Annotated in this window: 49 protein-coding genes, 1 pseudogene and 1 riboswitch (1 of these 51 only partly in view); of the genes and pseudogenes, 30 read left to right on the plus strand and 20 right to left on the minus strand. The window is 73.8% G+C overall.

Features of this window, described 5'->3' with window-relative positions:
- Positions 1-332 precede the first annotated feature (332 nt).
- Positions 333-1,244 carry an MHYT domain-containing protein gene (locus ESG85_RS00880; protein WP_246094749.1) on the minus strand — a complete coding sequence of 304 codons (912 nt, stop codon included), beginning with the start codon at positions 1,242-1,244 and terminating at the stop codon, positions 333-335.
- 205 nt (positions 1,245-1,449) lie between these two features.
- Here ESG85_RS00880 and ESG85_RS00885 point away from each other — a divergent pair, with 205 nt between their 5' ends.
- Both ESG85_RS00885 and ESG85_RS00890 read left to right on the plus strand, forming a co-directional pair.
- A complete protein-coding gene (locus ESG85_RS00885) occupies positions 1,450-2,052 on the plus strand; it encodes a class I SAM-dependent methyltransferase (protein WP_128976062.1) in 603 nt (200 codons plus the stop codon).
- Positions 2,053-2,196: 144 nt separating this feature from the next.
- Complete coding sequence (locus ESG85_RS00890) at positions 2,197-3,075, plus strand: hypothetical protein (protein ID WP_128976063.1); 879 nt, start codon at positions 2,197-2,199, stop codon at positions 3,073-3,075.
- Between the two features lie 145 nt (positions 3,076-3,220).
- Here the strand turns inward: ESG85_RS00890 and ESG85_RS00895 are convergent, their stop codons facing one another.
- On the minus strand, positions 3,221-4,339 hold the full coding sequence (locus tag ESG85_RS00895; RefSeq protein WP_128976064.1) for a fatty acid desaturase family protein: 1,119 nt from the start codon (positions 4,337-4,339) through the stop codon (positions 3,221-3,223).
- A 297-nt stretch (positions 4,340-4,636) separates the two neighbouring features.
- Between ESG85_RS00895 and ESG85_RS35590 the strand changes: the two genes are divergently transcribed.
- Positions 4,637-7,999 carry a DEAD/DEAH box helicase gene (locus ESG85_RS35590; RefSeq protein WP_425471130.1) on the plus strand — a complete coding sequence of 1,121 codons (3,363 nt, stop codon included), beginning with the start codon at positions 4,637-4,639 and terminating at the stop codon, positions 7,997-7,999.
- The gene (locus tag ESG85_RS00910; RefSeq protein WP_425471131.1) at positions 7,996-9,426 is read left to right on the plus strand and encodes an SWIM zinc finger family protein; all 1,431 of its coding nucleotides are present in this window, start codon (positions 7,996-7,998) and stop codon (positions 9,424-9,426) included. The genes ESG85_RS35590 and ESG85_RS00910 overlap by 4 nt, the downstream gene beginning before the upstream one ends.
- Before the next feature lie 99 nt (positions 9,427-9,525).
- Here ESG85_RS00910 and ESG85_RS00915 read toward each other — a convergent pair whose 3' ends face one another.
- Together ESG85_RS00915 and ESG85_RS00920 are read right to left on the minus strand one after the other, a co-directional pair.
- Positions 9,526-10,326 (minus strand): hypothetical protein, encoded by an 801-nt coding sequence (locus ESG85_RS00915; RefSeq protein ID WP_128976066.1) that lies wholly within the window; start codon positions 10,324-10,326, stop codon positions 9,526-9,528.
- Positions 10,327-10,568: 242 nt separating this feature from the next.
- A complete protein-coding gene (locus ESG85_RS00920) occupies positions 10,569-11,423 on the minus strand; it encodes a bifunctional 5,10-methylenetetrahydrofolate dehydrogenase/5,10-methenyltetrahydrofolate cyclohydrolase (protein ID WP_128976067.1) in 855 nt (284 codons plus the stop codon).
- A gap of 29 nt (positions 11,424-11,452) precedes the next feature.
- Positions 11,453-11,559: riboswitch (ZMP/ZTP riboswitch) on the minus strand.
- 309 nt (positions 11,560-11,868) lie between these two features.
- On the opposite strand from ESG85_RS00920, the gene ESG85_RS36530 reads away from it, so the two are divergent.
- Positions 11,869-14,877: an AfsR/SARP family transcriptional regulator gene (locus tag ESG85_RS36530; RefSeq protein WP_128976068.1), complete on the plus strand. Its 3,009-nt coding sequence runs from the start codon at positions 11,869-11,871 to the stop codon at positions 14,875-14,877.
- 77 nt (positions 14,878-14,954) lie between these two features.
- On the opposite strand, the gene ESG85_RS00930 is transcribed toward ESG85_RS36530, so the two are convergent.
- The 6 genes from ESG85_RS00930 to ESG85_RS00955 form a co-directional block, all read right to left on the minus strand.
- A complete protein-coding gene (locus ESG85_RS00930) occupies positions 14,955-15,950 on the minus strand; it encodes a cupin domain-containing protein (RefSeq protein ID WP_128976069.1) in 996 nt (331 codons plus the stop codon).
- A gap of 4 nt (positions 15,951-15,954) precedes the next feature.
- Positions 15,955-16,725 carry a TSUP family transporter gene (locus ESG85_RS00935; RefSeq protein ID WP_128976070.1) on the minus strand — a complete coding sequence of 257 codons (771 nt, stop codon included), beginning with the start codon at positions 16,723-16,725 and terminating at the stop codon, positions 15,955-15,957.
- Positions 16,726-17,724, minus strand: coding sequence for a TauD/TfdA family dioxygenase (locus ESG85_RS00940; protein ID WP_246094750.1), 999 nt, complete (start codon positions 17,722-17,724; stop codon positions 16,726-16,728). It lies immediately after the preceding gene.
- A gap of 315 nt (positions 17,725-18,039) precedes the next feature.
- Positions 18,040-18,546, minus strand: a complete 507-nt coding sequence (locus ESG85_RS00945; RefSeq protein WP_128976071.1) for a DUF2267 domain-containing protein — start codon at positions 18,544-18,546, stop codon at positions 18,040-18,042.
- Positions 18,547-18,624: 78 nt separating this feature from the next.
- Positions 18,625-19,023, minus strand: coding sequence for a DUF2267 domain-containing protein (locus tag ESG85_RS00950; protein WP_128976072.1), 399 nt, complete (start codon positions 19,021-19,023; stop codon positions 18,625-18,627).
- Positions 19,024-19,122: 99 nt separating this feature from the next.
- Complete coding sequence (locus ESG85_RS00955) at positions 19,123-19,557, minus strand: Hsp20/alpha crystallin family protein (RefSeq protein ID WP_128976073.1); 435 nt, start codon at positions 19,555-19,557, stop codon at positions 19,123-19,125.
- A 127-nt stretch (positions 19,558-19,684) separates the two neighbouring features.
- Here ESG85_RS00955 and ESG85_RS00960 point away from each other — a divergent pair, with 127 nt between their 5' ends.
- The 5 genes from ESG85_RS00960 (at position 19,685) to ESG85_RS00980 (ending at position 26,875) form a co-directional block, all read left to right on the plus strand.
- Entirely contained in the window at positions 19,685-20,329 is a 645-nt protein-coding gene (locus ESG85_RS00960; protein WP_128976118.1) for a type III effector protein, read from the plus strand.
- Between the two features lie 156 nt (positions 20,330-20,485).
- Positions 20,486-22,171 carry a GMC oxidoreductase gene (locus ESG85_RS00965; RefSeq protein ID WP_219825151.1) on the plus strand — a complete coding sequence of 562 codons (1,686 nt, stop codon included), beginning with the start codon at positions 20,486-20,488 and terminating at the stop codon, positions 22,169-22,171.
- Positions 22,168-23,787 (plus strand): patatin-like phospholipase family protein, encoded by a 1,620-nt coding sequence (locus tag ESG85_RS00970; RefSeq protein WP_128976075.1) that lies wholly within the window; start codon positions 22,168-22,170, stop codon positions 23,785-23,787. Before ESG85_RS00965 ends, ESG85_RS00970 begins: the two co-directional genes overlap by 4 nt.
- Before the next feature lie 15 nt (positions 23,788-23,802).
- Positions 23,803-25,686 (plus strand): hypothetical protein, encoded by a 1,884-nt coding sequence (locus ESG85_RS00975; protein ID WP_128976076.1) that lies wholly within the window; start codon positions 23,803-23,805, stop codon positions 25,684-25,686.
- A gap of 124 nt (positions 25,687-25,810) precedes the next feature.
- Positions 25,811-26,875, plus strand: a complete 1,065-nt coding sequence (locus ESG85_RS00980; protein WP_128976077.1) for a mechanosensitive ion channel family protein — start codon at positions 25,811-25,813, stop codon at positions 26,873-26,875.
- On the opposite strand, the gene ESG85_RS00985 is transcribed toward ESG85_RS00980, so the two are convergent.
- Positions 26,855-28,090, minus strand: coding sequence for a cation:proton antiporter (locus tag ESG85_RS00985; RefSeq protein ID WP_128976078.1), 1,236 nt, complete (start codon positions 28,088-28,090; stop codon positions 26,855-26,857). The two genes, ESG85_RS00980 and ESG85_RS00985, sit on opposite strands and share 21 nt — an antisense overlap.
- Before the next feature lie 245 nt (positions 28,091-28,335).
- Positions 28,336-28,467, minus strand: a complete 132-nt coding sequence (locus ESG85_RS36535; protein ID WP_281287973.1) for a hypothetical protein — start codon at positions 28,465-28,467, stop codon at positions 28,336-28,338.
- A 236-nt stretch (positions 28,468-28,703) separates the two neighbouring features.
- On the opposite strand from ESG85_RS36535, the gene ESG85_RS00990 reads away from it, so the two are divergent.
- Together ESG85_RS00990 and ESG85_RS00995 are read left to right on the plus strand one after the other, a co-directional pair.
- Complete coding sequence (locus ESG85_RS00990) at positions 28,704-29,183, plus strand: cation:proton antiporter regulatory subunit (RefSeq protein WP_128976079.1); 480 nt, start codon at positions 28,704-28,706, stop codon at positions 29,181-29,183.
- A gap of 3 nt (positions 29,184-29,186) precedes the next feature.
- Entirely contained in the window at positions 29,187-30,365 is a 1,179-nt protein-coding gene (locus ESG85_RS00995; RefSeq protein WP_128976080.1) for a cation:proton antiporter, read from the plus strand.
- A 101-nt stretch (positions 30,366-30,466) separates the two neighbouring features.
- Here the strand turns inward: ESG85_RS00995 and ESG85_RS01000 are convergent, their stop codons facing one another.
- On the minus strand, positions 30,467-30,952 hold the full coding sequence (locus tag ESG85_RS01000) for a cation:proton antiporter regulatory subunit (protein ID WP_128976081.1): 486 nt from the start codon (positions 30,950-30,952) through the stop codon (positions 30,467-30,469).
- Positions 30,953-31,141: 189 nt separating this feature from the next.
- On the opposite strand from ESG85_RS01000, the gene ESG85_RS01005 reads away from it, so the two are divergent.
- On the plus strand, positions 31,142-31,537 hold the full coding sequence (locus tag ESG85_RS01005; RefSeq protein ID WP_128976082.1) for a hypothetical protein: 396 nt from the start codon (positions 31,142-31,144) through the stop codon (positions 31,535-31,537).
- 74 nt (positions 31,538-31,611) lie between these two features.
- On the opposite strand, the gene nhaA is transcribed toward ESG85_RS01005, so the two are convergent.
- The 3 genes from nhaA to ESG85_RS01020 form a co-directional block, all read right to left on the minus strand.
- Complete coding sequence (gene nhaA / locus ESG85_RS01010) at positions 31,612-32,913, minus strand: Na+/H+ antiporter NhaA (protein ID WP_128976083.1); 1,302 nt, start codon at positions 32,911-32,913, stop codon at positions 31,612-31,614.
- A gap of 280 nt (positions 32,914-33,193) precedes the next feature.
- Positions 33,194-38,209 carry a DNA repair ATPase gene (locus ESG85_RS01015; RefSeq protein ID WP_128976084.1) on the minus strand — a complete coding sequence of 1,672 codons (5,016 nt, stop codon included), beginning with the start codon at positions 38,207-38,209 and terminating at the stop codon, positions 33,194-33,196.
- A gap of 88 nt (positions 38,210-38,297) precedes the next feature.
- The gene (locus ESG85_RS01020; protein ID WP_164986131.1) at positions 38,298-40,322 is read right to left on the minus strand and encodes an SPFH domain-containing protein; all 2,025 of its coding nucleotides are present in this window, start codon (positions 40,320-40,322) and stop codon (positions 38,298-38,300) included.
- A 380-nt stretch (positions 40,323-40,702) separates the two neighbouring features.
- Here ESG85_RS01020 and ESG85_RS01025 point away from each other — a divergent pair, with 380 nt between their 5' ends.
- Positions 40,703-41,209 carry a hypothetical protein gene (locus ESG85_RS01025; protein WP_128976085.1) on the plus strand — a complete coding sequence of 169 codons (507 nt, stop codon included), beginning with the start codon at positions 40,703-40,705 and terminating at the stop codon, positions 41,207-41,209.
- Between the two features lie 135 nt (positions 41,210-41,344).
- Positions 41,345-42,793: a flotillin family protein gene (locus ESG85_RS01030; protein ID WP_128976086.1), complete on the plus strand. Its 1,449-nt coding sequence runs from the start codon at positions 41,345-41,347 to the stop codon at positions 42,791-42,793.
- Between the two features lie 99 nt (positions 42,794-42,892).
- Here the strand turns inward: ESG85_RS01030 and ESG85_RS01035 are convergent, their stop codons facing one another.
- Positions 42,893-43,411, minus strand: a complete 519-nt coding sequence (locus ESG85_RS01035; RefSeq protein WP_128976087.1) for a hypothetical protein — start codon at positions 43,409-43,411, stop codon at positions 42,893-42,895.
- A gap of 187 nt (positions 43,412-43,598) precedes the next feature.
- On the opposite strand from ESG85_RS01035, the gene ESG85_RS01040 reads away from it, so the two are divergent.
- A complete protein-coding gene (locus ESG85_RS01040; protein ID WP_128976088.1) occupies positions 43,599-44,159 on the plus strand; it encodes a hemerythrin domain-containing protein in 561 nt (186 codons plus the stop codon).
- 128 nt (positions 44,160-44,287) lie between these two features.
- On the opposite strand, the gene ESG85_RS01045 is transcribed toward ESG85_RS01040, so the two are convergent.
- On the minus strand, positions 44,288-45,199 hold the full coding sequence (locus tag ESG85_RS01045) for a UbiA family prenyltransferase (RefSeq protein ID WP_128976089.1): 912 nt from the start codon (positions 45,197-45,199) through the stop codon (positions 44,288-44,290).
- A 79-nt stretch (positions 45,200-45,278) separates the two neighbouring features.
- Here ESG85_RS01045 and ESG85_RS01050 point away from each other — a divergent pair, with 79 nt between their 5' ends.
- Genes ESG85_RS01050 through ESG85_RS01060 form a run of 3 tightly spaced genes read left to right on the plus strand, consistent with a single transcriptional unit; the run spans position 45,279 to position 47,927 of the window.
- Positions 45,279-46,349: a type III polyketide synthase gene (locus ESG85_RS01050; RefSeq protein WP_128976090.1), complete on the plus strand. Its 1,071-nt coding sequence runs from the start codon at positions 45,279-45,281 to the stop codon at positions 46,347-46,349.
- A gap of 13 nt (positions 46,350-46,362) precedes the next feature.
- On the plus strand, positions 46,363-46,899 hold the full coding sequence (locus ESG85_RS01055; protein WP_128976119.1) for an isoprenylcysteine carboxyl methyltransferase family protein: 537 nt from the start codon (positions 46,363-46,365) through the stop codon (positions 46,897-46,899).
- Complete coding sequence (locus tag ESG85_RS01060; protein ID WP_128976091.1) at positions 46,896-47,927, plus strand: NAD(P)/FAD-dependent oxidoreductase; 1,032 nt, start codon at positions 46,896-46,898, stop codon at positions 47,925-47,927. The genes ESG85_RS01055 and ESG85_RS01060 overlap by 4 nt, the downstream gene beginning before the upstream one ends.
- Positions 47,928-47,976: 49 nt before the next feature.
- On the opposite strand, the gene ESG85_RS01065 is transcribed toward ESG85_RS01060, so the two are convergent.
- Positions 47,977-49,593, minus strand: coding sequence for an FAD-binding oxidoreductase (locus ESG85_RS01065; RefSeq protein ID WP_128976092.1), 1,617 nt, complete (start codon positions 49,591-49,593; stop codon positions 47,977-47,979).
- Positions 49,594-49,662: 69 nt separating this feature from the next.
- Here ESG85_RS01065 and ESG85_RS01070 point away from each other — a divergent pair, with 69 nt between their 5' ends.
- Positions 49,663-50,301, plus strand: a complete 639-nt coding sequence (locus ESG85_RS01070; protein WP_128976093.1) for a TetR/AcrR family transcriptional regulator — start codon at positions 49,663-49,665, stop codon at positions 50,299-50,301.
- Positions 50,302-50,433: 132 nt separating this feature from the next.
- Here the strand turns inward: ESG85_RS01070 and ESG85_RS01075 are convergent, their stop codons facing one another.
- Positions 50,434-50,694, minus strand: a complete 261-nt coding sequence (locus tag ESG85_RS01075; protein ID WP_128976120.1) for a GlsB/YeaQ/YmgE family stress response membrane protein — start codon at positions 50,692-50,694, stop codon at positions 50,434-50,436.
- 375 nt (positions 50,695-51,069) lie between these two features.
- On the opposite strand from ESG85_RS01075, the pseudogene ESG85_RS01080 reads away from it, so the two are divergent.
- The 10 genes and pseudogenes from ESG85_RS01080 to ESG85_RS01125 all read left to right on the plus strand — a co-directional run.
- Positions 51,070-51,351: pseudogene (locus tag ESG85_RS01080) on the plus strand (gas vesicle protein GvpO); the annotation flags it as partial.
- Between the two features lie 60 nt (positions 51,352-51,411).
- Positions 51,412-51,849 carry a gas vesicle structural protein GvpA gene (locus ESG85_RS01085; RefSeq protein ID WP_128976095.1) on the plus strand — a complete coding sequence of 146 codons (438 nt, stop codon included), beginning with the start codon at positions 51,412-51,414 and terminating at the stop codon, positions 51,847-51,849.
- Positions 51,850-51,851: 2 nt separating this feature from the next.
- On the plus strand, positions 51,852-52,565 hold the full coding sequence (locus ESG85_RS01090) for a GvpL/GvpF family gas vesicle protein (protein ID WP_128976096.1): 714 nt from the start codon (positions 51,852-51,854) through the stop codon (positions 52,563-52,565).
- 103 nt (positions 52,566-52,668) lie between these two features.
- Positions 52,669-52,935 (plus strand): gas vesicle protein GvpG, encoded by a 267-nt coding sequence (locus ESG85_RS01095; protein WP_128976097.1) that lies wholly within the window; start codon positions 52,669-52,671, stop codon positions 52,933-52,935.
- A 20-nt stretch (positions 52,936-52,955) separates the two neighbouring features.
- Positions 52,956-53,525, plus strand: a complete 570-nt coding sequence (locus ESG85_RS01100; RefSeq protein WP_246094751.1) for a hypothetical protein — start codon at positions 52,956-52,958, stop codon at positions 53,523-53,525.
- Entirely contained in the window at positions 53,518-54,792 is a 1,275-nt protein-coding gene (locus ESG85_RS01105) for an SRPBCC family protein (RefSeq protein ID WP_128976099.1), read from the plus strand. The genes ESG85_RS01100 and ESG85_RS01105 overlap by 8 nt, the downstream gene beginning before the upstream one ends.
- Positions 54,793-54,819: 27 nt before the next feature.
- On the plus strand, positions 54,820-55,350 hold the full coding sequence (locus ESG85_RS01110) for a gas vesicle protein (RefSeq protein WP_128976100.1): 531 nt from the start codon (positions 54,820-54,822) through the stop codon (positions 55,348-55,350).
- Between the two features lie 4 nt (positions 55,351-55,354).
- Positions 55,355-56,164 (plus strand): GvpL/GvpF family gas vesicle protein, encoded by an 810-nt coding sequence (locus ESG85_RS01115; RefSeq protein ID WP_128976101.1) that lies wholly within the window; start codon positions 55,355-55,357, stop codon positions 56,162-56,164.
- On the plus strand, positions 56,161-56,412 hold the full coding sequence (locus ESG85_RS01120; RefSeq protein WP_128976102.1) for a gas vesicle protein: 252 nt from the start codon (positions 56,161-56,163) through the stop codon (positions 56,410-56,412). Before ESG85_RS01115 ends, ESG85_RS01120 begins: the two co-directional genes overlap by 4 nt.
- Positions 56,396-56,481: the start of a gas vesicle protein K gene (locus ESG85_RS01125; protein ID WP_128976103.1), read on the plus strand. Its footprint extends 325 nt past the window's final position; the window shows 86 of its 411 coding nt (coding positions 1-86); it begins with the start codon at positions 56,396-56,398; the stop codon falls past the right edge of the window. Before ESG85_RS01120 ends, ESG85_RS01125 begins: the two co-directional genes overlap by 17 nt.

The following is a 56,481-nucleotide window of genomic DNA, read 5'->3' on the forward strand; positions in this document are numbered from 1 at the left end:
CCCGCGGGCCGCCGCGGGCGGCTGGGCGGGGGACCCGGTGTCCGGGGTCCTGCGGGGAGTTCGCATGGCCTCCTCGTTCCTTCGTTCACGGACCCGTGGAGCGGCGGGGTCCGGTGGTGCTGGGGGTGTACGGCCCGCTGGTCACGCGGCGGCGCTCCGGTCGGCGCGGGCCGCGCCTTCTGCCTCAGGGCCGGACCGCCGAGGGCGGCGCCCCCGCGGAGAGCCACGGGAGGGTCGTCGGCACGGGTCCTGTGGACGAGCCGCCGGAGACAGGCGCCGGGAGCGAGACCACCGGGCGGCGGGCCGCGGGGACGGGCGGCACCGGCGGCGGTTCAGGTCCGGGCGTCGTGACGGCGGTGGGGATCGGCCGGGCCGTGGACCGGGCCCGAGTGACGGGCGCAGGCCGGTGAGGAGCGCTCGGGAGGGCCCGGCTCCGCCGCCGGGCGGTAGCCGGGCGGTGCCACGTCCACGGCGCGTTCGTCGGGCTCGGTCAGGCGCTCGGCGGAGGCGTACGCGGCTCGCTCGCGAGCGCTCGGCGACAGGGCGACGAAGGCCGCGGTGATGAAGAGATAGGAGCCGAGGCCGACGGCGAGCGGGAAGATGAACTGCATGGTGGTGGCGCCCGGGAGGCCCGCCGAGGACGGCGACACCTCGACCCGTACGGCGAACATGCCGGTGTAGTGCATGCTGCTCACCGCCGCGCCCATGACGAGGGAGGCGAGCGCCACCGCCGCCGGCGCGTGGATGTTGAGGGCCGCCCAGAGTGCGGCGGTGGCGGCCACGACCGCGATGACGACGGAGAGCACCACGAGCAGCGGGTCGTACCGCACCTGTCCGTGCAGCCGCAGTGCCGCCATGCCCAGGTAGTGCATGCTCGCCACCCCGACGCCGGTGGTCAGGCCGCCGGCCAGGAGTGATCGGACCCGGTCGCGTCCGTATCCGACGGCGAAGACGCCGACGCCCACGACGGCCATGGCGACGACCAGGCTGAGGAGGGTGAGGGGAACGTCGTAGCGGATGTCGGTGCCGGTGACGCCGAAGCCCAGCATCGCGACGAAGTGCATCGTCCAGATGCCGGTGCCGATCGCCGAGGCGGCGGTGAGGAGCCAGTTGCGCCGCGAGCGGCCGGTCGCGTCGAGGGCGCGTACCGTGCAGCGCAGTCCGAGGGCGGCGCCGATGCAGGCCATCGCGTACGACAGCACAGGTGTCAGCCAGCCATAGGCGGCGTGGTCCAGGTGTCCCATGACCCAGGGACGCTAGTGCGCGCCTGGGGGCGCACCCGGGGCGCATTTCGAAAGCTGATGGAATATGACAGAGAGATGTTTCCGAACGATCAGGACCGTCTCGAACATGCGCACCGATCGTTCACTCACACAGGGGAAGTTCGGGGCGCGACGGGCGGAAATCTCCCCCCTGTGGGTGACGCGCCCCTGAGAGATCATGGGTCACATGAGCGATGACCCCACGCATGTACGGGAGTTCTTCGGCGTTCGCGCCGCCGACTGGGACCGCAGGTTTCCCGACGACGGGCCCGCCTACGCCGCCGCGGTCGCCGAGATCGGCCTGCGCCCGGGCGACGCGGTGCTCGACGCGGGCTGCGGCACCGGTCGCGCCCTGCCGCCGCTGCGGGACGCGGTCGGCCCCACGGGCACCGTCGTCGGGATCGACCTGACGCCCGAGATGCTCGCCGAGGCGGTGAAGGCCGGCCGTGACCGGATCGGGAGCCTGATCCTGGCCGACGTCGCCGGGCTGCCGCTGCGCGCCGGCGCGCTCGACGCCGTCTTCGGAGCGGGGCTCGTCTCCCACCTCGCCGACCCGGAGCGGGGGCTGCGCGAACTGGCCCGGGTCGTCCGGCCGGGCGGCCGGCTCGCGCTCTTCCACCCGATCGGCCGGGCCGCACTCGCCGCCCGGCACGGCCGCCGGATCACCGACGAGGACCTACGGGCCGAGCCCAACCTGCGCCCCCTGCTGGCCCGTTCCGGGTGGGACCTGGTCTCCTACACCGACGAGGAGGACCGCTTCCTGGCCCTGGCCGTACGCCGTACGCCGTGACCCCGTGCGGCACCGAGCCCCGCCCTCGCCCCAGCACCGCCGCCTCCGGCCGTTCCGCGGGCCGGCGATCAGGAGGGCTCCGGCTCTCGACGGACAGGTTACTCACTGGTTAGGGTGCGCCGACGACCAGATGGGGAGGCTGACGTGGGCGGAACGGAACCCACCGCGACCGGCGCGGCCGACGCCGGCGCGCCCGGCGACGACGACTCGCTGTACGTGCTGACGGCGGCGCTGCTCACACCCGCGCAGTTCCCCAGCGTCCTCGGCGACGACTACCCGGCGGCCTGCGCGGCCCTGCGCCTCGAGCCCTACGCGGAGGGCTACGGCCTGGTGCTCGGACAGGACGGCACGGGGGCCCGCTGGACCGTGGTCGTCGACGACGTGTCGCTCGTCGCGGTCGCCATCGCGTCCTGGGACTGCGGCATGGCGTACGACCTGTCCCCCGACGAGCGGTCCGTCGTGTCCGCCCTGCCCGGCTGGCCGCTCGCCGTCGCCACCGCCGCGCCCGGACTCCCGGCGCCCCACGACCCCGCACCGGAGGAGGGCGCCCCGGCACCGCTCGCACCGCCGGACGGCGCGGCCTGGGGGCCGGCGCAGCGACGCCAGGGCGCGGACATGGTGGCGCTGCAGTGGAACGAGTGGCGTGCCCGGATGGACGACGGCGCCGAGGACGCCGACGGCACCGGCTCCGGGGAGACCAGGGACGGTGCCGGTGCCGGGGGCGGGAGGGGGTCCGAGGGGCCCGGGTCCGACCCGTACGAGGGTGTCCGCCGCGCGTTGAAGGAGCTCGGCGAGTACGTCGCCGAGGCGCCGCCCGTCGGCCGCGTGCGGTCCGGTTTCGCGGGCGGCGAGGCCCGGATGCTGCGGGCCGACGGTCCCGGCTGGTCGCTGGTGGCCCGGACCGACGACATGGCCTTCGTCCTGCTCGACGACGAGCCGCACGAGGTCCTTCCGGTGACCCGCGGTCCGAAGCTGCCGGCGCTGCTCGAGTCCCTGGACGCGATGGCGGTCCGGCCCAGCTGACCGCCGGCAGGCGGCGTCGCCGCGGCCTGGTGACCGACGGCGCCGGGGCCCGGGGACCGACGGCTCGGAGGCCGCCCGAGGGCCGGCGGCACGGGGGCCGAACGGCTGACGGATCTGCGGCCGGACGGGCCCATGCCGGCAGGCCCTACGCGGTCGGCTCGCCGCGCAGCGGGGCGCCCACCTCGTGCAGGTGGCCGAGCGCCTGGCGGTAGGAGTCGACGAAGCCGGTCTCGGTGTACGGGATGCCGAGCGCCCGGCAGTGGGCGCGGACCGCGGGCTGGGCGAGCCGCAGGTGCGGGCGCGGCATGCTGGGGAAGAGGTGGTGCTCGACCTGGTAGTTGAGGCCGCCGAGGAACCAGTCGGTGAGGGCGCCGCCCCGGATGTTGCGGGAGGTCAGCACCTGACGGCGCAGATGGCCCCAGGAGTCGCCGTCCGGGTGGGCGTCGGGCATCTCCATGCCCTTGTGGTTGGGCGCGAAGGCCATGCCGAGGTGCACGCCGAGCAGCATCTGGTGGAGCAGGGCGAAGACGAGGGCCTGGGCCGGTGTCAGCAGGGTGAGCAGCAGGGCCGCGTATCCGGCGACGTGAGCGAGGAGCAGGGCGCCTTCGACGAGGCGCTCGCGACGGCTGCGGCAGGGGCCGGTCCGGGAGAGCAGGGCCTGGACGCCGTACACCTTGAGCGCGATGCCCTCGAGCGTGGTGAGCGGGAAGAAGAGCCAGGCCTGGTGGCGGGTGAGCCAGCGGCGCAGTCCGGTGCGGCCGGCGGTCTGGTGGGCGGCGAAGACGAGGACGTCCGCGGCGACGTCGGGGTCCTTGTCGAGGTGGTTCGGGTTGGCGTGGTGACGGTTGTGCTTGTCGTTCCACCACTCGCGGCTCATGCCGAGCAGCAGGTTGGCGTGGACGAGCTGGACGGCGCGGCCGAGCCCGCGCCGGTCGGTGATCTGGGAGTGGCCGGCGTCGTGGCCGACGAAGGCCATGCGGGCGGAGAAGAGGGCGAGGGGCAGCGCCAGCGGAAGGGCCCACCAGGAGGGTCCGATCAGGGCGAGAGCGGTGATCACGGCGGCCACGCCGAGAAGGTTGGCGGCGATGTCGCGGGCGTACCAGCCGGTGCGTCGTTCGAGCAGGCCTTGCTCCTTGACGGTGCGCAGGAGCGGGGCGAACTCACTGCCGCCGCCCGCGGCGGGCCGACGGCGGCGGGCGGAGCCCGGTGCGGGCACGGCGGGCGGCGATACGGGGGCGTCGATCGTCGCTGTGGCCTGAGGCATGGCGGTCTCCGGGGTCCGTGGCGGGGCCGTGGAAGGGGCCTGGGGAAGACCGTCGCGAGGACCACGCCGGCCTGGAAAAAACCTAGGGAGCCCTGAGCGTCCGGACCATGGCGTCACCACCCGGGCCCGCTCGGGGGCCGGCCCGGGGGCCGGGGGTGGGGCCGGCCCCGGGTCCGGGGTGGGGTCTGCCCCACCCCGACGGGAGGACGTGACGGGGATCACGGGCGCGGGGCGTACGGGAGGGCGGGTCGGTGGAGTACCCTCGGCCGCTCGACCCAGTAGTCAAATTTGAGGAATGTGTTGTCGCAGTCTCCGCCGCAGTCGCTCCCGTCCTCCTCCTCGCACCCGGTCGCGCCCCGGGACACGCCCGCACCGCCGGCCGGTCACGCGCGCGCGTCCGCTCTCACGTCCACGCTCGGTTCCACGGCCACGACGGCGACCGTCACCACGGCCCTCGCCGACGAACTCGCGTGCTGCTCCGCCGTGTTCCTGCCCGCCGATCCACCGCGCGCGGGGCGGGTCGCCTTCTGGTCCGACGAGGCGCCTCCCGCCGACGACGGCGCGCTCACCCCGCTGACGGTCCTCGACGTCGTCGACGAGGACATCCGGCCGCGGACCGTACCGGCGCTCCTGCTGTCCGTGCGGGACGCCCTGCCCGTCCTCGCACGGGCGCGCTTCGCCGCGGACCGCTCGCCGTCGGCGGCGTTCTGGGGCGCGGCCGCGCTGTTCTCCCTCGACCTGGTGGCCCGGGGTCTGCTCCTTCCGGGGCTCACCGCGGGCGACCTGGACGCCTGGCGGGTCGGTCCGCTCGGGGCGGAGGAGGTGGCGGCACTGCGCGACCTCGCGGCCTCCATGCCGCCGTCGGCCCACGCCGTACCCCTGCCACCCGCCGAGGCCGACGGCGAGGGCCTCTTGCTGCCCGAACCGGAGGAACTGCTCCGGGCGTTCGCCGACGCCGTCGCCGACGTCCTCCCCCGGACCCCGGCGGCGCCGCTCGCGGCGGGCGGTCGGGCCTTCGCCGCCGACGAGCACCACGCGCCGCGTGCGCTGCCGGAGCACCGTGCCTGGGCGGCGGACGTGGCCGCCGGACACAACGCGGGAGTCCGACTGTCGCTGCGCGTCGAACTGGTGACGGGGCGGGGGACGACGGGGAGGCGGGGGAACGCCCAGGCGACCGCAACCGCCGGGTCGGGGAACGACCGTGCCGGGGAAGCCGAGCCCGCCGAGGTGACGTCCGCGTCGTCCGGGCCCGGATCTCCTTCCCTTTCCGCGTCCGCCCTCCCCTCCGCCTCCGCGTCAGCCTCAGCCTCAGCCTCAGCCTCAGCCTCAGCCTCAGCCGTGAACGACCTGCTCGGCGACGGGGCTTCGGTGCCCTCCTTCCGTGTCGTGCCGCAGTTGCACGCGGTGGCCGACCCCGCGCTCGTCGCGGACGCGGCGGATCTCTGGACCGGTACGGCGCCCACGCCCGGCGCGGCCGACGGCGCGTTCGGGTCGCGGGCGCGGATGGACGCGCTGCTCGCGCTGCGCCGGGCGGCGCGCGCCTGGCCCGCGCTGTCCCCGCTGCTGACGGCGGCCGTGCCGGACGCCGTGGACCTGGCCGACGAGGAGGTCGCCGAGCTCCTCGGCTCCGCCGGCCGCGCCCTCGCGGCCGCCGGCGTCCGTGTCCACTGGCCGCGCGAACTCGCCCGCCGGCTCACGACCACCGCCGTGATCGGCCCGCCCTCGGAGCCGGACGGGTCCGTCGCGGCGGCCCAGGACGGTCGGGGTGACGCACTGCCGTCGTTCCTCTCGGCGGACAGACTGCTCGCCTTCAACTGGCGCTACGCGATCGGCGACCAGGAGCTCACCCGCGAGGAGCTCGACCGGCTCGCCGAGGCCGGCCGGCCGCTGGTGCGACTCCGCGACCAGTGGGTGCTCGTCGATCCGGAGGAGGTGCGCGGCGCCCGGTCGCGGCAGGACCGCCGGCTGAACCCCATCGATGCGCTCGGCGCCGTACTGAGCGGCACCACCGAGGTCGACGGCCGCCAGGTGAAGGTCCGGGCGTCCGGCTGGATGGAGCGGCTGCGCGCCCGGCTCACCGCTCCGGAGAGCACCACTCCGCCGGGCACCGATCCGGCGAGCGCCACTCGGGGAGGAACCGCTGCCGGGACCGCCCCGGACGGCTCCGCTCCCGACGGCAACGCTCCGGAAGGCGGCGGAGTGGAAGACCGCGAGCCGGAGATCGCGCAGCCCGCCGCGCTCGCGGCGACGCTGCGCGACTACCAGCTGCGCGGCCTCGCCTGGCTGCACCGGATGACCTCACTCGGGCTCGGCGGCTGCCTCGCCGACGACATGGGTCTCGGCAAGACGATCACCCTCATCGCGCTCCACCTGCACCGGCAGTCGGACCCGGACACCGCCGGGCCGACCCTGGTGGTCTGCCCCACCTCGCTCATGGGCAACTGGCAGCGGGAGATCGAGAAGTTCGCCCCGGGTACGCCGGTGCGACGCTTCCACGGCGCGGTGCGCACGCTGGACGGGCTCGCCGACGACGGCTTCGTCCTCACCACGTACGGCACGATGCGGCTCGACGCGGCGCGGCTCGCCGCCCGGCCGTGGGGACTGGTCGTCGCCGACGAGGCGCAGCACGTCAAGAACCCGTACTCGGCGACCGCCCGCGCGCTGCGCACAATCGGCGCCAGGGCTCGGGTGGCGCTCACCGGCACGCCCGTGGAGAACAACCTCTCCGAGCTGTGGGCCATTCTCGACTGGACCACTCCGGGTCTGCTCGGCGGGCTCGGCGCGTTCCGCACGCGCTACGCCTCCGCCGTCGAGGGCGGTGGCGATCCGGCCGCGGCGACCCGACTCGCCGCGCTCGTCCGGCCGTTCCTGCTGCGGCGGCGCAAGTCGGATCCGGACATCGCGCCCGAGCTGCCGCGGAAGACGGAGACCGACCACGCCGTGTCCCTCACCGCGGAACAGGCGGGGCTCTACGAGGCGGTGGTGCGCGAGACGCTGACCGCGATCGCCGGGGCGGACGGGATGGAGCGGCGCGGTCTGGTCGTCAAGCTGCTCACCGGACTCAAGCAGATCTGCAACCACCCGGCGCAGTACCTCAGGGAGGACCGGCCGCGCGTCGAGGGGCGTTCGGGCAAGCTGGAGCTGCTCGACGAACTCCTCGGCACGATCCTGGCGGAGGAGGCGAGCGTGCTCGTCTTCACCCAGTACGTGGGAATGGCACGCCTCCTGGAGCGGCATCTGGCGGCGCGTGGCGTGCCGACCCAGTTCCTGCACGGCGGTACGCCGGTCGCCGAGCGGGAGGCCATGGTCGCCCGCTTCCAGGCCGGTGAGGCGCCCGTCTTCCTGCTCTCCTTGAAGGCGGCGGGTACGGGCCTCAATCTGACGCGGGCCGGGCACGTGGTGCACTACGACCGCTGGTGGAACCCGGCGGTGGAGGCGCAGGCGACGGACCGCGCGTACCGGATCGGGCAGACCCAGCCGGTGCAGGTCCACCGGCTGATCGCCGAGGGCACGATCGAGGACCGCATCGGGGAGATGCTGGAGCGCAAACGAGCGCTCGCCGACTCGGTGCTCGGCACCGGCGAGGCGGCCCTGACGGAGCTCTCCGACGCCGAGCTGGCCGAACTGGTCCGCCTGCGCGGGGAGGACGAGACGCGATGACCGGCCACAAAAACAAGGGCGGTCGTGGGCACGGCTTGGGGAACGACCCCGGCGGCGGTCCCGGCGGCCATCGTGAGAGCAGTCGCCGGAGCGGTCTCGCGAACGGCGGCAGGAACCGCTTCGGAAACCGAGGTTCAGCCTTGACGAGAAAGGACGACACGATCAGCGAGGAACGGACCTTCGCGGCACTGCCGCCCGTACGGGGCGGGGCGTTCGCCCGTACCTGGTGGGGCCGGGCGTGGCTCAAGGCGCTGGAGGACACGGCGCTCGACGACCGGCAGGTGAAGCGGGGACGGCGACACGCCCGGTCCGGCGCGGTCGGCGCGGTGTCGGTGCGGCCGGGCCGGATCACGGCGGTGGTGCAGGACCGGGACGGCACCGCGTACCGCAGTGACGTGCTGCTGCAGGAACTGTCGGAGGAGGAGTGGGACCGCCTGGTCGGCCTGGCCGCCGGCAGCGCGGGGCACATCGCGGCCCTGCTCGACCGTGAGATGCCGCCGCACCTGGTCGAGGACGCGGCGGCGGTCGGCATCGAACTGCTGCCGGGCATCGGTGACCTGGAGCCGGAGTGCGGCTGCGAGGCATGGGACCACTGCCCGCACACCACGGCCCTGTGCTACCAGGTGGCGCGGCTCCTCGACGAGGATCCGTTCGTGCTGATGCTCATGCGCGGGCGTGGGGAGCGGGCCCTGATCGAGGCATTGCAGGAGCGGAGCTCGGGACGGCCGGCCAAGCCGCCGGAGGACGCGGAGGAGGTGGCGGCGGCCGCCGGACGGCGGCGCTCGGGCGTGTCGGCGGAGGAGGCCTTCGCGAGCCGGTACTTCCTGCCACCGCTGCCCGCCCCGCCCGTGCCGCCCGCCGCCCTGGGTGAGCCGCCGTCGCTGGACACGGAGGCCGCCCCGGAGCCGGGGCTGGATCCGACGGCCCTGGAGTTCCTGGCGGCGGACGCGGCGGCCCGTGCCCGGATGCTGCTCACCGGCGTCGTCCCGCTCGGCGAGCCGCCGTTGACGGCCTCGCAGGACGCGGTACGGCTCGCCGCGGGCGCCCCGGCGCCGTGGATCGCGGCGCGACTCGCCGAGGGTTCGGGGCGCGAGCGTGCCGCGCTCGGCCTCGCGGTGCGGGCGTGGCGTCTGGGCGGCCCGGCGGCCCTGGCCGTCCTGGAGGAGGAGTGGCAGCCGGCCCAGGAGGCCCTGCGGCGCGCCGAGACCCGACTGGCGGAGGCCTGGGAGGCGTCCGAACGCCCCGCCCTCCGCCCGTCGGGCCCGGCCCGCTGGACGGTCGTCGGCACGGACACCCAGCTCCGCCTCGGCCCTGACGGCCGCTGGTGGCCCTACCGCGAGGAACACGGCGTCTGGGTCCCGGCGGGCCCTGCCGACCAGGACCCGGCGGCGGCGCTGGCGGGGCCGGCGGCAACGGCGGAGACGTAGGGCGGGCATCGGGCGGCGGCCCGGCGACACGGCTGCCAGGGCGGCGGCGTTGACGGGCGACACGCCACGGCGACGGGCTTCGGCGGCCCGCCCGGCCGGTCACCGCAGCGGCGCGGTGAGCCTGGCCGTCCCGGTCGGGGCAGCCAGGCTGCAGGCCACGGTGGTCTCGCCGAGCAGGTAGCTGGTGCGGTACGGGTACTGGACGAAGGTGGACCAGCGGGTGCCGAGCGGCTGTTCCGCGGCCTTGACCCGCAGAGGTACCCGGCACAGGGTGGCCGCCGCGTCCCGTACGGCGTCGTTGTCGGCGTACGCGCCGGCGAGGCGGAGCCGGGCCACGAGTTCGGCGTCGTGCGGCGTGTCGCAGGTCCGGCGGACGACGGTGCCGGGCGCGTCGCGATCGATGTCGAAGCAGTCGCCGACGCGCAGTCCGGCGTACGGGCTGGGGGCGGGGGCCGGCGACGTGCGCCGGGTCGCGCTGCCGCGCGGCCGGGGGGCCGTGGTGCCGGCGGCCGCCGGGGCGGAGGCCGGCCGACGGGAGGCGGTCGGCTCGCGCCGGTCGTCTTCGGCGGGCCGTCGGGCGTCCGGTCGCTTCGACTCCGGCGGAAGCGGCGACGGGCTCTCGCCCTGGGCTGCGGGCCGCTGCCCGGTCGAGGCGGACGGTGTACCGGAGGGCGCTCCGGCCGCCCGGCCGGCGGTGGTCCCCGAGGACGTGCCGGCCGCGCCGCGGCCGGCGGCGGCCGCGGCGGAGGGCATGGCGTGCGGATCGCCGTCGCCCGCGCCTCCGCGTGCCGTGACGGCGAAGGACAGGGCGAGGATCGCGGCGAGCGGCAGGACGACGGCGCCCGGCCGTCGCGGTGGCCGGGCGTCGCGGGACGATGATTCCGTGGGCGGGTGGAGCATGGGAACCAGGGTCACCCGTCGTCGTTCATGTCGCGAGCGATACCGGGGAGTTGGGGCTCGCCCGTACAGAACCGTGACATTCCCGCCGGTCCGGGATGCCGTGCGGGAAGGGCGCCGGAGCCGTGCCGCACCCGCGCGTGGGCGGCCTCCCGCCCGAGCGCTCGCACGGCCTCCCGGACGACCCGCTCCACCGGCCACTCCACCGCGGACCGCATTCCTGGTGCTCCTGGTCCCGCTCGTGCCTACAGACCGAGCCGGCGCTCGGCCGCGTCGACGGTCTGGGCGAGGAGGACGGCGATGGTCATCGGGCCGACGCCGCCGGGGACGGGCGTGATGAGGGAGGCGCGCTCGGCGGCGCCGGCGAAGTCGACGTCGCCGACGTTGCCGGGGTTGTAGCCCGCGTCGATCACGACGGCGCCGGGCTTGATGTCCTCGCCCTTGATGAAGTTCGGCTTGCCGACGGCGGCGACCAGGACGTCGGCCTCGCGGACGGCGGCGGAGAGGTCGGTGGTGCGGGAGTGGCAGTAGGTGACGGTCGCGTCGCGGCCGAGGAGCAGCAGACCGGCCGGCTTGCCGAGGATGGCGCTGCGGCCGACGACCACGGCGCGCTTGCCGGTGAGGTCGACGTCGTACGCGTCGAGCAGCCGCATGATGCCGCCCGGAGTGCAGGAGACGAATCCGGGGAGACCGAAGCCCATGGCGGCGAAGGAGGCCATGGTGACGCCGTCGACGTCCTTCTCCGGGGCGATGGCCTCGAAGGCGGCGCGCTCGTCGATGTGCGGGCCGACCGGGTGCTGGAGCAGGATGCCGTGCACGTCGGGGTCCTCGGAGAGCGCGGTGATCGCCGCGACGAGCTCCTCGGTCGTCGTCTCGGCGGGCAGTTCGACGTGCCGGGAGCGGATGCCGGCCTTCGCGCAGCGGTTCTGCTTCATCTTGACGTACGTCACGGAGGCGGGGTCCGCGCCGACGAGGACGGTGGCGAGGCAGGGCGTGGTGCCGGTGCGGCGGGTGAACTCGGCGGCGCGCGCGGCGGTCTCCTCGACCGTGCGGCGAGCGAGCGCGGTGCCGTCCATGAGGCGTGCGGTGCTGGTGGACATGGGCCACTCCTGAGCGTCGTCGATGACCGGTTGATCGCCCAGGCGCACGGCAGCGGCACGGCCGCGCGGGGTGTGCGCGTCCGCCGGACCGCTCCCTGGTGGTGATCCACCTCTAGCGCCAGTCACGGCCCGAGCCCCACTTTACGTGACGGCCGCGGCGGGGCGGACGCCCAGGGCATCCGGGCACGTCCGGCTGCCCGGCCGATCCCGATCCCGGTGCGGCGGTGGGACGGTGCGGCGGTGTGGTGGCGCCGCAAAGGCATCCCGACCTGACGGATTCCGCGGCCAATCGTGCTGGGGGATCCCGGTGCTCGGGGCGGCGCAAGTGGCGGGATCGGGTCCGGGGTTCGGGGGGCGGGGAGCGGCGTTCGCGCTGGTGCGCGTGGTGGTGGGGCGTGGTACGTGTGGAGGAGTTCGTAAATGATCAAGCCCACGGGGGAGGGCGATGAGTACCGCGCCGCAGCGGAGGCTCCTGGACGTTCGCATCCTGGGGCCGCTCGAAGTGAGAGTCGACGGGCACGTCCTGGAAGTGCCGGCCGCTCGGCAGCGCGCCCTGCTCGGGGCGCTCGCGCTCAACGCCGGGAGGAAGGTCGGCATCCCGTATCTGGCCGACTGCATCTGGGAGGACGCGCTTCCCGCCGATCCGGCCAATCAGATCGCCTCGATCGTGTCCGCGCTGCGCGGCACCCTGCGCCGGGTGGGAGCCCCGCAGGAGATCATCACCACCCGGCGGCCCGGTTACGAGCTGGACGTCGCGCACGGCGTCCGGGTGGACGTGGTCGACTTCCGCGCGGCCCAGCGCGAAGCGCGCGGGTTCGTCGAGTCCGGTGATCTCCAGCGGGCCCTTTCCCTGATGGAGGCGGGGTTGAGGCTCTGGCGCGGGCCCGTGCTCTCGGGTCCGGGCAGCCAGGCCCGGCAGCCCGAGACACGGCGGCTCGAAGAGGAGTACATCGCGCTGCGCGAGAGCTGCTCCGACATCCAGCTCGGCCTCGGCATGCACGAGGAGGTGATCGCCGGGCTGTCGGCGTTCGTCGAGGAGCACCCGCTGCTGGAGCGGCCACGCGCCCAGCTCATGCGGGCGCTGTTCGAGTCCGGGCGCCGGGCCGACGCCCTGGAGCTCTACCACTCCACCGCCGAGCTCCTCCGCGAGGAACTCGGCGTGGTCCCGGGAGGCGACCTCCAGCACATGCTCGAGGTCGTGCTGGCGGAGAGCCCGGAGACGTCGCGGAAGCCGCCGGTCGCCTTCCGCGCTTCGCCTTCCGGCGGACCGGAGCCCGGCGTCCCCTCGTTGCGGCAGCTTCCCGGGGACCTGCCGGAATTCGTGGGGCGGGAGGAGGAGCTCGAGACGGCGGTCGCGCACCTGGCGCGGCCGGAGGACGTGCGGGCCGCTCCCGTGGCCGTCGTCGTCGGGCCCGGAGGCACGGGGAAGACGACGCTCGCCGTCCACATCGCCCATCGACTGCACGACGTCTACCCGGACGGGCAGCTGTACGTGAACCTGGGCGGGATGAGCGGGAACCCGCTGTCTCCGCACGAGGCCCTGGGGCGGTTCCTGCGGGATCTGGGAGTCGCCGGGCCGGCCGTGCCGGACTCGCTCGACGACCGGTCCGCGCTGTTCCGCAGCCTGCTGGCCAAACGCCGGATCCTGCTGGTGCTGGACAACGCGGGCGACGCCGGCCAGCTGCGCCCGCTGCTCCCCGGCACCGGAAGCTGCGCCGTCCTGGTCACCAGCCGCGTACGCCTGACGTCCGTGCCCCACGCCCGGGTCCTCGAACTGGACGTCCTCGGACAGGACCAGGCCCGGCAGCTGTTCGGCCGGATCCTCGGCGCCGACCGCGTGTCCGCGGAGCCCGAGGCCGCCGCCGCCCTGGCCGAGTACTGCGGCCGGCTGCCGCTGGCCGTGCACATCGTCGCGGCGAAACTGGCGTCGAAGCCGCACTGGTCGCTGCGGAAGGCCGCGGCGCGGCTCGCGGACGAGCGCCGCCGCCTGGACGAACTCGCGCACGAGGGCCTCGAGGTCCGCAGCAGCCTCGAGCTGTCGCACCAGGGGCTCGAACCGCAGGCGCGTCGCCTGTTCCGCCTGCTTGCCCTGCTCGAGGCCGGGGACTTCGCCGAGTGGGTGTGCGGACCGCTCCTCGACATCCCCGTCGACGAGGCCGAGGAAGTGCTCGAAGAGCTGGTGGACGCCCGCCTCGTCGACGTCGTCTCGCCGCCCGGCAGCGACCGGACGCGCTACCGCATGCACGACCTGGTGCGGCTCTTCTCGGTGGAGTGCCTGGAGGAGGGCGAGCCGCAGGCGGCGCGCACGGCGGCGTTGCAGCGGACCGCCGCGACCACGCTGGCCCTGGCCGGTCTGGCGCACCGGAAGGTCTGCGGCGGCGACTTCACCGTGATCCACAGCCGCAGCGTCCGGCCGCCCGTCGACGCGGACATCGTCGAGCGCGTGGCCGCCGACCCGCTCGCGTGGTACGAGGCCGACCGGACGACCATCACCTCCCTGTGCGTCCAGGCCGCGGAGCACGACGAGGACGAGCTCGCCTGGGATCTGGCCGCCACGTCCCGGTGCCTGTTCAGCATCCGCTTCCACTTCGACGACTGGCAGCGCACCCACGAGGTCTCGCTTGACGCCACGCGGCGTCAGGGCAACAAGCGGGGCGAGGCGAGCGTGCTGCTGGGGCTCGGCGACCTCCACCTCACGCGTCGCGCGTACGACGTGGCCCTGCCGCTGCTGCGCCGCTCGCAGGAGCTGTTCGGGGAGGTGGGCGAGCACCACGGACGCGCCCTCGCCCAGCGCAAGGCGGCCTGCGCCGACCGGGTCCAGGGACGCACCGCCGAGGCGCTGGAGAGCTGGCGGCTGTGCCTGCCGGTCCTGGAGGAGGCGGGCGACCTCGAAGCGCAGGCGCAGGTGCTGCGCTGGACCGCGCAGACCCTGCTGGAGCTGGGGCGCGCCGACGAGGCGGAGACGTCGCTGCTCGCTGCGGAGCGCATGGCCGCGTCCTTCGCGGGCCGCAGTGCCGGTCAGGTACGGCTGGCCCGCGGCGACCTCGCGCTGTCCCGGGGTGATCTCGCGGCGGCGGACGAGAACTACCGCCGGGCGCTGGAGGTGACCGACCGGCTGGGTGACCGCAGCGGGAGCTGCGCGGCGCTGCTGGGACTGGGCACCGTCGACGTCCGGTCGGGTCGTACGGCGCGGGGCCGGGAGCGGCTGGAGAAGGCGCGGGCCGACGCGCGGGCCATTCAGGACCCGCTGCTGGAGCTGGAGGTCCTGCTCAGCCTGGCGGACGCGTGGGAGCGGGACGGCGAGCCGGGCGAGGCCCGCTCCCTGCTGACGCGGGGTGCGGAACTGTGCCGCCGGATCGGTGCCGCGTCGCGCCTGGAACGGTTCACGGCCGCCCTGTCGGCCCTGCCGCCGTCCCGTCCCGAGCAGCGGGCGGCCCTGCCCGCCCGGCCGTAGTGACCTGCCCGGCCGTCCGGCGGCCCCGTCGGCTGCGCCCGGCGGACGTGCGGTCCCGGGCGGGGCGGCGCTCCGCCTCAGGCCGGTGGAGCCGCCGGGAGGGACGTGACGTAGGTGTTGGCGCCTTCTCGGGCTCGTACCACCACGCCGGTCGGACGGCCGGTGTCGAGGGTCACCTGGAGCGTGCGTTCGTCGCTCCAGCCGCGCAGGCGGAACTCGCCGTCGCCGATGTGTTCCAGGGCGCAGAAGGGGCGGTCGGCCATGACGAGGAGCAGCGTGTCGTGGTGCGGGACGAGCCGCGCGGCGACGACGCCCCGCAGGAGCCGGTGCGGCAGGAGGTGTCCCGGCTGTTCCCAGTTCGCGAACGACTCGGGCAGGGCGAAGCGGCAGGCGTGGCGGGCCAGTTCGGCCGGTGCCAGCGGGATCTCCCGGCGTCTTTCGAGTGCCGCGGGAGACCGCAGGCGGGGGCGTAGCGCCTCGGGGAAGAGCTCGGCCACGGCAGCGGTGTGGTGCAGGTCGACGACGAGGTGCACGAGGCCGCCGGCCGGGTCGTTCACCAGGGCGTGCCGGCGCCAGGCGGCGGAGAACCACAGGCCGCCGGGGTCCCAGCGGTGGCTGCCGTCCGGGAAGACGACCTTGGTCCCCGGGCCGCTGACGATCGGCAGGTGGAGGCGGCACAGGCCCCACGGCGGCCCGTTCTTCGCAGCTCCCAGGCCCTTGAGGACGGCTCCGGGGGCCAGGGCCATGAGCCGTACGGCGCGGAGCGGGGCGGGGAGCGCGGCGAGGAAGGCGCGCAGGGCGGGAAGCCGGTCGCACCAAGGGGTCGGCGCGAAGCCCTCCAGGCCGGGGCCCGCGGTGTCCGTCCGGTGGGGGTCGCCGCCGGGGCTGCGCAGGGGCAGGACGCGCCGCCCCTCGGCGACGGCGAGGGGCGCGCCGCCGCGGGTCAGGGCGTCGACCTCGGCGCGCATCGCGGCGAGGTCGACGTCAGGGCCGAGGCCGGCCGCGGGGCCGAGGCCGACGGCGTTCGGCAGCGACCGTCCCTGCGGGTCGTGGATGCGCTGGAGTCCGCTCACGGTCTCACCCGAACTGGTCGAAGGCGAGCTTCAGGACCAGCACGCTCACCACCACGAGCAGCACCACGCGTACGAAGCCCGACCCCCGCTTGAGGGCGGTGCGCGCCCCGAGGGTGGCGCCCGCGATGTTGCACACGGCCATGGCGGCGCCGAGCAGCCACAGCACCTGGCCCTGGTACGCGAAGACCGCCAGGGCACCGAGGTTGGTGCCGACGTTCACGACCTTCGCGAGCGCCGAGCTCTGGAGGAACTCCAGGGCGAGCATGCTGGTGAAGATCATGATGAGGAACGTTCCGGTGCCGGGACCGAACACCCCGTCGTAGAAGCCGATGCCGCATCCCGCGAAGGCCACGGCGAGGAGCCGCCGGCGGCGGCTCACGGAGTCCGCGTCCTCGACGACCGATCCGAACTGCGGGCGGAACACGACGAACAGCGCCACCGCGATCAGCAGGGCCATGATGACGGGCCGGAACCAGCTCGCCGGCAGGCTGGAGGCCGACAGGGCGCCGACCCCGGCCGCCGGGACGGCGAGCAGGGCGGCCGGCAGCGCGACGGACCGGTCCAGCTTGGTCCGCCGCGCGTACGTGGCGGCCGCCACGGTCGTGCCGGTGATGGCGGTGAGCTTGTTCGTGCCGAGCGCGGCCGCGGGCGGCAGGTTGGGGAAGGCCATGAGGAGGGCGGGGATGAGGATGAGCCCTCCGCCGCCGACGACGGCGTCGACCCAGCCCGCGGCGGCCGCCGCGAAGAGGAGGCCGACGACAACCTCGACGTCCACTCAGAGCACCCCGGTGATCTTCGAGAGCGCCGGAAGGACGCGCGGCCGCGGCATCATGCTCTCGGCCCAGCGGGGCACGGAGCGCAGGGAGTAGCAGCGGCGCAGCCACCGGTCGTCGCCGTCGAACCGCGGGGTGAAGGCGGAACGGCCGTGCGCCGCGATGTGGTTGTCCACGACGACGAGGTCGCCGGGCGTGAGGAGCACCTCGTTGCAGGTCTCCTCCAGCGCTTCGGTGAGCGCCCGCAGCGCCTCGGTCGCGCGCGGGTCGTCGCTGGTCGTGGTGTGGGAGTTGAAGCGCATGAAGACGTACGGTTCGGCCCCGAACAGCACCGGGTGGAGACCGGAGGAGGGGCGGGGGCCGGCCAGGTTGCGGGAGAAGGAGGTGGGGTAGGCGCTGCGGAAGACGGGCCGGGAGAGGATCTCCCGGTGGTGGTCCGACAGCCGTCCGTACGCCTCGCGCACCGACGCGACCCGGGTGGCGGCCGTTCCCTCGTGGTCCTGACGCAGGCACAGCAGGCCGAGGAAGTCCGGGCGGAGGGGGTGGTGGACGTTCTCCGTGTGGAAGTCGAAGGCGACCGAGCCGCTGTTCTCGATGCGCGCCTCCTCCCCCGGCACGGGGTGGACCTCGTGGATCAGGGCACCGTTCTTCTCGTCCTCGTAGCCGACGAGGGTGCCGAGCAGGTCGGCCACCAGGGTGAGCAGGCCGGCGGTGCCGTGCTGCTCCGGCAGGGCGCCGGGGCCGTGGTCGAGGGGCGTGGTGGGCAGCTCGCCGACCGGAAGGCCGCGGAGCAGGAAGAAGCCCTCCCGCGAGGTGCCGGTGGCGAAGTCGAGCAGGCGGCTCCGCATCTCGGCGGGCATGTCGAGCAGCAGGTCGCCGTGGTCGAGGCCGGTCGCGTGCTCCGGTCGGCGGGTCGCCGCCCGCTCGGCCAGGTCCCACATGACGCGGGCCTCGGCTGCCGACAGCTCGTAACCGACCTGCGTCGGGGTGTTCGGGTGCACGAGTCTCTCCTGTGACTGGGATGGCCGTTCCTGGTTCTCGTGACCAGGTGCGGCCGACGCTACGGAGAGCCGGTGTCCTTCCGCTGTCATGTCTCTGTCGTCGCGATGTCCCGGTGTGACAGCGGGACATCGCGGCCCGCCGGACGGCATGCCGAGGCCGTGTGCGGGGCTCCCGGGCGAGGAGAGGAGGCGCCTGGACGGGTCGTGTCCGTCCGGGCCGCCTCTGGTCGGCCCCGCCGGAACGGCGGCGGGGCGGCCGGCGGGGCCGTCCCGAGCCCGGTCGCGTCGGCCGCGCCGCGGCCCGTCACACGCCGGTCAACGGTCGCCGCGCTCCCGTTCGCCCGGGCCGGCGCCGCGCGCGGGCAGGAGTTCCGGCCTGCCGAAGAGGAGGGCGTAGCCGGAGGGAAGTTGCCTGATGATGCGGTCGGTGAGGGCGGGGCCGGCCAGGTGGGCGACGGGGACGAGGACAGCGCCGACGTCCCAGCGGGTGGTGGCCAGGCTGCCGCCGGTGCTCCGGGCGATGTCCTTGACGAACTCCCAGCCGCCCAGCGGGGTGACGGCGGGGATCTGGGCGGTGAGGGTCAGCGCCGCTTCGAACGGCAGGCGGGCGGCGAGCTGGACGCGTTCGTCACCGACGAGCTGCCGTCCCAGTGCCGCGAGCACGGAGCGGACGGCCTGGTCGGCACGCTCTCGGGTCGGGTAGGCGCCTTCGTAGCGGACGCGTTCGAGGAGGCCGGTGTAGGAGGTCACACTGCCGTCGGTCGCGGCGGGGGCGGGGGCGGTCGTGGAGGAGGCGGTCGTGGTCTCGGCGTGGAGGGTCATGGGGTACGGGTCGCCGTTCTCTTCTGGCCCGGGCTCGCGGCCGGGCGGAGCGAACAGGTGTCGACGGGGTCGCCGGGCTCACCCGGGAAGGTGGGGCCGGCCGAACAGGAGCTCGTATCCGGGCGGGAGCTGCAGCAGCATCCGCTCCGTGAGTTCCTCGCCGGCGGCGTCGGCGGCGACGCTGAGCACGGCACTGACGTCCCAGGCCGCCGTACGTTCGGTGGCTCCTTCGATCCAGGCGGCCGTCGCCCGTACGAACCGTTCCGACGAGAGCGGTTCGGTGGCCTGGAGCGGGTTGAGCAGGACGACGGCGAAGGTCTCCGGGAGGTGGGCGGCGAGCGCGGTCCGCACGTCGCCGACGAGATGGGCGCCGAGCAGCGCCAGGACGACGCGGGCGGCCCGTTCGGCCTCCTGCGGGGTGTCGTAGTCGCCGCGTTCCTGCACCCGGTCGAGGAACGTCTGCCATCGCGGTCTCATCGCGACCCCTTGTGGACGGAGGATGCGGGTGGTGCGGAGCGCGGGAGCGGAGGGCGAAGGAGGGGAACGGTCGTCCTCCGCTCCCGGCCTGGCGGCGGATCAGCCGCTGATCTGCCGGCGGTCGTCCCCGCTGCCGATCGCGATCTTGCGAGGCTTCGCGCGCTCGGCGATCGGAATGCGCAGGGTGAGCACGCCCGCGGTGTAGTCCGCCGTGATCTTCTCGGTGTCGAGGGTGTCGGCGAGCATCAGCTGACGGGAGAAGACGCCGAGAGGCCGCTCGGACAGCTCCATCTGGACGCCGTCGGCCTTCTCGACCGGCCGGCGCTCGGCCTTGACCGTCAGCATGTTCCGCTCGACGTCGATGTCGATCGCGTCGACGGTGACGCCCGGCAGATCCATCATGATCACGTATGCGTCGCCCTCGCGGTAGGCGTCCATCGGGACGGCCGCGGGTCGCGACCAGGTGCCGCTCGCCCCCAGCATCTGCTGCGCGAGGCGATCGAGCTCGCGGAAGGGGTCAGTGCGCATCAACATCGGAAACACCTCCATCGGATCCGGCAGTGATTGCCAATGCGCTTCATCTGACTCCGTTGTAACATGTCAACGGATGGACGACAACTCCACCGTCAACGTTTCGACGACATGCTCCGAGGGTGATTCGATGGCCGGAGGCGACCACCCCGTCACGTTCCGTGCGGCCCTGGCGGCGCTCGCCGCGATCGACGAGACCGTCCGCGCGGCCGGGTCCGTGGACGCCCCGGTCACGCCCGCCGGCACCTCCCTGGAGGACGCGCTCTCCGCGCTGCTGCTCCTGCGCCGACTGCGCGAGCGGCTCGCCGACTGGGAGCCCGGGCTCATCGAGGCCGCGCGGGACGCGGGCGCCAGCTGGGCCGACCTCGCACCGCCGCTCGGCGTCACCAGCAGACAGGCCGCCGAGCGCCGCTACCTCCGGGTGCGTCCGGGCCGCCCGGGCGCCACCGGGGAGCAGCGCGTCCAGGCCACCCGCGACCGGCGCGCCGCCGATCGCAGCGTCACGAGCTGGGCCCGGGACAACGCCGCGGACCTGCGCCAGCTCGCCGGACAGATCACCGCGCTCGACTCCCTCGCCGACGTCCTGCGGCGCGACCTCAGCCAGGCGCTCGCGGACAGCGACCCGGCCCGCCTCCTCGAGCCCCTCGCCCGCACCCGCACCGCCCGTCCCCCGCTGCCCGCCGACCTGGCCGAGCGGGTCGACGTCCTCGCGCGCCGCACCACGGACCTCCGCAACGAGAGCGACCAGCGCCGCTCGGGCTCCCCACAGCCCTGACGGACCGGCAGGACGGCGAGGGCGTCACGGCCCGCGCTTCGACATGCGCTTCACCACACCCAGGTGAACCATGGAGAGAGGTCGTGCGTGCGGCAGCCGCAGGCGAGGGGGACGTCAGGGCAGTTGTTCCTGCTCCGGTCTCCAGAGGTGGCGAGCGTGGACGTTTTCGATGCCGTCGTCGTCGGTTCGGGATTCGGCGGCTCCGTGACGGCGTATCGCCTGGCCGACGCCGGCCTGAGCGTCTGCCTCCTCGAACGCGGGAAGCCGTTCCCGCCCGGCTCCTTTCCCCGCAGCCCCCACGAGACGGCCGGGAACTTCTGGGATCCGGACTCCCGGCTGTACGGGATGTACGACATGTGGAGCTTCTCGACGATGGACGCGCTCGTGTCCAGCGGACTGGGCGGCGGGTCGCTGATCTACGCGAACGTGCTCATCCGCAAGCCGGAAAGCTGGTTCGTGCACGAGTCGTTCGACGGCGGCTACGAGAACTGGCCCGTGACCCGCGCCGACCTCGACCCGCACTACGAGTCGGTCGAGACCATGCTGGCGGCGCAGAGGTATCCGTTCGACGTCGAGCCCTACCGGAGCACGCCGAAGACCCTCGCCATGCGCCGGGCCGCCGAACGGCTCGGACTTCCCTGGGAACTGCCGCTGCTGGCCGTCTCCTTCGGGGACCCTCCCGTTCCCGGTGCTCCCCTCGACGGCGGCGAGGACAACCTGCACCACAGCCCGCGCTACGCGTGCAGGCTCGTCGGCGAATGCGACCTGGGCTGCAACTTCGGCAGCAAGAACAGTCTGGACTTCACCTACCTCAGCGCGGCGCAGCGGCTCGGGGCCGACATCCGGACCCTGTGCGAGGTCCGCTCGTTCGAGCCGGTCCGCGAAGGCTTCCGGGTCACGTACCGCGAACACCGCGCCGCCGGCGATGATCCGTCGGCTCCTCCCGTACGGCGGACCGTCAGGGCCAGGCGGCTGGTCCTCTCCGCCGGCACGCTGGGCACGACGTACCTGCTGCTGCGGAACCGCAGTGCCTTCCCCGCGCTCAGCCCGGCACTGGGCACCCGTTTCTCCGGGAACGGGGACTTCCTCGGGCTGGTCCTCAAGGCCCGGGAGAGACGGGCGGACCGGCCCGGAGAGACGGTGCCGTCCCTGATGGAGCCGAGTCTCGGGCCGGTCATCACCAGTGCGATGCGGGTGGACCGGAAGGGCAGCGGCCCGAAGGACCGGGGCTTCTACATCGAGGACGCCGGCTACCCGGAGTTCCTCAACTGGCTCGTGGAGCACAACGTCCTCACCATGTCCAGCCGGGTCGGCAGGTTCCTGCTGCGCCGTGGATGGTCGCAGCTGACCGGGACCGCCCGGAGCCGGGTGGGACGCCAACTCGGCGACGCCCTGGGCAAGGGACTGTTCACGGCGACGTCGCTCCCGCTGCTCGGCATGGGAAGGGACGTCCCCGACGGCCGGATGTTCCTCCGGGACGGGCATCTGGACCTCGACTGGGAACTCGCCGCCTCCGACCCGTACTTCGAGCAGATGAACGCGACCATGCGGCGCGTGTCCCACAGCCTCGGCGGCCGCTACGCGGCCAATCCGCTGTGGCTGCTGAACCGTCTCATCACCGTGCACCCCCTGGGCGGCGTCCCGATGGGGAACGCGGCGCGGGACGGCGTGGTGGATTCCTTCGGCCGCGTCCACGGCCACCCGGGACTGTCGGTCGCCGACGGCTCGGTGCTGCCCGGCCCCGTCGGCCCGAACCCCTCCCTCACCATCGCGGCGCTGGCCGACCGGTCGGCCGAACGCCTCATCGAGGACCACCGGAAGAAGTCCGAGGCCCCGTCATGACGACCGGAAAGGGCGGCAAGCCCCGCGGCGGCCACCCCGGCACCTCCCCGCGCGCCTCCGCGCGCACGTCCCCGCACGAGAGCCCGCACACGTCCCCGCACCAGCCTCCGCGCCGGTCCCTCCTCCTCGCCGGCGGCGGGCTGAAGGTGGCCTACCAGGCGGGCGTTCTCCAGGTCCTGCTCGACGAGGCGGAGCTGACGTTCGACCACGCCGACGGCGCCAGCGGCGGCGTGTTCAACCTCGCGATGTACTGCCAGGGGATGTCCGGGCGCCGGATCGCCGACAACTGGCGCACGCTCTCACCGCTGAAAGGCGTCACCCCGAACTGGCGCGAGCTGCCGAAGGGGCCGTACGCCCGTTCCCTCTTCACCCTGGACGGCTACCGGCGCCACGTCTTCCCTCGATGGGGGCTGGACTGGGAGCGGATCCGGGCCGCCGACCGCGAAGCCACCTTCACCCTGTACAACTTCAGCGCCAACGAACTCGAGCCGGTGACCGCCGACCGCATGGACGAGGACCGGCTGTGCGCCGGGGTGGCGCTGCCGATGTGGTTCCCGCCGGTCGTCGTCGACGGCCAGACGTACATCGACCCCGTCTATCTGACGGACGCGAACGTCGAGGAGGCGATCCGGCGGGGCTGCGACGAACTGTGGATCATCTGGACGGTCAGCCGGCGGCACCGCTGGCGGAACGGCTTCGTGGCCAACTACTTCCACATCATCGAGACCACGGCCAACGGCCGGCTGCAGGACTGGCTGCGCCGGATCGAGGCGAGCAACGCCGCCCTCCGCGACGGCCGGGAGGGCGAGTTCGGGCGCCCGATCGAGGTCAGGCTGCTGAGCGGCGAGGTCCCCCTGAACTACCTCGTCAACTTCGGCCGGGACCGCTTCGCCCAGGCCGTGGAGCTCGGCGTACGGGACGCCCGCCGCTGGTGCGCGGAGCAGGGAATCCCCCGGAAGCCCGACGGGCCTCCCGACCGTCCCGAGGACCCGACGCGGCTGCGCTTCACCGAACGCATGGTCGGCCGTGTCGTCTTCGGGGAGACCGACTGCCGGAAGGCCGAGTCCTCGGCGGACCGGGCCGCCGCCGACCTCGCCCTGCACGTGACCGTCGACGTCCACGGCATCGACCGCTTCCTCTCCGACCCGGAACACGAGGCCGGGCTGCGCGGAGAGGTCCACTGCGAGGAGCTGGGCGGGCGCCTCCCCGTCGAACGCGGCACCTTCCAGCTGTTCGTGGAGCACACGGACCCGCAGCACCTGCGGATGCGCTACCGCGTGCACTTCCGCGACCGCGCCGGCCACCCGCTCACCCTGAGCGGGTACAAGGACGTCAGCGAGGACTCCCGCCTGGGGGTCTGGAAGGACACGACCGTCCTCCACACGCGCGTCCTGCGCGGCCACGTCGGCGCCGAGGAGGAGCCGGGCGCCGAGCCGGTCGCCGCGGGAACGGTCCGCATCCGCCCCGCCGACTTCCTGAAGCAGCTCACCACCTTCCGGGTCGAGGCTCCGACGCTGCCCGGCAGGGTGACCACCCTGGGGCGGTTCGGGCAGTTCTTCCTCGGCAAGCTGTGGGACGTGTACGCGCAGAACGTCCTGCCCTGGTCCCCTCTGTGAGCGAGGTGGAGCGACGTGGACTTCCGGCAGCTGCGCGAACACGCGGACGCCCTGCGGTTCACCCCGCAGGAGCCGGTGCGCTGGCTCGCGCCGAGGGAACTGGCGCGTACCGCGGTCAAGGTGGGCCTGGCCGCCGTGTTCGCCGGCTACTCGGACAAGCGGGAGATCCAGGGCGCGCTGGAGGCCGGTCCGCTGCGGGCGCCGCCGGCGGATCCCGACGCCGAGGAGATCTGGATCGACTTCGTCGCCGACCTCGGCGACGGATTCGAGGCGACGGCCTCGGTGGCGTACGCCCTGGGAGCGGACCGGCTCGACGTCGACGGTCCCGGCGCGCTCTCCGGAGGTCCGCTCCCCCGTGGTCCGCTCCCCCGTGGTCCGCTCCCCCGAGGCTCGCTGCTCGTCCTCGGCGGGGACGAGGTGTATCCGGTGGCGTCGGCGACGGCGTACGAGGACCGGATGAAAGGGCCCTACCGCGCGGCGCTCCCGTCGGCTCCGGACCGGCCCCTGATGGTCGCGCTTCCGGGCAACCACGACTGGTACGACGGACTCACCGCGTTCCTACGGATGTTCGCCCAGGAGGGCGAGATCGGCGGCTGGCGGACCCGGCAGACCCGGAGCTACTTCGCCGTGGAACTGCCGCAGCGCTGGTGGCTCGTCGGGCTGGACAGCCAGCTCGGCACCTACGTGGACGAACCGCAGCGGCGCTACTTCGAGACCCACCTCTCCCCGCGGCTGCGTCCCGGTGACAGCGTCATCGTCTGCTCGGCCCAGCCCACCTGGGTGCGCAGCGACGAGAAGCCCGACGCCTTCAACTCGCTGCACTGGTTCGACCGCACCATCGTGCGGCACCGCTTCGACCCGAAGACCCGCAAGCTCGAGGAGACGGGCGCCGCGATCCGGCTGTGGCTGACCGGCGACAAACACCACTACGCCCGCTACGCGGAGCGGCTGCCCGGTGACGGGGCGGCGGCCGGCGACTCCCTTCCGCCGGACCCCCGGCGGCGCCAGATGGTGACGTGCGGCCTGGGCGGCGCCTTCCTCGCCTCCACCCACAGGCTGCCGAAGGCCCTGCCGCTGCCGCCGGCCACCTCGCGCATGCGGAAGAAGGACCAGCCGCCGACGACGTTCGCCCTCGCGCGGCACACGTACCCGGACGCGGCGGAGTCGCGCTCGCTCACCCGCGCGATCGCCACGCCCTGGTCGCGGTACTGGCTCGCGCGGCGCAACCCCGGATTCGCCGTCCTGGCCGCTGCGGTGCACATGGTGCTCGTGTTGATCGCGTGCGCCGCGTTCACGCTGGCCGAGGGGCGGCACCATCCGGCCGGGGCGCTGCGCGGCGCCGGCACCGACGACCTGCTCGGTCTGCTCTGCGCGAGCGCCGCCCTCTTCGTCCTGCCGTTCGTGATCGGGTGGTGGCGGGGGCTGCTGCGCGAGCGTCGGCCCAGGGCGCCGTCCGGTCCGGTCGTGGCCGTGCTGTTCCAGGCGGCGGTCGCCGTCGCGGCGCTGGCCGTCACCGTCGCCCTGGCCCGCTCGGTCGCGTCCTCCTGGAACGGCTTCGCGCTGCTGGCGGTGCTGCTGGGCGTGGCCGCGGTGCTGGGCGCGGGTCTCGGCTCCCAGCTGTTCGCCCTGTGGGTGCTGTGGACGGACCACGGCCTGGTCGCGGAGTGGCAGATGTCCGGGCAGGCCGTCGACGACCACAAGGGCTTCCTCCGGATGCACCTCGCCCGGGACGGCACGCTCACCCTCTATCCGCTGGCCCTCGACGGGACGTGCCGGAACTGGAAGCTGGAGAAGGTCACCGACGCGGAGGGCGACTGGCAGCGGCCGGTGCCCGATCCGGCCCCGGCCGTGCGGCTCATCGAGGACCCGGTGGAGATCGCGCCGCACGGCCGACGGTGACCACCGGGAGAGCCGCGGAGGAGCCGCCCCGGATGCCGCGGCCTCCGGAGCGGGAGACGTTTCGGTGCGCGCCCGGCGGTGAGGCGTAAGGGACGACCCGTCCGACTCACCGACTGGGGGGCCCATGGAAAGCCTCGTCCGACTGGCGGTCTCCGTCGGCGGCTCCGCGCTCGCGGCACTCGTCGTCTGCCGCGCGGCGGACCTGCTGGCGCGGTTCGCCGACGCCCGGCACCCGGAGACACCGCTGTGGGGACTGCTGCGCCGCTGCCGCACACCGCTGTACGTCGTCGTCCTCGCCGCTCTGCTCCGCTGGAGCTATCCGGTGGCGGCGTCCGGGCAGGGTCCGTGGGACGACCGTGCCGAGGTGGTGAGCCGTGTCCTGCTGCTGTGCCTGATCGGCGGCGGTGCCTGGCTGACGGTGCGGACCGTGGCGGCCGTCGTCGAATCCTCGTACACGCGGTACGCCGGACGTGCACGCGACGCCGCACGGCTCCGTCGCGTCCGCACCCAGGTCACGCTGATCATGCGGGTGGTGAGCGTCGCCGTGGGCGTGCTCGCCGCCGCGGCGGCCCTCGTCACCTTCCCCTCGTTCCGCACCCTCGGCACGTCCCTGCTGGCGTCGGCCGGCATCATCGGCATCGTGGCCGGTGTCGCGGCCCAGTCGACGCTCGGCAACCTCTTCGCCGGGTTCCAGATCGCCTTCGGCGACATGGTCCGCATCGGCGACACCGTCGTCGTGGACGGCGAGTGGGGCGTGGTGGAGGAGGTCACGCTCACCTTCCTCACGGTCCGCACGTGGGACGAGCGACGCGTCACGCTGCCCGTCTCGTACTTCACCTCGCGCCCGTTCGAGAACTGGTCGCGCGGCGGCGCGCAGATGACCGGGTCGGTGTTCCTCCACTGCGACCACACGACCCCGGTCGCGCTCGCCCGTGCGCACCTGCGGGAGTTCCTCGCCACGTGCGCCACCTGGGACGGGCGCGCCTGGGACCTCGCCGTCACCGACACCTCGCCGACCGGCATCACCGTACGGGCGATCGTGACGGCCAAGGACGCGGACGACCTCTGGACGACCCGTTGCGCGGTGCGGGAGGAACTCGTCGCATGGCTCGCGCGGGAGCACCCGGGCTCCCTGCCCAAGGTCGTCACCGCTCCGGCGCCCGACGCCTCAGGCGTCCACCGTGAGTGAATCCGCGCGCGCGGCCTCGGCGGAGGCGGGAGCCGGCGCCGCGGTCGAGGGCTGCGTGGTCTTGCGGCGGCGGGTGAACACGCGGGACAGCGGCTCCGTGTAGCGGGCGGTGAGCGGGCCGATGACGACGAGGATCAGGACGTAGGCGGTGGCCAGGGGGCCGATGCGGGGTTCGACGCCCACGGCGAGTCCGGCGATGACGATGGAGAACTCGCCGCGGGCGACGAGCGTGCCGCCGGCCCGCCAGCGGCCGGCTCCGTGGATGCCCGCGCGGCGTGCGGCGTACCAGCCGGTGGCGACCTTGGTGAGCGCGGTCGCGAGGGCGAGGAGCACGGCGGGGACGAGGACGGGCGGGATGTCGGCCGGGTCGGTGGACAGGCCGAAGAAGACGAAGAACACGGCGGCGAACAGGTCGCGCAGCGGGGTGAGCAGCGTGCTGGCGCCTTCGGCCACCTCTCCGGAGACGGCGATGCCGACGAGGAAGGCTCCCACGGCCGCGGACACCTGGAGGTGCTGCGCGATGCCGGCGACGAGCAGCGTCAGGCCGAGGACGACGAGGAGGAGCATCTCGGCGTTGTCGGAGGAGACGGCCCGGCTGACCAGACGGCCGTGCCGGAGCGCGACGTACAGCACGGCGCCGACGGTGCCGAGGGAGATCACCAGGGTGAGCGCGCCGCCGGCGAGGCTGACGCCGGCCAGCAGCGCGGTCAGGATCGGCAGGTAGAGGGCCATGGCGAGGTCCTCGATGACCAGGACGCCGAGGATGACGGGGGTCTCCCGGTTGCCGAGGCGGCCGAGGTCGCCGAGGACCTTGGCGATGACGCCGGAGGAGGAGATCCAGGTGACGCCGGCGAGCGCGACGGCGGCGACGGGTCCCCAGCCGAGGAGCAGGGCGGCGGCGGCTCCGGGCAGGGCGTTGAGGACGAAGTCGACGGCGCCGGACGGGTACTGGGTCTTGAGGCTCGTCACGAGTTCGGAGGCGCTGTACTCCAGTCCCAGCAGGAGCAGCAGCAGGATGACGCCGATCTCGGCGCCGGTGGCGACGAACTCCTCGCTGGCGGTGAGCGGGAGGATGCCGCCGTGGCCGAAGGCGAGTCCGGCGAGGAGGTAGAGGGGTATGGGCGAGAAGCCCACGCGCCCGGCGAGCCGTCCGAGGAGGCCCAGGGCGAGGATGATGGCTCCGAGTTCGATGAGCAGAGCGGTCGTGTTGTGCACGGGCGTCGGACCTCCGGGTCGGTTGGGTGACGGCGTCAGTGCCTTGCGGGCATCGGTGGGGACCCGATGCCCGGTGGAGCCGGCGTGCGGCAGGCATGAGGTGCTGCGGGGTGGAGAAGGCGTGCCGGTGGTGAGCGCGCCGGCGCACCGCGAGACGTGGGTGTCCGGCGCCGCGGTCGGCGTCGTCCGGTACGGGATCGGGCGGGATCGGGCGACCGGGTTTTCCGGTCACCTGGCGGCGGGCGTCAGGCGCGGCGGGCGGCGGTGCTGCCGGTATCAGGCACGCTGTCGCGGGCGGTGTTGTCGATGCGTACGGCGAGACGCACGACGCGGGCGTCGTCGGCGGGCAGGTGCACGGCGTGGCTGTTCCGCTCCATGACGCTCCCCTCCGTCCGACCGGCGGCTGCGATCCGCCGAACACCAACCCCAATGAGAATGAGCACTCTTCCGCTCAGTCGAGCGTAATGGCTCGGTAAAGAATCTTACCCTACGACCAATCCCGCATACAGACCGTAAACCCACATTGCGGGAAGAATCGATCCTCCGCGATCCCGGCAACCCGCACGGCCCCCGCGCGCGTGCCGCACCCCGCGGCCGGCCTGACCATGGCGTCATGGACGTCACCGAGGTGCTGCTGCCCGGCGTGGGCATGCGCTACGAGTTCACCGGCCACAAGGGCGAGCGGGTGGGCGTGGTGGCCCGGCGCACGGGGGACTTCGAACTCGTCCTGTACGACGCCGGGGACCCGGACGAGGGACGGACGGTCCTCGAACTGGACAGCGAAGAGGCGGACGCGGTCGCGGAGATCCTGGGCGCCCCGCGGATCGCGGAACGTTTCGCCGACCTGACGAAGGAGGTGCCGGGCCTGGGCTCCGGACAGGTGGAGGTGCGGCCGGGCAGCGCGTACGACGGACAGCCCCTGGGCGCCACCCGGGCGCGCACGCTGACGGGGGCCTCGATCGTGGCCGTGGTCCGGGGCGAGGAGGTGATCGCCTCGCCCACTCCTCAGCAGCTCCTGCGCGGAGGGGACGTCCTCGTCGTCATCGGGACCCACGAGGGGATCGCGGGCGTGGACCGGATCATCCGGGGCTGACCCGTGCGCACGCCGGTCGCGCTGCTGCTGGAGCTCGGCGTCATCCTGGCCGCGCTGAGCATCCTCGGCACACTCGCCCGGCGGCTGACCCTCTCCCCCATCCCCCTGTACCTGCTGGCCGGTCTCGCAGTGGGCGAAGGCGGCGTGGCGCCCGTGCCGGCGTCGGGGGAATTCGTGGAGACGGGCGCCGCGATCGGGGTGATCCTCCTCCTGCTCGTCCTGGGCCTGGAGTTCTCGCTGCCGGAGTTCGCCGTCGGCATGCGCCGGCACGTCCCGTCGGCCGGGGTCGACCTGGTGCTCAACGCCGTGCCGGGAGCGGTGGCGGGCCTGCTCCTCGGCCTGGACGGGCTCGGCACGCTGGCCCTGGCGGGCGCCACGTACATCTCCTCGTCAGGGATCGTCGCCCGACTGCTGTCCGATCTGCACCGTCTGGGCAACCGGGAGACGCCCGCGGTCCTGTCGGTGCTGGTCCTGGAGGACTGCGCGATGGCCCTCTACCTGCCCGTGATCGCCGTGCCGGCGTCGGGAGGGTCCTGGTGGCAGGCGGCCCTGGGCGCGCTGATCGCGATCACCGCGGTCCTGGCCGCGTTCACCGTCTCGTACCGCTGGGGGCACCATCTGGGCCGGGTCATCGAGCACCCCGACGAGGAGCAGCTCCTGCTGAGGGTCCTGGGGCTCACCCTGCTCGTGGCGGCGCTGGCCGAGCTCGTCCACGCCTCGGCCGCCGTCGGCGCCTTCCTGGTGGGCCTCGCCCTCACCGGGGAGACCGCGACCCGCACGCGGGCCGTGCTCGGCCCCCTGCGCGACCTCTTCGCCGCCGTGTTCTTCCTGGCCATCGGGGTGTCCGTCGACCCTGCCGAGCTCGTGCCCGTCCTCCCGGCCGCCCTCGCGCTGGCCGCCGTCACGCTCGTCACCAAGGTGGTCACCGGCCGGTACGCGGCCCGGCGCGACCGGGTCGGCCGGCGGGGTCAGTGGCGCGCCGGAACGGCGCTCATCGCGCGGGGCGAGTTCTCCCTCGTGATCGTCGGGCTGGTCGGCACCACGCACGACACGCTGGGCCCGCTGGTCACCGCGTACGTGTTCCTCCTCGCCCTCGCCGGTCCGCTGCTCACGCGGCTGGCCGGCACCGGCGCCCCCCGGCCCCGGCTCGGCGCGCCGGCCGGGCGCCCGGCTCCGCCGTGAGGACCGGGACGCCGCTCGGTCCGGTCGGGCCGGTCGGGGCCGGGGGCCGTGCCGTACGTGATCCGGTGATCCGGTGATCCGGAGGAGGCGTACGCCCGCGCTCAGTCCCGGCCGAGGATCGCGGCGGCGGCCTCGACGCCCTCGCGGGTGCCGATCACGATGAGGACGTCGCCGCCGGCCAGCCGGAAGTCCGGTGCCGGTGACGGGATCGCCCCGGCCCGCCGGAGCACGGCGACGACGGACGCGCCGGTCTCCGTACGCATCCGGGTCTCGCCCAGGACCCGCCCGTTCCAGTGCGACTGCCCGGACAGCTCGATCCGCTCGGCGACCAGTCCCAGGTCCGTCGTCGACAGCAGGCTGGGGCTGTGGTGCGCCGGCATCAGCGCGTCGATCAGCGCCTCAGCCTCCGCCGCCGTCAGCTTCGCCGACAGCGCGCACTCGTCGGGGTCGTCCCGGCGGTAGGCGTTCAGCGTGCGGCTGCCGTCGCGGTGGGCGATCACCGACAGACGACGGTGCTCGCGCGTGGTGAGGTCGTAGCGGACCCCGATACCCGGCAGCGGGGTGCTGCTCGTATGTGGAACCGGCACGGAATGCCCCCAGAAGGTGCGTCGGATCGGTCGGCGGCGGGAACGCGGTCCCTGCCAGCAGGCCACCCTACTGGGCGGACAGACAATGCCAAATCGGGTGAACTTCCCTGTGTGAGGAGGCAGTTACAGTGGCCCCTGCATCGGTCGGCCCGGCGCAAGGGAGCGCGGGCCGCGTGAAGGAGGCTCTGCATGCTCGAATGGAAGCCGATCAGCTCCGGCCTCCGTCCCGTGCCCACCCCGGCCGCGACCTCGATCATCTGGACCGTCACGGTCGTCACCGCCTTCGCGCTGGTCACCGCCTTCAACCTGCTCGACGGGCACGGCGACCCCACGCTGGACCTGGTCACCCTCTCGATCCTCGTCGCCCTGCTCAGTACGGGTGCACGGCTCACCGCGGCGCCCGGGACCGCCCTGCTGTGCTGGCTCGTCCTCAACGCCTTCGCGACCGCGCCGATCGGCGTGCTCACCTGGGAGGGCGCGTACGACCTGGTCCGCCTCGTCTGCCTCCTGGCGTCGGCCGGCATCGGAACCGTCGTCGCGCGCATCGGCCACGCCCGCGCCGCCTACCAGCGGCTGACGCCGTAGGCGGGGTCCGCACGGCACGTCACCGCACATGCGCCGGCCGGCCCCCGTACGGGGGCCGGCCGCCGGTTCGACGGTCAGTGCGGTCCGCCGGGCCTGGCGCCGGTCTGGTAGACGTCGGGGACGCCGTCGGCGTCCTCGTCCCGTTCCTCCTCGTCCGAGAGCCGCTTGTAGACGCGGTTGCGGCGGCGCAGCAGGACGGCGGCGAGCGCGGCGGCGGTGACCGAGCCGAGGAGAACGGCCGCCTTGACGTGCTCGATCTGCGCGGGGTCGGTGAAGGACAGTTCGCCGAGCAGCAGGGCGACGGTGAAGCCGATGCCGGCGAGGACGGCGAGACCGAACACGTCCGCCCAGGCCAGGTCCGGGTTGAGTCTCGCCCGGGTGAAGCGGGCGGCGGCGTACGTGCCGAGGAAGACGCCGAGGATCTTGCCGACGACGAGGCCGACGAAGACGGCGAGGGGTTCGGGGTCGGTGAAGACGTTCGCCAGCGCCGCGCCGGAGAGGCCGACACCGGCGGCGAACAGGGCGAAGAGGGGGACGGCGAGGCCCGCGGAGAAGGGGTGCACCACGTGGGCGACACGGGCGCCCGGGGACCGCTCCTCGCCGGTGTCGCGGGTGGTGCGCAGGATGAGGCCGATGGCGACGCCGGCGACGGTCGCGTGGATGCCGGAGTTGTACATCAGCGCCCAGACGGCGACGCCGAGGGGCACGTACCACCACCAGCCGCGGACGCGAAGGCGCTGGAGGACGGCGAACAGCACCAGGCCGGCGACGGCGCCGCCGAGGGCCGCGAAGTCGAGGTCGCTGGTGAAGAAGACCGCGATGACGAGGATGGCGCCGAGATCGTCGACGACGGCGAGGGTGAGCAGGAACGCCCGGAGCGCGGAGGGCAGATGGGTGCTGATGACGGCCAGGACCGCGAGCGCGAAGGCGATGTCGGTGGCCATCGGCACGGCCCAGCCTTCGAGGCTGCCGCCGCCCGCCGTGGCGGTGAGCGCGTAGAGGGCGGCGGGTACGGCCATGCCGCACAGGGCCGCGACGACGGGCAGGGCCGCGGTGGCGGGGGTGCGCAACTCGCCGACGACGAGTTCGCGTTTCAGCTCGATGCCGGCGACCAGGAAGAACACGGCCAGCAGGCCGTCCGCCGTCCAGTGGCCGACGGAGAGGTCGAGGCCCAGGGCCGGTATGCCGAAGTGGAAGTCGCGGATCGCCTCGTAGGCGGCGCTCCACGGGCTGTTCGCCCACACGAGCGCGACGACGGCGGCGGCGAGGAGGACGAGTCCGCCGACGGTCTCGGTGCGCAGGGCCTCGGCGATCGCCTGCCGTTCGGGCCAGGGAAGCAGTCCGAAGACGGTCTTGCGGGGGCGGGCCTGGGTCATGGGGAAGAGCCCTCCGGGGCGTGTCGGCAGACGGGCGCACAGGCCCTCGGACGCCGACCAGACTTCCCGGCACACCAGCATCGTTCTTGATGCGTTCTTTACACACTATCGGGTGGGTGACGATCTCGCCAGGTCCCTGTGACCTGCGACGACAACGGCTCGTCAGTCGGCGGGACGGGCGGCGCGGAGTCGCCGTCACGTGGCGTGCGGGCAACGGCCCCGCGGGGGCCGGGGGGCACACGCCCCGGCCCGGGCGGGGTCACACGGCCGCCCCTCGCGCTCACGCGCCCGTCCCTCCGGACCGGTCCCGGTGGTTCCCGGCACCGGCCGCGTCGGGAGCGTGGGCCGCGTGCCGCCCCGAGGGCCAGGGCCCGGCGAGGAGTCTGCGCGGGTCGGTCGCGCGGACGATGGCCGACTCGACCGCCGCGACCCGGTCGGCGAGCAGGGCGAGGGCCGCGACCGCCCGCGACGCGGGGTCGTCGCCGCCTGCGCCGAGGGTTCGGGCCCGGGTGTAGGCGGTGGTGATCGCCGTCCAGCGGTGGGCCTGTTCGGCGGTGAGGGTGCCGCGCAGGGCGGCGAGCCTGAGCAGGTTGGCCTCGGCGTCGCCGGTGAGGGTCTGGGCCTCCGCCCGGTAGTGGTCGTCGATGACGGCGGCGAGTTCGGCGTCGTTCATGGCGGGCGAGATCCGGGCCACGATCCTGTTCATGTTGCGGTACGAGCCCTGCAGGCGGAACGGCGGCTCGGTGCGGGCCTCGTCGGGCTGGGCCGCCGAGGCGATGTAGGTCTCGTTGACCGCGAGCACCGTGGCGCGCGCGGTCAGCAGGTGGCGGAGGACGACGAGGATCCGGTCGAGTTCGGCCGGGGTGTACGGGTGGGTGAGCCGGTCGCGGCTCGCGGTGGGGTCCGCGGCCGCGAGCCGGGTCAGGACCTCCAGGTCGCCGCGGTCCCGGCCGGCCAGCGGCGCGAGGTCCGGATGGGAGGTGAGGGCGTTCTCGACGAAACTGAAGGCGAAGGCGTCCTCCTTGCCGGTGAGCACGTCGCCGAGGTTCCACACGTCGGCGCGGTTGGCGAGCATGTCCGGGATCCGGAAGCGCTCCCCCGACTCGGTGTACGGATTGCCGGCCATGCAAACGGCGAAGCGCTTGCCCCGCAGGTCGTGACCGGCCAGGGTGCGGGTGGCGTCGCACAGGGGAACGAACTTCTGCAGGAACTCCGCCGAGCAGTGCTGGATGTCGTCCAGGTACAGCAGCACGTTGCCGGCCGCCTCCAGGGCGAACGCGATCTTCTCCAGTTCGCGGCGGGCCGGTGCGTCCGGGGCCTCGGCCGGGTCGAGGGAGGTGGTCGCCTGGCCGAGGGCGGGGCCGTCGACCTTGACCAGGAGCAGGCCGAGGCGGGCGGCGACGTATTCGACGAGGGTCGTCTTGCCGTAGCCGGGAGGCGAGAGGAGCAGCAGCAGGCCGTGGCTGTCGGCGCGCTTGGTGTCGCCCGCCGCGCCGAGCTGCCTCGCCAGGTTGTCGCCGACCAGCGGCAGGTACACCTCGTCGACGAGCCGGTTGCGGACGAAGGAGGACATGACGCGCGGCCGGTACTCGTCGAGGCGCAGCCGGGTGCGTTCGGCGGCGACGAGCTCCGTCCTGCGGCGCTGGTAGGCGCGGAAGGCGGGGACCTCGTGCGCGGCGAACTCGCCGGTCCGGAGCAGGAATTCGTCGATCCGCAGCGTCAGCGAGCCGTTCCGCAGCCGGGGGTGGGCGCCGAGCAGGCCGGTCACGGTCGCGGTGGCCGGGCCGTCGGCGTCGTAGCGGTCGAGCCCGGGGCACAGTTCGACGGCGACGGCCTCGGCCAGCACGCCGGGGTCGGGCTGCTCGCCGGAGGACGCGGCGTAGGCGTGCAGCCAGCCCTCGACGAGCTGCCGGCGGGCCGCCACGTCCGCGAGGGCGGCGAGGTCGTCGTCGTACGCGCCGGTGCCGACCGTCCTGCGGAACTTGTCGAGGAGGGTGCGCGCCTCGGCGGAGACCGCGAACCCGGCCGGTCCCGTGGCCAGTTCCTCGACGAGGTACGCGGCGGCCGGCAGGTCGCCGATCTCCCCGGCGAGTTCGCGGCAGAGCGCGTCGAGGGCGGGTGCCGCGCCGAAGAGGTCGCGGGCCCGGGTGAGGGAGACGGCGCGCCGGGTCCAGGCGGCGCGGGTCTCGTCCGTCGCGGTGTGCGCCCAGAACACCTGGGCGTCCGCCCTGGCCGCGGCCGGGTGGCGCAGCGGCCCGGCCGCCTCGCGCAGGCGCAGCAGCGCGGCGAGGATCGCGGCGGCGTCGTGGTCGTGGACGCCTCGCTCGTAGCCCTCGTCGTACGCGGCTTCCGCGGCCTGCCGGACGAGGGCCGGCAGATCGGCGGCGGCGAGGGTGTCGGCGCCGTGCTCGGCGAGGAGCCGGGCGGCCAGGTATTCGGCGCGGTAGACCTCCGGGGACTCCGACGGCAGGGTCCGCGTCCAGTACGCGCGAGTGGTCGCGAAGGCCGGGTCGGTGACCGGACGGCGGTAGTCGGTGCCGGTGAGGGCGAAGGCGAGGGTGTCGCCGTGCGGGACCAGGGTGAGTTCGGGCGACTGGTGCTGGACGGCGAAGCGGTGCCGGCCGAGGCGGATGGTGTCGCCGCCGTCGGCGTACAGCTCGGTGCGGTCGCGCAGGGCCCGGCCGGCCTCCTGGCGGGCGGCGGCGAGCCTGCCTTCCAGCTCCTCGGCGCGGACCTGGTCGCCCAGGCTCCGCAGTTCGTCGACGGTGCGGCGGATCTTCCCGACCATGGGGTCGGAGGCGAAGTACGTGTGGACGTCGTCCGCGTCGGCCAGGGCGGCGGCCCGCCGGCTGACGGACGCGAGGACGCGGCCGGCCGACTCCGCCAGGCGTTCGGCGCGGCGGGCGCGGGCGTCGGTGAGGGTCTGCCGGCGTGCGGTGAAGGCGTCGTGGATCTCGGTCCGCTTGTCGGTGAGCTCGCCGAGGAAGCCGTCGTGCTCCGCGAACCGCGACTCCAGGTTCTCCAGTTGCAGCAGGAGCCGGCCGAGCTGGGTGTCGCATTCCTCGGGCGTGGCCGCCGTGGCGAGCGCGCCGGTGACCGCCTCCGAGAGCAGGGCGAACTCGGCGGTGAACGCGGCCCGGCCCTCGCGGTCGAGGAGTGCGGCGCGGCGCGCGGTCAGGCCGGCCCGGGCCCGGTTGAGGCCGCCGAGGACGTCGGCGACGCGCTCCAGCACGGAGGTGCGTACGGTGGCGTCGGCGACGTCCAGTCCGGCGACGACCTCGCTGAGGGTGCGCAGTCCGAGGGCGTGCTCGTCGAGCCGGTCGGCGAGCTCCCGGGTCGCGGCGACGCTGTCCGCCTCGGCCGCGGCGGCGGTGAGCCGTTCGACCTCGGCCTCCTGTGCGGTGAAGGCGTCCTCGCGCCGGAGGAAGGCGACGGCCCGCTGGGCGGCGGCCGCGATCTCCTCCTCGGCCTGCCGGGCGAGGGCGTCGACGGCGTCGGTGTCCGCGTGGCGCAGCTCCTTCACGGTGAGGAGCCGGCCCTGGGCGCGTCGCAGTCCGGTGAGCCGGGAGATCCAGTCGCCCGCGGAGGCCGGGGACTCCCCGCGGACCTGGCGGACGAGCCGGGTGAGGTCCCGCTCGGCGTCCGCGAGGGCGCCGGCGGCGCGCGCGGCGAGTTCGGCGACGGTCTCGAACTCGGCGAGCACCTGCCCGGCGGTCGTCCGCAGGCCGGCGAGCGGCCCGGCGAGGTCGCCGGCTTCCGGGTCGTCGAGCCAGTGGTGGGTGTCGGCGGCGCGGTCGCAAGCGGCGAGCAGCGCCTCGTACACCTCGCCGGTCGGGGTGGTCTCGCCGGCCTGGCGGGCGATCGCGAGGCAGTCGGAGATGCCCCTGACCAGGTCGGCGTTGCCGATGCGGGCGAGCGGCCCGGTGCCGGCCGGCAGGACGTGGGTGTCGGCGGCGAAGGGCGTGCGCCAGATCTGCACGGGGTGGACGCGGCCGGTTTCCTCGCCGGTCCCGCGCAGGACGGCCATGGTGCCGTCGTCGAGCAGGGCGTGCCCGCGGCCGGTGACGGGTCGGGCGATCTCCTCGCGGACCCGGTTGTACGGCAGCAGGAGCGTCCGTCCGTCGTCCGGGTCCCGGAAGGCGTAGAGGACGTCCTCGCCGTGCGGCGACGCGACGGAACCCGCGTACGCGAGTCCTGCCGTGTCGGTGTCGAAGGTCTTCACGGTGCCGTCGGCGAGGCAGTAGCCGCCGGGGAAGACGACGCCCCGGTCCTCCGGGAGCCGCAGGCAGGCCTGGCCGAGGCCGTCGAGCCGGACGACGGCGCCGGTGAGGGAGTTGAAGACCAGGTGCCGTGCGGTCCGCTCGCGGTACGGGAGGACCCGGACCAGGACGAGCGGGCCGACGACGGCGTGGGCGATCTCGGCGTCGGCGAGGGACTGCAGCGGCTCGTCGACCGGCTCGGCGTACACGCCCTCGCCGGTCTCCGTGTCGTTCTCCGTCTTGACGGTGAGCGTGCCGCCGACGGTGGAGACGTACAGCCGTCCGGCGAGCGAGACGTGCGGGTGCCGGCCGGGCACGTGGGCGTCGCGGCCGGCGCTCGTCCAGTCGACGTCCTGGCCGTGCGGCGGGACGAGGTCGCGTTCGCCCCGGGCGTCCAGGAAGCGGCAGGCCCCCGACGGGTCGACCGCCCAGCGCAGCACTCGCAGGTCCTCGGCCTTCTCGCCGGTGCGGAACACGGCGAGCAGGCGGCCCTGGGGCCGGTGGAGCCGGACGAGGCGCGCGTCGCGGAAGTAGCGGTGCAGCGCGGTGAACTCGTGGACGAACGCCGGGTCGTCGAGGAGCCCGGGCACGGCGTCCGCGGGCCGGGCGGTGAACTCCCGGTCGTACAGGGCGAGGACGTCGCCGACGGAGGGTTCCGTCCCGGGGGCGGCGGGCGGCCGGGTGCGGCCGACGAGCAGCAGGCCGCCGACGGAGACGACGTCGGTCAGGACGCAGGGGTCCTCGGTGCGCGCGTGACCGGTGCCGACGAGTTCCAGCTCCCCGGAGCCGAACTCCCGGGCGCGGGCCTCGTTCAGGGCCTGGGCCCGCGCGGCGAGTTCGGCGGCCTGGGCGGTGAGGCGGTCGCGCAGGACGGTGTAGGTGTCGTCGGCGGCGCCGGGCGCGCCGGTGCCCGGGTTCGCGGTGTCCGGTGTGGTCCCGCCGTCCGGTGTTCCCTGGGCGGTCCGTGCGCTCCCTGCGTTCCCGGCGCCCGGTGTCGCCTGGCTCCTCGGTGCGCTTCGCGTGTGCTGCGTGTTCATGGCGTCGTGCCTCTCCCCGATGCCCCCGTGGAGGGCCGGTGCCGGGACCCCCGTACCCGGCTCCGGCCCTCCTGGCTCCTGTCGTCCGTCAGCTCGTGGCCGTGCCGTTCAGTGCCCCCGCGGCGGGCTCCGGCGCGGTCTGCGCCGGGAGTGCCGCCGGGTCGAGGACACCGGACTTCATCAGCTTCGCGAGCAGTGCGGACACGCTGAGGTTCTGGACGTCGGCGGTGGACAGGGAGCCGAGCACCTTGGTGAGGTCCTCGGTGAAGGCGCTCTCGCCGTTCAGCCACGGGCCCGCCAGCGCCCGCGCGGTCTGCGAGTGCTCCACGAAGCCGTCGACGGACTTGCCCAGCGAGACGGACTTCACCAGGCGGTCCAGGAACACGGACTCCCCGCCGACGATGTTGATGTCCGCGTTCTCCAGACCGGTGGCGAGGACGGTGGCCTGCGCCTCGGCGACCTGGCGCTGGACGTCGAGGCCGGCGAGCCGGATGTCCTTCTCGGCCTCCAGGCGCAGGCGGTACTCCTCGTGGGTGCGGGAGGCCTCGTCGAGCGCGGCCATGGCGGCGGCCTTCTCGGTGAGTCCTTCGGCCTCGGCCTTCAGCTTCTCGCCGATCGCCGCGGCCTCGGCGAGCGCCTTGGCCCGCAGTCCCTCCGCCTCGGCCCGCAGCCGGGCCTCGGTGGCCTCGGCCTCGGCGCGGCCGGTCTTCTCGATGGCCGCGGCCTCCTGCTCCCGGACGTGGGCGGCGGCCAGGCCCTCGGCTGCCGCTTCGGCCTGCAGGCCCTCGGCGAGGCGCATCTTGGCGCGGGCGTCGAGGTCGGCGGCCTTGTTGCGGGCCTCGGCGAGCGTGAGTTCCTCGGCGGCCCGGTGCACGGCGGCCTGCTCGGCGGCCTCGGCGGCCTTGATGTCCTTGACGAGCTTCTCCTGGGCCTCGGCCTCGGCGGCGATGACGACGGCCTGGCGCTCGCGCTCGGCCTCCTCGACGGTGCGCAGCCGCTTGATCGACTCCTCCTGCTCGGCGACCGTGCGGTCCACCGCCACGCGCTCGCGGATGACCTCGGCGATCTCTCGGCGCTCGGCCTCGACCTCCTTGTCGGCCGCGATCCGGGTCAGCTCCGTCTCCCGGTCGCGGGCGATGACCTCCAGGAGCCGGTCCTTCTCGATCCGCTCGTTCTCGACGGCGATGACCCGCTCGCGGTTCTTCTGCGCGACCGCGACCTCCCGGGCCTGGTTCTCGCGCTGGATGCCGAGCTGCTCCTCGGTGCGCAGGAAGGCGCTCTGCGCCCGCAGCCGCTCCTCCTCCACGACCTTCGCGGTCTCCGCCTCCTCGCGGGCCCGTACGGTCTCGATCTCCCGCTTCTGCTTGATCTCGGCGTCCGCCTGGCGGCGCTCCAGCTCCAGGATGGCCTCGCGGGCGTCGACGTTCTGGCGGGTGATCTCCTTCTGCTCGTGCTGCCGCAGCTCGTTGGTGCGGACGTTCTCCGCGGCGGTGAGTTCGGTGATCTTGCGGATGCCCTGGGCGTCGAGGATGTTGCCGGCGTCGAGCTGCTTCAGCGGGGTCTGCTCCAGGTAGTCGATGGCGGCGTCCTCCAGGCTGTAGCCGTTGAGGTCGATGCCGATCAACTCGATGATCCGGAAGCGGAGTTCCTCGCGCTTGGTGTACAGGTCGGTGAAGTCCATCTGCTTGCCGACCGACTTGAGCGCCTCGGAGAACTTCGCGTTGAACAGCTCCTGCAGCGTGGCCTTGTCGCTCGCCCGGGCCGTGCCGATGGCCTGGGCGACCTTGATGACGTCCTCCACCGTCTTGTTGACGCGGACGAAGAACGAGATGCGGATGTCGGCGCGGATGTTGTCCCGGCAGATCAGCCCGTCCCGGCCGGTCCGCGAGATCTCGATGGTCTTCACCGAGATGTCCATGATCTCGGCCTTGTGCAGCACGGGCAGGACGACCTGTCCGGTGAACGTCACGTCGACCTTGCGCATCTTGGAGACGATCAGCGCCTTGCCCTGCTCCACCTTCCGGAAGAGCCGGCTGACCGCGAACACGACAACCACGGCAAAGAGGAGGACCACGGCGACGAGTACGCCGATGCCCACGGTGATGGCATCCATATGAGAACCCCGTGTCGTTGGATGAAGGAGGAGGCCGCGGCCGGCCGGACCGCGGGACGCGTGGCGCGCGGGCCGGGCACGACGCCGCGACGAGGGCGGCCGGCAGCCCGGAACCGGCAACCGCGTCGAGCAGGGCGTGCCGCTGCCGGAGTCATCCTGACGCTTCGAAACCTCCCGGCGCATTGCCGGTCTCCGGCAATGTTTATGCCTTCTTGATGCCGAGGACGCGACGGACGCTGCGGGGTCCGGGCGAAGAACCCGTACGAGGACGGCATGAAGAACGCGTAAAGACTGCCGGTCTCCGGCAGTGACCAACGGGGTGAGCGCGTGCCACCATCGGTTCGGCGGCAGAGGTCGGCGCACGGGACGGGGTGAGGCGTATGAGCTGGTTTCTCGGTCTCGGCATCACGGGACTCGTGCTGCTCGTCCTGGCCCTCGTGTTCGACGGCTTGTGGGACGGGGTTCTCGACGGCGTCGCCGGAGGCCTGGACGGGTTCCTGTCGCTCCCGGTGATCGCCGGGTTCGTGTCGGCCCTCGGGTTCACGGGGGCGATCGTGCTCGGGACCACCGGTACGGGGGCGGGGGTCGCCACCGGTGCGGGCGCGCTCGCGGGCGTCGTCGCGGCCTGGCTGACCTGGCGGTTCAGCCGGACGCTGATGCGCGACGGGGGCTCGCCCGCACCGCGTGGCGAGGACCTGACCGGCACCAGCGGCTCGGTGGTCACGACCATCCCGGCGGGCGGTTACGGCGAGGTGCTGCTGTACCTCGCGGGTCAGCCGGTGAAGTACGCGGCGAAGGCCGAGTCCCCGGTCGCGCGCGGCACCGAGGTGTGGGTCGAGGCCGTGCTCTCGCCGACGTCCGTCGCCGTCCGCCCGGTGGACCGCTGACGCCGCGTCACCCCCGTACCAGCCGCTTCACCACCGCCACCACCGCCGCGACGTCCGCGGGGCCCGGCCGCCTCGCCGGGCTCCGGTCCCGCCGTCCGTTCCCGCTGTTCCGTTCCGATCGAAGGGGGTTCCCTCATGAGCCCTGTGCTCCTCTCCGTGCTGGGCATCGTCGTCCTCGTCGTCCTGCTCGGTCTCGTCGTCATCACCCGCTACAAGGTCGCGGGGCCGAGCGAGGCGTTCATCATCACCGGCCGGCGGGGCAAGCGGACCACGGATCCGGAGACCGGCCGCGTCTTCACCGACAACAGCGGGCAGAAGGTCGTGGTCGGCGGCGGTGTCTTCGTCGTGCCGTTCGTGCAGCAGAAGTTCAGTCTCGACCTGTCCAGCCGGCACATCCCGGTCGCCGTGCGCGGCGCCGTCACCCTGCGCGGCGTGAAGGCGAACCTGGAGGGCGTCGCGATCGTCAAGGTCGGCGGCACCGAGGACTCGATCCGCGCCGCCGCGCAGCGGTTCCTGATGCAGCAGAACGGCATCGTCGGTTTCACCCAGGAAGTGCTGTCCGGCGCGCTGCGCTCGATCGTCGGCCGGATGTCGGTGGAGGACATCATCCGTGACCGGGCCGCTTTCGCCGGTCAGGTCGCCGAGGAGGCCGAGGCGAGCCTCTCCGGTCAGGGCCTCGTGCTCGACGCCTTCCAGATCCAGGACATCACCACCGAGGGTTCCTACCTGGAGGACCTCGGCCGTCCGGAGGCCGCCCGCGCCAAGCAGGAGGCCGACATCGCCGAGGCGGTGGCCCGGCGGGCCGCCGAGCAGGCCCGGCTGAAGGCCGAGGAGGAGATCGCCATCGCGCAGCGGACCCTCTACCTGAAGCAGGCCGAGATCAAGGCGCAGACCGACGAGGCCGCCGCCCAGGCCAACGCCGCGGGCCCGCTCGCCGAGGCCGCCCGTCAGCAGGACATCCTCTCCGAGCAGGAGAAGGTGGCCGCCCGTCAGGCCGCCCTGACCGACCGCCAGCTCGACACCGAGGTCCGCAAGCCCGCCGACGCCGCCCGCTACCAGGCCGAGCAGGAGGCCGAGGCCCGGCGCATCGCCCTGGTGAAGGAGGCCGAGGCCGCCGCCGAGCGGGCCCGGCTGACCGGTGAGGGCGAGAAGGCCCAGCGCGCCGCGCTCGCCGAGGCCGTGCGCATCGAGGGCGAGGCCGAGGCGGCCGCCATCGGTGCCAAGGGCGCGGCGGAGGCCGAGGCCATGCGGAAGAAGGCCGACGCCTTCGCGCAGTACGGCGACGCCGCCGTACTCCAGATGCTCGTCGAGGTCCTGCCGCAGGTCGTCGCCAAGGCCGCCGAGCCGCTGGCCGCCGTCGACAAGATGACCGTCATCTCCACCGACGGTGCGAGCCGGCTGACCCGGAGCGTCACCGACAACGTCGCCCAGGGCATGGAGCTCCTCTCCGCCACCACCGGAGTCGACCTGGCCGCGCTCCTGCAGGGCATCACCGAGAAGAAGGCCGAGATCCCGCAGGGCACGGAGACGTCGCCGGCTCAGTCGTCGCCGGCATCGGGCGTGCCGGTCGAGATCACCGACTGATCCGCCGGCCTCGCCATGGTGGCGACGACGGGCGCGCGGGCGTCCGTCGTCGCCGTCGCGCGTGCGCCGGAACCCTCCCGGAGCACCGCCTGACGGCGGTCACGCGGGCTGGGTGGCCTGGAGACGGTCCCGGAGCGCGTCGCCGTGGAGATCGGCTATCGGCGCCAGGACGTCGGGGTGGCGCAGGAGGGCGGCCGACCGCTGGTCCTCCTGCGTCGGGTCCGTCAGCCGGCGGAAGGCCACGGGTGCGGTGCCGCCCTGTGTCTCCGCGACCGCCTCGGCGGCGCGCGAGGCGAGGGCCGGGGAGCCGAGGAGGCAGGCGGCCCAGCTGGTCACGACCTCGTCGACCCAGGAGCGCCACGCCTCGGCGTGCTCGGGAGCGGCGGCGTCCGCGCCGGTGATCCAGTCGAGCCGGGACGCGCCTCCCGGTCCCGAGACCGCCACGAGTTCGGCGTCCAGCTCCGTGGGGTAGCGCAGCAGCGCCGCCACCGTCACCGCCTGGCGGGCCTGGGCCTCCGCGAGACCGCGCTGCAGCGCGCCGCGGGCCGGCGGGTAGGCCTGGACGAGCCACTGCGTCGTCGCCGCCACGATGGGCGAGAGGAAGTCGTCTGCGGGCACGGCTGACCATCCGTACGGAGAAGGGCCGGAAAACCCCAGCACGATAACCGGGATCGCGCACGCCGGAAATGACGCAGGTCACTCCATACGGAACAGCGACACGCTCACTCCCCGGGAATTGCCGCTTTTTCTCTTCCTCTCACGATTCATTGGACGTCCACACCGGAGAAGCGAAAAGGAGAGGCACATGGGACACGGTGGCGACGTCATCGCCGAGCTCACCGCCGACCACGAGGAGGTGGAGCAGCTGTTCGCCAAGATCCAGGGGCTTCCGCCCGGGGATCCGCGCAGGAAGACCCTCGCCGACCAGGTCACCATGGAGCTGGTGCGGCATTCGGTCGCGGAGGAGTCGTACCTCTACCCGGCGGTCCGGGAACACGTTCCCCAGGGCGACGGGCTGGCCGACCAGGAACTGGAGGAGCACGCCGCGGCGGAACGGACGATGAAGGATCTGGAGGGCTGCGGCGCCGACGATCCGCGATTCGACGAGCTGATGATGCGGCTCATGTCGGAAATCCGTTCCCATGTCGCCGAGGAGGAGAACGATCTTTTCCCACGGCTGCGCCAGGCATGTCCCGCCGACATGCTCGACGAACTCGGCGACAAGGTGCGCAGGGCGAAAAAAATGGCTCCGACGCGCCCCCACCCGTCCGCTCCCGACACGCCGCCGGCGAACAAGATCCTCGCCCCCGGCATGGGCATGGTGGACCGGCTGCGGGACGCGATGACGGGGCGCGGCAAGGACTGAAACGTCGCCACGTTCCACGCCCCGGTCTCGCGGACCCCGGGGCGGGCTGTCGTCGCCCTGCGGCGGCGACAGCCCCTGCGCGCGGGCCCTCCACGCGCCGCCGGTCGAGGTGTCCCGCACGCAGGCGTTCACGGCCACGTCCGGCCGCCGGTCAGTGCTCCGCCGGACAGCACCAGGAGTGCGGCGTCGAGGCCCGCCATGGCCACGACGGCGGCGAACGGCACGCGTCCGCGCAGCAGGCCGGGCGGTCCGGCCAGCGCCACCGCGCCGAGCGCGAGGGTCACGCCGACCAGCCCCGCTCCGGCCGGGGACACCCGGCCTGTCGGTCCGGCCGTCAGCAGCACGCAGGAGGCGAGGGCCAGGAGCACCGCCGTCGCCGTGGCTCCGCGTCGGCCCAGTCGCTGCGGGAGCCCGCGTACCCCGCCCGCGAGATCGTCCTCGATGTCCGGCAGCACGTTGGTGAAGTGGGCACCCGTTCCCAGCAGCGCCGCGGCGGCGGTCAGCCACAGGGGCGGCCACGGGCGGCCCGGCAGGCTCAGCGTCAGGAACGCGGGCAGCAGCCCGAAGGCGACGGCGTACGGCAGCCAGGACAGGATCGTGCGCTTGAGCCACAGGTTGTACGTCCATCCGGCGGCGACGCCGGCGAGGTGCACCGCGCCCGCCGGTAGGCCGCAGCCGAGCGACAGCGGGACGCAGACCAGCAGGGCCGCGCCGGCCGCCGTGCCCACCGTGCCCGGCCGTGCGGCGCCCGTGGCCAGCGGCTTGTCCCGGCGACCCGCGGCACGGTCGCGCCGGACGTCCAGCCGGTCGTTGCACCAGCCGATCGACAGCTGGCCCGCGGCGACCGCCGCCACCGCCACGGCCGCGGAAACGAGGTCCAGCCCGCAGGCGGCGGCGAGCAGTGCCGCGAGGACCGTGACCGCCGTCGCCGGCATCGGGTGACTCGCCTTCAGCAGACCGACGACGGCCTGGCCGTGCGACGGACCGGGTACGGCAGGACCGGCGAGGCGGGGGCGTTCTTCGTCCGTGGTGGGGCGCATCCCCGTCACGCTAGGCGACGGCGCGCCCACGACACCCGGGTTGAGGGTGTCGGCGCCGAACCGTCCCTATGTTGGACCAATGACCCGTGTCCTCGCGGTGAGCACGGCCTTCCCGCCGCACCGTTACATGCAGCACGAGATCACCGAAGACCTCGTCTCCGGCCTGCCGCCGGGGCCGGACAGGGAACTCGTGCGCCGGCTGCACGCGGCGACCGGTGTGGAGAGCCGTCGCCTGGCCCTGCCGCTGGACCGCTACCGCGACCTCGGCACGTTCGGCGACAGCAATCGCCTCTTCGTCGAACGGGCCGTCGCCCTGGGCGCCGAGGCCGTCGAGCAGGCCCTGCACGACGCCGGAGTCCGCCCGGAGGCCGTCGACCTGGTCGTCTCGACGACCGTGACCGGCATCGCGACGCCCTCACTGGAAGCCCGGCTCGCCGCGCGGATCGGTCTGCGGCCCGACGTCAGGCGCACGCCGCTGTTCGGGCTCGGATGCTCCGCGGGGGCCGCCGGCCTCGCCCGCGTCCACGACTTCCTCGACGGGCGGCCGGGCGGCACCGCCCTCCTCCTGTCCACCGAGCTGTGCTCGCTCACCCTGCAGCGCTCCGACCTGTCGGTGGCGAACCTGGTGGCGGGCGGCCTGTTCGGGGACGGCGCCGCCGCGCTCGTGGCGGTGGGAGGGGACGGAAGCGGGGCCGACGACGCCCCCGTCCGCTCCTCCGTGCCGGGCGTCGTCGCGACGCGCAGCCGGCTGTATCCCGGGACCGGGCATCTGCTGGGGTGGGACGTCGGTGACTGGGGCTTCCGCATGGTCCTCGGGCCGGAACTCCCCGAACTCGTCAGGCTGCACGTGGCCGAGGAGGTCGAGTCGTTCCTCGCCGTGCACGACCTCAAGCCGGGCGACGTGGGGGCATGGATCTGCCACCCCGGCGGCCCGAAGATCCTGGACGCCCTCGCCGACGGGCTCGGCCTGCCGGCCGCCGCCCTCGCGCCGAGCCGCCGCGCCCTGGCCGCGTACGGCAACCTGTCCTCCGCGTCGGTGCTGCAGATCCTGAAGGACGTGCAGTCCGATCCGCCGCCGCCGGGCACCACGGGGCTGGTGCTCGCCTTCGGACCCGGCTTCTCCTCCGAGCTCGTCCTCCTGGCCTGGTGAGGCGCCCATGTCGATGACGCCGTACACCGCGCTGGTCCTGCTGGTCGTCGCCGAGCGCTTCGCGGAACTCGCCGTGGCCCGACGCAACGGTGACTGGAGCCGGGCCCGTGGCGCCCGCGAGCACGGCGCGGGGCACTATCCGGTGATGGTCGTCCTGCACGCCGCGCTCCTCCTCGGCTGCCTCGTCGAGCCCTGGGCGCTCGACCGGCCCTTCCTGCCGTGGCTCGGCTGGCCCGCCCTCGTGCTCACGCTCGGCGCGCAGGCCCTGCGATGGTGGTGCATCGGCACGCTGGGGCCGCGCTGGCACACCCGGGTGCTGATCGTCCCGGGCCTTCCGCTCGTGGCCGCCGGCCCGTACCGCTTCCTCCGGCACCCCAACTACGTCGCGGTCGTCGTCGAGGGCGCGGCCCTGCCGCTGGTGCACACCGCCTGGCTGACCGCCCTGGGCTTCTCGCTCCTGAACGCGGCGCTGCTCACCGTCCGCGTCCGCTGCGAGAACGACGCCCTGGCCCCGTCCCGCGCCCTCTCCCCCACCGGAGCCGCCTCGTGATCGACCTCCTCGTGGTCGGGGGCGGGCCGGCGGGTCTGGCCACCGCGATCCACGCAGCGCGACGGGGCCTCGACGTCATGGTCGCGGAGCCGCTGCCCGCGCCCATCGACAAGGCCTGCGGGGAGGGGCTGATGCCCGCGGCTGTGCGCGCCCTCGACGCGCTCGACGTGCGGGTGGCCGGCCGGGACCTGCGGGGCATCCGTTACGTCGACGCCGCGGGTGGCCGGAGTGCCGAGGCCCCGTTCCGCACCGGGCCGGGGCGTGGCGTGCGCCGGACGGTGCTGCACGAGGCCCTCGCCGCGCGGGCCGCCGGGCTGGGCGTTCCGGTCGTCCGGCGCCGGATCCGCCGGGTGACCCAGTCCGGCGCGTACGTGACCGCCGACGGGATCACCGCCCGGTATCTCGTGGCGGCCGACGGGCTGCACTCGCCCGTCCGGCGCGCGCTCGGCGTGTCCGTACGGCCGGCCGTCGCCCGGCGGCACGCGGCCCGGTACGGGCTGCGGCGCCACTACGCCGTCGAGCCGTGGAGCGATCTGGTCGAGGTGCACTGGGCCGCCGACTGCGAGGCGTACGTCACCCCGCTCGGGCCGCGGCAGGTCGGCGTCGCCATCCTCACCTCGCGCCGGCTGCCCTTCGACGAGCAGCTGACCCGTTTCCCCGCGCTGGCCACCCGGCTGGCCATGGCCGGCGGGACTGCGGTGCGGGGCGCCGGGCCGCTCCGTCAGCAGGTCCGCACCAGGACGGCCGGGCGGGTGCTGTTCGTGGGTGACGCCGCCGGGTACGTGGACGCGCTGACCGGTGAGGGCCTCACGCTCGCCCTGACGGCGGCGGACGCCCTCGTACGCTGCCTCCACGAGGGGCGTCCGCAGGCGTACGAACAGGCCTGGTGCCGGCTGTCCCGCAGTTACCGCCTCCTCACGAGGTCCCTGCTCTGGGTCCGGAACCAGCCGCCGCTGGCTCCGCTGATCATGCCGGCGGCGGCGCGGTTCCCCGGCCTGTTCCGGAGCGCCGTGAACCTGCTGGCCTGAACCATCCGCCGGACAGGACCCAGGATGTCGCCGATGTGCCGTCGTGGCGTCAGGGCGTGTGCCGGCCGAGGAGGACTCCCGGGTTGAGGACGTGATGCGGGTCGAGGGCGTTCTTGACGGCCCGGAGCGCGAGCGCGAAGGGCTCCGGGCGTTGCGTGTCGTAGCCGGGGCGGTGGTCGCGGCCGACCGCGTGGTGGTGGGTGACGGTCGCGCGGTGGCGGTGCAGGACGTCGGTCGCCGCGGCCTTGATGTCGTCCCAGATCCGCACCTCGTCGCCGGGCCGTCCGGCCACGACCACGGTGAAGTAGGGCGCGGCGCCGTCGGGGTACACGTGGGTGAGGCGGCAGTTGACGGTCGCCCGGTGCCCGGTGGCCTCGAGGGCGGCGGCGCCGACCTCGGTGCGAACGGCGTCGATCAGCGCGGGTACGCGGTCCCAGGTGGCGGCGGTCTCGAAGGTCTCGACGACCGCGCCCATGCGGGCCAGTCCGTCGCGCAGGTAGGGCATGCGGAGGAACGCGGAGCGCCACGCGCCGACGGCCGTGCTGGCCTCCGCGCGGCGGCCGGCCGTCGGCGGCTCGGCGCGGCCGCCGTGCGCGCGGGCCAGTTCCAGGGCGGTGGCGAGGCGGTCGTCGGCGGGGGCCGTGGCGGATTCGAAGCCCAGGACGAGGACCGTGGAGCCGTCGTGGGACGCCCCGGACAGGAGTGCCTCGCCGGGATCGAGCAGGCGGCAGTTGGCGGGGGCGAGGTCGGAGCGGGCGATGTCCCGCACCGCGTCGAGCGCGCGGTGGAAGTCGGTGAAGGCGACGGAGGCCGCGGCCTTGTGCCGGGGGCGCTCCTGCAGGCGCATCCATGCCTCGGTGATGACGCCGAGGGAGCCTTCGGAGCCGAGGAAGAGCCGGTCGGGCGAGGGTCCCGCACCGGATGCGGGAAGCCGCCAGGAGGCGCTGGTACCGGCCGGGGTGACCACGCGCAGGGACTGCACGAAGTCGTCGATGTGGGTGCGGACGGTGGCGTAGTGGCCGCCCGCCCGGGTGGCGAGCCAGCCGCCGAGGGTGGAGAACTCGAAGCTCTGCGGGAAGTGGCGCAGGGTCAGCCCGTGCGGTCGCAGTTGTCCTTCGAGTACGGGTCCGAGGGCGCCGGCCTGGATCAGGGCGGAGCGGCTCGTGGTGTCGATCTCCAGGACCCGGTCCATCGCGGTCAGGTCGAGGGACAGCACGGCCCGGTGGGCGTCGCCGCGGTACTCCACTCCGCCGACCACGGAGGAGCCGCCGCCGAAGGGGATCACGGCCACGGCGTGCTCGCCGGCCCAGTCGAGCAGGTCGGCCACGTCCTGGTCGCGGGAGGGCCGGGCGACGAGGTCGGGGACGCGGCCGGGGCGGCCGCGCAAGGCGCGGATGACGTCGCGGTAGGCCTTTCCCATGGCGTGGGCGGCGCGCTCCGCGGGGTCGGCGGTGACCAGGTGCGCCAGGGAGGCCGGGGGTGTGGCGCCCGGGTCGCCGATGGGGAGGTCGGCGATGCGGGGCAGGGGCAGCGGGCGGGCCAGGGTGCCCGGCAGCAGGGCGCCCAGCGCCAGGCACTCGGCGTCGTCGGGCTGCGCGTCGGCGTAACCCCAGCCCCACCAGGAGCGGGGCCGGTCGGCGGGGTGGTGGTTCGCGGTGGCGGGCATACGGGTGCTCCCGGCGGGGTCCAGGGTAATTTACCGAGCGGTAAATTACCCTAGGGTAAGATCCTACGTATGACAACGCCTCCCGCGAAGGCCGGCACCAAGGGTGTGCCGAGGGCCGAACGCGAACGCCAGATCCTGGCCGCCGCCACCGAGGAGTTCGGCCGCGGCGGCTACGAGGCCACCACCGTGGCCGCCGTCGCCGCGCGCGTCGGCGTCACCAAACCGCTGTTGCACCAGTACTTCGGCGGGAAGCAGGACCTCTACCTCGCCTGTCTGGAGCCGGTCGGCGAACGCCTGCTGGGTGCCGTCCGTGCCGCGATGGCCGGGGACTCCCCCGGAGCGCCGTCCACTCCCCTTCGCGTCATGGACGCGTTGTTCCACGCCCTCGACGGGCAGCGCGAGGCCTGGTTCGTCCTCTACGACCCGACCCTGCCGCCGGACAGCGACGCCGCCCGCCGCGCGGCGCACTACCGCAAGGCCATCGACGGTCTCGCGGCGACCGGCTCCGCCGGCCTGCTGCACACGACCGGGTCCGACGACCCGCTCGACGCCGACGCCCTCACCTACGCGTGGCGCGGCCTGTGCACGGCCCTCGTCCGCTGGTGGATCAGCCACCCCGACGAGTCCCCCGCCGCCATGACGCGACGGTGCGGACGGCTCTTCGCCGCGGCCCGCTCCCTCGGGGCCGCCGAGGGCGAGCGGATCTGAGAGAAGCGGGCCGCGGGGCGCGGGGCGCGGGGCGCACGAGGACGCCGGCGGGTCCGGGGGCCGCGACGACGCCGACCGGGCCCCGCTCCCACGAGGCCCGGTCGGCGTGTCCCCTGCGTCGCCGCCGCGTCGCTACCTGGCCCGGGCCCGGTCCACCGCGGCGACACCGATCGCGGCGAGTCCGATCTGGATGAGCCACTCGATCCAGTCCACGCCCTCCGTGTCGTCGACTCCCGCCGCGTGGGCGATGGCCGAGCCGGCCAGCGCCGCCGCGATGCCGATCAGGATCGTCAGCCAGATCGGCACGTGCTGCCGCCCCGGCAGCACCAGCCGCCCCAGCACACCGATGATCGTTCCGATCACCAGAGCGCTGATGATCCCCGAGACCTCCATGAGCTCGCCTCCCTCTGCGCTCACTCGTTCACCCGGTCACTCGTTCACCGCGCAACTTCCCGGCATCCGCCGATGCATGCGCGAAACGATCGCGGGGCCGTGTTCGGGCATTCCGGCCTTTCGCCTTTCGCGGTTTCAGGCGCGGGACAGCGTGGAATGCGCATCGGTTGCACGGAGGATCACGACCTACCTTGGCGGTGAACCGTCACGAATACCACCGGCAAGCACCACCGCAGGCGCCACGAGGACGAGTCGGAAGAACGGGATCCGGAAACCGGGACCGAGGAAGATGCGGAATCGGAATCCGAAACCGACGACGATCCGGAGGCTGAGGCGGAAACGGAAGACGAACCCGACGCGGAGACGGAGTCCGAAAGCACCACCGAGCCGGACCGCGTGCCCGTCGGGGAGGCGGTACGCCATGCCGTCGAGCAGCTCAGCGACCTGCTGGGGCGCACGCCCGAGTCCGTGTCGGCCGTGAAGCCGACGGACAGCGGATGGACCGCTCAGGTCGAGGTGGTCGAGATCGAGCGGGTTCCGGAGACCACCAGTGTTCTGGCAAGTTACGAGGTTGCGCTCGGCACGGACGGGCAGTTGCTGGGTTACGAACGCGGAAAGCGGTACACGCGCGCTCAGGTCGACCAGAACGACATGTGAGCATGCCGTTCCCTCGAACCGAGGGAGGAGAAAGTGTCTGTAGTACAGCAAGGCGGCGGAATGCCCGGACAGGGCGGCGGCACGGGAAATCTCTACGACGTGCTGGATCTGATACTCGACCGGGGCCTGGTCATCGACGCATTCGTCCGGGTGTCCCTGGTGGGTATCGAGATCGCGAAGATCGACGCCAGGGTGGTCGTGGCGAGTGTCGACACCTATCTCCGCTTCGCCGAGGCCTGCAACCGGCTCGACCTGGAGAGCGGGAAGAAGGCTCCGGCCCAGCTCACCGACGTCATGGAGAAGTCGGTCGAGGGCGGTGCGAAAGGCAAGACCAAGGGCGCGCTGAGCGGTGCCGTGGAGGCCTTCACGGATTCCCTGACCGGCCGCGACGACGAAGCACGCGAGAAGGAACCGCGCCGACGGAGCGAGAAGCACGACGACGACCGCCCTCGCGGCCGTGAGCGCTCGGCGCGCCGATCCTCAGAGGACGGGGAGTGACGATGGCCCTCTACGTCTATGCCGTGACGAAGTCCTCGCACCCCCTGCGCGTGGACGAGCTCGAGGGTGTCGGAGGAGACGGGACGCCCGTCCGCGCGGTAAGGGGGGACGGGCTCTGCGCCGTCGTGAGCGAGGCACCGGAAGAGATCACCATGACCCGCCCCGACCTCGAGGCGCACCACGCCGTGCAGGAGCGGTTGTGGAACGACGGCCCCACGCTCCCGCTGAGCTTCGGCTTCGTCGCCGAGGACGAGGATGCCGTCCGCGCCGTCCTCGACGCGGAGGCCGAGCAGTTCGCGGAGCGTCTCGACGAGCTCGCCGACCGCGTCGAGTTCAACGTGAAGGGCGTCCAGGAGGAGGAAGCGATCCTGCGCCGGATCCTGGCCGATTCCGAACCGGTACGGCAGCTCAACGAGGCCACCCGTGATGGCGGCGGAACCTACGACCAGCGCCTTGAGCTCGGCAGGCTCCTCAACGACGAGGTGCTCGCCCGGCAGACGGCACTCGCCGAGTCCGTGCTGGCCGCGCTCAGGCCGCACGCACACGCGGAACGCCTGGGGGAACCGTCCCAGCAGTACTTCCTGAGCGCCTCGTTCCTGGTGGACCGGCAGGGCGTCGAGGAGTTCACGCGGGCGGCGGAAGAGGCGTCCGGGGAACTGCCGGAGGGCGTCGAGGTCCGTGTCAGGGGGCCGCTGCCCCCGTACAGCTTCACCTGACCGGCCGGGCCGGCGCCGTACGGCACGAGGAGAGATCGGGACGAGGAGAGATACGGGACGAGGAGAGAGCACAGAGAGCACCAGGAGAGCACAAGGAGAGACCGTGGGGTTGGTAACGGAGATCGTCGCGCTGCCCGCCGCCCCGCTCCGCGGGGTGATGTGGGTGCTGGACAAGGTGGTACGCGCCGCCGAGCGGGAGTACTACGACCCCGGCCCGGTCCAGGAGGCACTCGCCGCCCTCGAAAGGGAGCGGCAGGAAGGCGGCGTCGACGACGACGAGGAGTTCGAGCAGCGTGAGCAGGCGCTCATGAGGCGTCTCGAGGAGATCCGGGCCTACCAGCTCGGCCAGGCCGGGCCGGGCGGCGCGTAGGCGAGGAGAGAAGCGACATCATGGACAACGCCAAGATCGGCACCGCTCTGATCGGTGGATACCTGCTGGGGCGCACGAAGAAGGGAAAGCTCGCGCTCGGACTGGCGATGGCCCTGGCGGGGTCGCGGGTCAAGCCCGGACAGCTGGGCAAGTCGCTCGCGCACTCGCCGCTCCTCAGCAGCGTCAACCAGCAGGTCCGCGGTGAACTCATGACCGCGAGCAAGGCAGCGGCCACGACGGTGCTCAACGCCAAGGCCGAGCACCTGGCCGACGCCCTGCACGACCGGACCGCGGGCATACGCGGCGGACGGCAGGGAGACGGCGACGAAGAGCGCGACGAGTCGTCCGCCGAGGACACGACGCGGGACTCCCCGAAGAGGGCTTCGAAGGGCACTTCGAAGGGCGCCTCGAAGGACGAGGAGGAGAACGGCAAGCCCCGCGCCCGGCGCGCGGCCTCCTCATCGAGCCGCGGCTCGGCCTCGGCGAAGAAGTCGGAGGGAACGGCGAAGCGGTCGACGAGCAGGACGTCCGCGTCCGGAGCGTCGAAGAGCACCCATTCCGGTGGCACCGGGAGGCGGGACGATGGTTGACGACAGGAAGGCTTCGCGACGGGACGCCGAGGACGGTGCGGACGACACCCGTACGTCGTCCGGCGACTCCGGGACGCAGAAGCTGCTGGACCGGAACCCCGGTGCCAACCACCTGGCCGAGGAGTTCGAGTCCTACGTCCAGGCACGCCTCGAACGCGCGCTCAACGGCGTCGGCGACCGCATCGGCGGAGCGGCGGAGAAGGTGGGCGCGGCCCACCTCGGGCCCCGCGCCCTCCTCCACGGAGCCGGTGGCGCGGGCAGGAAACTGGTCGAGCACATGGCACCCGGAAAGGGCTCCTTCGCCTCGAAGGCGGCCCACGCCGCGGGCACGGCCCTGCACGCCAAGGACGTCCTCGTGGACAAGATGACGCCCGGCGGCTCGGACGAGCCGCGGTCGTCGGCCGCCGACTCGGGCCGCAAGAACCTGACGATCATCGAGGACATCGACGTCGGGGTCCCGGTCCAGGAGGCGTACAACCAGTGGACGCAGTTCCAGGAGTTCAGCCGGTTCGCGAAGGGCGTCGTCTCCGTTGACCAGGAGGACGAGACCACCACCCAGTGGCAGGTCAAGGTCGCCAAGTCGAACCGTGCCTACAAGGCGACCGTCACCGAGCAGATCCCCGACGAGCGCATCGCCTGGACGGCGGAGGGAGCCAAGGGCACCACGAGGGGCGTGGTCACGTTCCACTCGCTGGGCGAGAACCTGACCAAGGTCCTGCTGGTCATGGAGTACTACCCGAAGGGCATCGTCGAGAAGACGGGCAGCCTCGTACGGGCACAGGGCCGGCGGGCCCGGCTCGACCTCAAGGCCTTCCGCACGTTCGTGATGATGAAGGGCGAGGCCACCGGCAGTTGGCGCGGTGAGATCCAGGGCGGCAAGGTCGTCGCGGGCCCCGACGAGGAGTCCGACGGGGGCGAGGACGCGGACACGGACACGGACACGGACGAGAGCGCCGAGGGCGAGGAGGACGGGTCCGGCTACGAGGGCGAGGCCCGGGACGACGAGGCCGAGGACGAGGACGACCTGGAAGACGAGGACGAGGACGACGAGGACGCGTACGAGTACGAGGCCGGGGAGCAGCCGGCCGAAGAGGACGAGGAGTACGCGGAGGACGCGGAGGACGCGGAGGACGCGGAGGACGACGACGAAGAGGACGACGAGGACGAGGAGGAGGCCCCCGGAGAGGACGAGTACGACGACGAGGACGAGGACGACGGGGAGGCGGAGGACGAAGAACCCCGCGCCCGTCGGAGCCGCAAGGGCTGACGCCCAGGGAGCGAGGTCGAATCCGCCGTGGCTGCATCGGACCCCACCGGCCCCTCGGCCGCCCACCCCCTGTCCCCGTACGGGCAGACCCAGGGCGCGAACCTCGCCGACATCCTCGAGCGCGTGCTCGACAAGGGCATCGTCATCGTCGGGGACATCCGGATCAACCTGCTCGACATCGAGCTGCTGACCATCCGTCTCCGGCTTCTGGTGGCCTCCGTCGACAAGGCGAGGGAGATCGGCATCGACTGGTGGGAGCACGATCCCGCCCTCTCCTCGCGCGCCGAGCCCCGGCAGGAGCTGGAGGAGGAGAACGCCCGCCTGCGGGCCGAGCTCGAGTCGCTCCGCGCACGGCCCGTCGCCCGCTCCGGCTCCCGCTCCGAGCTGTCGGAGGGATCCACGAACCGCCGTCGGCGCACGACCGCGCCGGACGACGGCCGGCGGGCCGCCGCGCCGGAACGGAAGGCCGGCCGGCGGGCGGCGTCCGAAGGAAAGAAGTCCCGGAGCCGTGTGAACGCGGACAGGGACGTCGAGGACGACGACCGCGACACGGACTGACGTCATGAACGAGGAGCTCAGCTACGCGTACGCCGTCGTCCGCCCCACCCCGGACCTGGCGGAGGGCCCCGTACCCGGCGTCACGGGGGTCGCCTCCGGAGCCGTCCGGGTGGTGGGTGCCGGGGCGCTGGCCGCCGCCGTCGGTTCCGTACCGCGGAGCGACTTCTCCGAAGCCGCGCTCAAGGTCCGTCTGGAGGACCTGGACTGGCTCGAGCGCGTGGCGCGGGCCCACCACGGCGTCGTGGAGGCCCTCGCCGCGCGCACCACGGTGCTGCCGCTCCGGCTGGCGACGGTCTACGTGGACGACGACCGGGTGCGGGACGTGCTCCGGCGCGGCGAGGAGACGTTCACGCGCATGCTGGACCGGCTCACCGGTCACGTCGAATGGGGAGTGAAGGTCTACGCCGAAGTGCCCCGGGCCCCGGCCGCTCCCGCGGCCGACGACGCCGGCGCCTCGGATCCCGGGCGGGCCTACCTGCGGCGGCGCCGGCAGCAGCGCGAGGAACGCGGGACCGCCTGGTCCGAGGCGGCCGAGGCCGTGCGCCGGATCGAGGCGGAGGCCGGCGAGATCGCCGTGCGGCTGGCGCGGCACCGCCCGCAGCAGGGCCGGCTGGCGGTCGGTACGGGAGAGAACGTCGCCAACGACGCGTACCTCGTGCCGGGCGAGCGCTCCGAGGAGTTCCGCGACCGGGTCCGGCGTTCGACACGGGATCTCCGGGGAGTGCGGGTCGAGATCACGGGGCCGTGGGCGCCGTACTCCTTCGCGGTGCTGACCGAGGAGCCGGAGGCGCCAGGAGAGGTGGGCGGGCCGTGACGGCTCACGACGAGGCGGTCCTCGCGCAGCGCCAGGTGGCCCTGATCGACCTCCTGGACCGGCTGCTGAGCGGAGGCGTCGTCCTGACCGGCGACCTGGTCCTGTCGATCGCGGACATCGACCTGGTGAGGATCGCCCTGCGCGCCGTCATCGTGGGCGTGCAGGAGGACGACCGGTGGGGCCTCAGCACGCTCGTGCCGGGTGCCCCGCACGGGGCGGAGGGTGCCGACGGTGACCGGTTCGACTGACCCGAGCGCGGGCGCCGGGCCCGACCGTCGGCGCGAGGTCGCGGATGCCGCGCGACGCGCGTTCGCCGT

It is taken from the genome of Streptomyces roseicoloratus (genome assembly GCF_004117935.1).
Classification (GTDB): Bacteria; Actinomycetota; Actinomycetes; order Streptomycetales; family Streptomycetaceae; genus Streptomyces; species Streptomyces roseicoloratus.

Bases quoted from the DNA above. Each gene is read 5' to 3' on its own strand.
- ESG85_RS00880 (WP_246094749.1), bottom strand. From the start codon at position 1,244: ATGGGACACCTGGACCACGCCGCCTATGGCTGGCTGACACCTGTGCTG.
- ESG85_RS00885 (WP_128976062.1), top strand. From the start codon at position 1,450: ATGAGCGATGACCCCACGCATGTACGGGAGTTCTTCGGCGTTCGCGCC.
- ESG85_RS00895 (WP_128976064.1), bottom strand. From the start codon at position 4,339: ATGCCTCAGGCCACAGCGACGATCGACGCCCCCGTATCGCCGCCCGCC.
- ESG85_RS00910 (WP_425471131.1), top strand. From the start codon at position 7,996: ATGACCGGCCACAAAAACAAGGGCGGTCGTGGGCACGGCTTGGGGAAC.
- ESG85_RS00915 (WP_128976066.1), bottom strand. From the start codon at position 10,326: ATGCTCCACCCGCCCACGGAATCATCGTCCCGCGACGCCCGGCCACCG.
- ESG85_RS00920 (WP_128976067.1), bottom strand. From the start codon at position 11,423: ATGTCCACCAGCACCGCACGCCTCATGGACGGCACCGCGCTCGCTCGC.
- ESG85_RS36530 (WP_128976068.1), top strand. From the start codon at position 11,869: ATGAGTACCGCGCCGCAGCGGAGGCTCCTGGACGTTCGCATCCTGGGG.
- ESG85_RS00945 (WP_128976071.1), bottom strand. From the start codon at position 18,546: ATGACCCTCCACGCCGAGACCACGACCGCCTCCTCCACGACCGCCCCC.
- ESG85_RS00950 (WP_128976072.1), bottom strand. From the start codon at position 19,023: ATGAGACCGCGATGGCAGACGTTCCTCGACCGGGTGCAGGAACGCGGC.
- ESG85_RS00955 (WP_128976073.1), bottom strand. From the start codon at position 19,557: ATGTTGATGCGCACTGACCCCTTCCGCGAGCTCGATCGCCTCGCGCAG.
- ESG85_RS00960 (WP_128976118.1), top strand. From the start codon at position 19,685: ATGGCCGGAGGCGACCACCCCGTCACGTTCCGTGCGGCCCTGGCGGCG.
- ESG85_RS00970 (WP_128976075.1), top strand. From the start codon at position 22,168: ATGACGACCGGAAAGGGCGGCAAGCCCCGCGGCGGCCACCCCGGCACC.
- ESG85_RS00980 (WP_128976077.1), top strand. From the start codon at position 25,811: ATGGAAAGCCTCGTCCGACTGGCGGTCTCCGTCGGCGGCTCCGCGCTC.
- ESG85_RS36535 (WP_281287973.1), bottom strand. From the start codon at position 28,467: ATGGAGCGGAACAGCCACGCCGTGCACCTGCCCGCCGACGACGCCCGC.
- ESG85_RS00990 (WP_128976079.1), top strand. From the start codon at position 28,704: ATGGACGTCACCGAGGTGCTGCTGCCCGGCGTGGGCATGCGCTACGAG.
- ESG85_RS01005 (WP_128976082.1), top strand. From the start codon at position 31,142: ATGCTCGAATGGAAGCCGATCAGCTCCGGCCTCCGTCCCGTGCCCACC.
- nhaA (WP_128976083.1), bottom strand. From the start codon at position 32,913: ATGACCCAGGCCCGCCCCCGCAAGACCGTCTTCGGACTGCTTCCCTGG.
- ESG85_RS01015 (WP_128976084.1), bottom strand. From the start codon at position 38,209: ATGAACACGCAGCACACGCGAAGCGCACCGAGGAGCCAGGCGACACCG.
- ESG85_RS01020 (WP_164986131.1), bottom strand. From the start codon at position 40,322: ATGGATGCCATCACCGTGGGCATCGGCGTACTCGTCGCCGTGGTCCTC.
- ESG85_RS01025 (WP_128976085.1), top strand. From the start codon at position 40,703: ATGAGCTGGTTTCTCGGTCTCGGCATCACGGGACTCGTGCTGCTCGTC.
- ESG85_RS01030 (WP_128976086.1), top strand. From the start codon at position 41,345: ATGAGCCCTGTGCTCCTCTCCGTGCTGGGCATCGTCGTCCTCGTCGTC.
- ESG85_RS01040 (WP_128976088.1), top strand. From the start codon at position 43,599: ATGGGACACGGTGGCGACGTCATCGCCGAGCTCACCGCCGACCACGAG.
- ESG85_RS01045 (WP_128976089.1), bottom strand. From the start codon at position 45,199: ATGCGCCCCACCACGGACGAAGAACGCCCCCGCCTCGCCGGTCCTGCC.
- ESG85_RS01050 (WP_128976090.1), top strand. From the start codon at position 45,279: ATGACCCGTGTCCTCGCGGTGAGCACGGCCTTCCCGCCGCACCGTTAC.
- ESG85_RS01055 (WP_128976119.1), top strand. From the start codon at position 46,363: ATGACGCCGTACACCGCGCTGGTCCTGCTGGTCGTCGCCGAGCGCTTC.
- ESG85_RS01065 (WP_128976092.1), bottom strand. From the start codon at position 49,593: ATGCCCGCCACCGCGAACCACCACCCCGCCGACCGGCCCCGCTCCTGG.
- ESG85_RS01070 (WP_128976093.1), top strand. From the start codon at position 49,663: ATGACAACGCCTCCCGCGAAGGCCGGCACCAAGGGTGTGCCGAGGGCC.
- ESG85_RS01075 (WP_128976120.1), bottom strand. From the start codon at position 50,694: ATGGAGGTCTCGGGGATCATCAGCGCTCTGGTGATCGGAACGATCATC.
- ESG85_RS01085 (WP_128976095.1), top strand. From the start codon at position 51,412: ATGCCCGGACAGGGCGGCGGCACGGGAAATCTCTACGACGTGCTGGAT.
- ESG85_RS01090 (WP_128976096.1), top strand. From the start codon at position 51,852: ATGGCCCTCTACGTCTATGCCGTGACGAAGTCCTCGCACCCCCTGCGC.
- ESG85_RS01100 (WP_246094751.1), top strand. From the start codon at position 52,956: ATGGACAACGCCAAGATCGGCACCGCTCTGATCGGTGGATACCTGCTG.
- ESG85_RS01105 (WP_128976099.1), top strand. From the start codon at position 53,518: ATGGTTGACGACAGGAAGGCTTCGCGACGGGACGCCGAGGACGGTGCG.
- ESG85_RS01115 (WP_128976101.1), top strand. From the start codon at position 55,355: ATGAACGAGGAGCTCAGCTACGCGTACGCCGTCGTCCGCCCCACCCCG.